Raw genomic sequence first — 57,671 nt, forward strand, 5'->3', positions numbered from 1 at the left:
ATTAAATCGATAATCCTTTATTTCCCCGAATATTCCTACACTAACCAAAATGCCAGAGAAAGAAGGAAATTTGCTTGAAAAGTGGAATACAAAAAGGAAGAGGGGAAGAAGGGATGATTATATGTTTGAGACGATCATTGTGCCGAGAGTATCGGAGACAGATGGTGCAGGCCATATCAATAACACCACGATACCTGTCTGGTTTGAGGCAGGAAGGGAAGAGATATTTAAATTATTTACCCCCGATTTATCGTTTCAAAATTGGCGGATGGTCATCATTCATTTTGATGTCGATTTCATTCAGCAGCTCTATTATGGGAAAAAAGTAACCGTAAAAACGTGGATTAAAGAAATCGGAAACACCAGCTTGAAGATCGATGAAGAAATTCACCAGGATGGCAAATGTTGTGCAAAAGGATCATCGATCTATGTCAATTTTAATTTCACAACGCAAAAGACAGAGAGAATACCCGAATTGATTCGAATGGAGCTGGTAAAGCATCTTTATCCAATGGATGACAAATACCAACCGGATCAAGAGCCTTTCGGAATGGCCTAACAAACTGTGAACTTTTGGAATAAGAAAGAAAACGGAACTGCCTGTTTTTCAGGCAGAACGGCTACCATTAATAGATATCCAATTTTCTTAGTTTATAAAACTTAATCAAGTTTTTAAGGGTTACTTTTACAATTGAATAAAGGGGAATGGCAATCAGGATGCCAATAAAGCCATATACGGATCCCGCAAATACTAGCAGAAAAATAACAGTCAAAGGATGCAGGTCAAGACGGCTTCCCATAACCTTCGGCGTAACGAGGTTCCCGTCAAGCTGCTGTGCCGCAAGGGCGGCAAGGATCACTTTCAATACCATAAAGGGGGACTGTAGCAGGGCCATTAGAACGGCAGGAACAATGCCAATAATGGGGCCGATAAACGGTACAACCATCATGACCATTGCTAAAAGCGCTAAAATAAGACTGTTGTTCAACCCGATAATCAGAAAACCAATGTAGAGAAAAATTCCGTCCGAAACTGCAATAAGAAGCTGGCCAACGATATAGGTAGATAATGTTTTATCAATGTCTAGTAAAATTCGGTTGCCTTCTTCTACGTGATTTTCGGGCAGATAGTTTAAAAGCTTGGGTCTTATTTTTTCATCGTCGCGCAACAAATAGAAGACGATGAACGGTACCACTGCTAAAATAGCTGCGATATTTGTAATGATGGAAAGAATATAGAGCAGATTTTTTTCAATGATATGATAAACGGATTGGGAATAATCATTGACCTTTTTTTCAATCACTTTGATTGAATCATTGCCAAATACTTGGCCGCTCATATCCTTTGACTGATCTGAAATTCTTTCCACTTTTTTAGGGAATTGTTCGGAAAGCTGTTGAATCTGGCTTGAAACAGTTGTGCTTGTAATTAGGAAAAAGAGATAACCGATTCCAATAAAAACAAGAAATGCAAGGAGGATGCCTGCTGTTTTGTTCATATATTTGCTAAAGAAGCGAACGAGCGGTCGCATTAGATAATAGAGCAAACCCGAGATGACCATTGAAAAAAAAACAGCGGTAATTATTTTTTGAAACGGCCAAAAAAAGTAGTCAATCTTTCCGGCTAGAAAAACAATTAACAAGATTAAAAGAATTCCGCTTGCATACATAAAAAATCGTTTATGAATCCACATAGATTACCCCCGAGGTTTTTATCTATTTCTTTAACTATCCTTTTTTGGATGGAAGTAAACTATGAACTCGTTGATTGGGATAGAAAAAAACCCTGACAATTGCCAAGGTTTTTTCTCCTATTCTGTTTAATAAGGAAAGCCGTATGGTCCATATGGTGTCATCGGCATGCAGCATGGGTCAAATACTGGCCCGCAGCAAGGATTGACCATAGGGGGGCAGCATGGGTTGACCATCGGCATTGGATAGCAGCATGGTTCATAGGTATATTGTGGATAAAAAGTTGGGCAAGTTGGTGCAGCTGGCATTACCATCTCTTGAACAGGCATCATGGGTGCAGTTGGCATAGGTTGTGCAGGCATCAAAGGCGCCGTCACAAACGGTTGAGTAGGTACTGCTGGTGCAGTTACATAGGGCTTTTTTTCCATTTTTATCGCTCCTCTTGAATTTGAATTCAAAAATAGTGTATGTATCAAATAATGGGAGGAATAGACATATACCCAGTTTAGGGAAAAAGTACAGGGCATATGCTTATTTCAATACAGTAATAATATTATGTAAACTTTGGAACGACTCTGGTTCCGGTTTCTATGGATATATATATTGGATTTTTTGCGAAAAAGAGTGAAATAGGCATGATCTGGACTTAAAAAAATATAGATAGTATATAGCTTGTCTTTTTGTCTCCCCCTAACGTATAGGAGGCCGGAGTCATGGATTTTGACCAACTTAAGAAATGGATGGAATTGGCCAAAAAACAGCAATCAGATGATTTTTGGAAGCTGTTTTCCGATTCGTCCTTGGTAAACGATTTTATAAATAGCGATATTCAGAACGGTAGTCCGCGTGAACCTAGCAATCAAGCGGTACATTCCAAAACGTTTCCCCCTGTTGATATTTATATGACCGAATTGGAAATTATCGTGTTAGCGGATTTGGCAGGTTTTAAAAAGCAAAACCTTAACGTATCTATATCCGGAACAAACCTTTTGCTAAAAGGTACCTTTCCGTCCCTTATTCCAGTCAAACCGATTCACCAGGAAAGACAAAGCGGAGATTTCGAACGTATTGTAGAATTGCCGGAACCCGCAAGTTCCTCCGACATTCGGGCAAAGTTTGAAAACGGCCTGTTAATGGTTTGGTATAAAAGAAAACGGGCGCCTGAAGAAACGGTAATTATTGAATAGAGATTTGTTTAATAAAACGGAAAAAAATGGTGATTTCTATGTCAGTAAAAGGATTTTTTAATAAAGGGGAAAGCGAAGAAAACGAAAAAAACCGACAAATAGAATTGGAAAAGCAAGTTCGACGGATCAATACCCTTGAAGTCCATTTAAATCGGCTATTGAAGCTAGAAGCGAAAATAGGACCGCTCCTTACCTTAAAAGAACAATTGGAAGCCGCCCAAAAAAAACACAGCTTCGTCACAAGTGATCCTCTGAGAAGGAATTCTCAGAAAGAATTCCTCGCCCAAAACAAGGAAATTGAAAAAATAAACCGAAGACTTGAGAACCTTGAACAAAAAGAACAACAAAACAATCACGCAGATTCATTCCCAACATTCCACCATTCAAATGAATCTGTGCGATCCCATTCCGATCAATTGCAGGAACTTCAATTAAAAATCAAGGGGCTTGAGACCAATTTGGCTTTAGTGAATCAAATACAAATTGATATTTTGACACAGCTGGACGTGTCCCGAAAACAATGGAGTGAGTTGGAAGAGTTTTTCAAAGAACCGAAAACCGAAGGGCAGCCAGTTGTTCAACCAAAAGAAATTTACATTGATAAATTCTTTTTGGATAAGTATGAGCAAAACAATAATATTGAACAAGTCGGGATCAAGGAGTTAAGCGGAGTGTTAAATATTGGGGCAACATACGGCACCATCCCGCTGCAAGGGGGGGCAGACACATCCTCTGAACAGGAAGAAGCCGATAATGGCGAAGCAAATTCTACAGTCGGAGAACCTCATTTTACTGCCACCGAAGGGATCTATTCAGACATTCCCATTGAAGACCCGGCAGAGTCAAATGAAGATTCTCCGGAAAGTTAGATCATTCATAATGGCACAGTTTCTATCATACACTTAATTAAGTTGTCAGATAGAAAGGGAAAGAATGATGAATTTTGCACATTCCAGAATTTCAATTGGTGGAATTGTTATTCAAAATGAAGATCACTTAAGTAAAGCGGCAATTGGAGCGAATATTTTAATCAAAAAAGCAGTCTCAGGAAAGAAAAATCAAGGAGTCGGCCAACAAAATGCTGATCAGACAACGGTTTTCGCACCTATTTCTGTAGTGATCGATGATGAAGAACTCGATTTCCCAAGTTTTAAAACGAACTGGTAACGTTGTTTAAACTCCATGCCAGAAGGAGGGAATCATTTGCCTGCACCAGCACCGTATATTCACATCAATATTGGCGTTATCAAAATTAATTCATTTGAAAATGCTTCAGCTGTTAACATTGGTCAAAATTTATTGGCTGAATGGCATAATTCGGATAAAAAAAATCAAGGGTATGGCCAGAATTTTGGCGATCAAAGTGAATTTATTGGCACCCGTAGCCTTGTAGATGACCGGGATCAAATTGATTCTGCTTCCAGTTTTGAAGCCGTTGGAAAGAACCGTAGTTAGGAGGACTGAATATGATTTTTGCACCAATGGTGGTGAATCTTCTTGGATTTAAAGTGAATACCCTTGACCATTCCTCAGTTGTCAGTTTTGGCCCCAATCAATTTATTGATCAATTTGTTTCGTACAAGAGAAACCAGGGAGTTGGAGAGCAGAACGGCGATTTATCTCCAACGTATTTGCCGTTAAACTTTATTTTTGATCCGGATGGCGTTGATAGCCCGACAGTAAAAAACAGTGTCATATAGAAAAACTGCAAGGAACGGAGTCCTTTTTTGCAAAGGACTTTTGTTGTTTTAATGAATGATGCGAAGGTATTAGAATAATTTTTCCATAGTTGAAAAAATAAGGTATCCTAGTAAAACAAGGAGAATTTAATATGGAAACCAATGAACCAATCGAACTTTCAGCGAAGGAAAAAAACAAAGTATATGACAAATTAACTTCAGTTGAAATGGGCAAACTTTGGGCAACATATATGGGAAATTCTATGTCAGTATGTGTCTTAAGCTATTATTTAAAGCATGTGGAGGACGAAGAAATAAATAATGTGCTGGAAACGGTGTTAAATTTAAGTACGGCGATTTTACAAGACATTACGAAGCTTTTTACCGAGGAAAATTTCCCGATACCGGTTGGTTTCAACGACAAAGACGTCAACCTGGGGGCCCCAAGGCTATTTGAAGATCAGTTTTATCTGCATTATTTACGATATGCCGGAAAAGCAGGCTTAAGTCTTTACTCAACCGCTGTTCCGTTAGTTGTGAGGAAAGATGTCCGAGACTTTTTTATCAAGACATTAGATTTAACAGTCAAGCTTTTGTCAAAAGTTAATGATATCCTTTTCGCAGAGGGTTTTCTTATGAAGCCGCCACCGATTCCAGTTCCGGAGAAAGTTGATTTTATTCAAAAGCAAACTTATCTAAACGGATTCTTTGGCAATGTCCGACCCTTACATGCATTGGAAATTACTGATTTGTATGACAATATTGATAACGATACGACAAGTAAAGCATTGCTTATTGGATTTAGTCAAACCGCTAATACGGAAAAAGTCCGAGAATTTATGCTCCGCGGCATAGAAATTGCAAAAAAGCATATTGAGGCTTGTTCACAGCATTTGCAAAAAGATCATTTACCGGCGCCTCCGCTATTGGATCATTTAGTCAGTACGTCAACTGCTGCCCCTTTTTCCGATAAATTAATGCTTTTTCATAAAATCGATATGTTTTCGATGAAAATTCGGACATATGCGAATGGTGCTTCCTTAAATGGAAGGCGGGATATCGGCGGGATGTATGCCCGGTTTTTAATGGATGTCGGTTTATTTGTTGAAGATGGAGCAAACATCATGATTGAACAAGGATGGATGGAACAGCCCCCAGGTGCTGTTGACCGCAATCAGCTGGCATCAAAATAATAAACGAAAGAAAGAGCCGCAAGCGGGCTCTTTTTTCTTTTCTTCTTACCATTTATGTTTTATTATGGAAGCAACATATGCTAATTATAAGGGGGAGAGAAAGTTTGGTTTCGATTTTGATTGCTGCATTGTTTGTCATCAGCATTTATTATCTTTTGCAATACCGACTGAATTTAAAGAAAGCAGTAGATTGTTCACAAAATGCCCTCTATCCAACAGAAAAAGACGAATTTGAAAGTATCCTCATTCCATCGGAATGGAAAGAAATGGAGATGCTTTCGAAAGATACAAAATCATATAAATTCGTCAATTGGGGTACAACGCTCACAATACTGTTGTTAATGGTTATGTTGTGGATCGTAGTTACAACGAACTGGCTTGATTCAACATTTTTAAGTTTTGCCTATTTGTTTTTTCTTCTCATCAGCGCAGTAAAACATCGGGGGAATTTATTTGTTTTACCGAAAGGATTGATTGTAAACGGAAGGTTCTATACTTCCGAAAAGATAAAAGGATATGAAGTTGAAAAAATTGTTCGCTGGCATGAGCTATACGGATTGGATACACGGTTGAATCATGCTTTTAAATTGACCATTCATTATCGAAATAAGCTGCGGCAGTCAAGCTTTGTTGTCGTTGAGGATTGCAATCATCTTAACAAAATAATAAATTTATTAAATAGAATTGGCATAAAGGAAATAAAAAATTTTGCAAGAGCTATAAAAGTTCCAACAGAAAAAATGAAATAGAAAAAACACACAGGAATCGAACGCGGTTCCTGCTTTTTCGTTTGCTTTTTAAAATGTTTTTGTGGGAATATAAAGAATAGATGCGAATACGCAAATCAAGGGGATGAATTTTTATGACAGAACACTATGAGAAAGCAACGTTTGCCGGCGGCTGTTTTTGGTGTATGGTTGAACCGTTCGACGAACAGCCGGGAATTGTTGAAGTGGAATCCGGCTATACTGGCGGACACAAAGAAAATCCAACCTATGAGGAAGTGTGTTCGGACACGACAGGACACTACGAAGCAGTCCAAATTACATTTGATCCAGCCGTTTTTCCTTATGAAAAGTTACTACAGCTGTATTGGCAGCAAATCGACCCGACAGACGAGGGTGGGCAATTTAACGATCGCGGTAGTTCTTATCGAACAGCGATTTTTTATCATAATGACCGACAAAAAGAGCTTGCCAGAGCTTCAAAGGCCGAGCTTGAGGCGAGCGGCCGTTTTCAAAAGCCGATTGTAACGAAAATTTTGCCTGCCGGGCCTTTTTACAAAGCGGAAGAAAAACACCAGCATTATTATAAAAAAAATTCGTTCCACTATCGGCTTTACAAAGAAGGATCAGGCCGGGCTCGTTTCATTCGTGAAAATTGGAAAAAGCGCAAGACGGATGAAGAACTGCGTAAAGTTTTGACCCCACTTCAATATGAAGTGACCCAAAATAATGCAACCGAACCACCGTTTCGTAATGAATATTGGAACAATGCCGAAGAGGGCATTTATGTTGACCTTATTTCTGGGGAGCCTTTGTTTAGCTCCAAAGATAAGTATGATGCTGGCTGTGGCTGGCCGAGCTTTACCAAACCGTTAAGGAGGCAGGAGCTGGAAGAGAAACTCGATACTTCTTACGGGATGCGCCGAATAGAGATCCGTGCCAAATCATCCGATTCCCATTTAGGTCATGTTTTTGACGACGGCCCAGGGCCGGATCACGCCCGCTATTGCATCAATTCCGCATCGCTTCGTTTTATTCCAAAAGAGAAACTCGAAGAAGAAGGATACGGGCAATTTCTTTCTCTTTTTGAATGACTTTCGTTTTGGAAAAATTGAATATACTCAAAAAAACCGGTTTATTCTACAAAAGAACCGGTTTTTTGTATAAAAGGTATAGTTTTTTTAAAGCGCATCAATATTTATACAACCGACTTTCTGACTAAGAAAAATCACGTAAATTGATTGAAAATTATTGAAATTAGTCAAAGGAGTGTGCTATTATTTGAGTGTAAACATTAAGAAACGATGTTTCATAATAAGAAACAATATTGAAGCGAATTGAAAAAGTGTTAGGAGGATGAGATGAATGTCGAACTATACGCAGGTTGGCAATTTACAGGTAGCAACTGAACTCTACGAATTTGTTAACAGAGAAGCACTGCCTGGCAGCGATGTGGATCAGCAGTCTTTTTGGTCAGGATTGGAAGCGCTTATAAACGATCTGGCTCCGAAAAATAAAGAATTGCTGGCTGTTCGTGATGAAATTCAAAAGAAACTAAACAATTGGCATCTTGAACATAAGGAATTTGATTTTGAACAATACAAATCTTTTTTGAAAGAGATTGGCTACCTTGAACCGGAAGTGGAGGATTTCAAGGTCACCACTTCAAATGTAGATGATGAAGTTGCCATTCAAGCGGGTCCGCAACTAGTCGTTCCGGTTAATAATGGACGGTATGCAATCAATGCCGCCAATGCGCGCTGGGGAAGTCTTTATGATGCATTATATGGTACAGATGCTATTAGCGAAGAGGACGGTGCGGAAAAGGGGAGAGCCTATAATCCGGTACGCGGCGAGAAAGTTATTTCTTTTGCAAAAGAATTCCTCGACCAAGCTGCGCCGCTTCTTGATGGTTCTCATAAAGATGCTGTTGGATACAAGGTTGCAAACGGAAAGCTTGAGGTATCCTTGAGCAGCGGAAACGTTGTCGGTCTTAGTGAAGAAAGCAAGTTTGCCGGCTACCAGGGTGAAGCGGAAGCCCCGACGGCTGTCTTATTGAAAAACAACGATCTTCATTTCGAAATACAAATTGACCGCAATCACCCGATTGGCAAGACCGATCCAGCAGGTGTAAAAGATATTCTGCTAGAAGCAGCGATTACAACCATAATGGATTGCGAAGACTCAGTGACAGCAGTTGATGCAGAAGATAAAGTACTAGTGTATCGAAACTGGTTGGGACTAATGAGGGGAGAGCTTTCGGCTACTTTTACAAAAGCGGGGAAAGTTATGACCCGGACAATGAATCCCGACCGTATTTATACTTCACCAACAGGAGAAGAATTCTCACTTAATGGGCGCTCGCTTATGTTTGTTCGAAATGTTGGTCATTTAATGACCATAAATATGATTTTAGACGAAAATGGCAATGAAGTCCCAGAAGGTATCCTTGATGCAGTCTTTACAAGTCTAGTCGCCAAACATTCTTTATTAGCTAACGGAAAATACCAAAATTCTTCCAAAGGTTCAATCTATATTGTTAAACCAAAAATGCATGGTTCAAAAGAGGTTGCTTTTGCCAATGAGCTTTTTGATCGGACGGAAGATTTGTTAGGCTTAGAGCGTAACACCTTAAAAATAGGTGTAATGGATGAAGAGCGCCGCACATCCCTTAACTTAAAAGCATGCATCCGCGAAGTAAAGGATCGGATTGTCTTCATTAATACTGGTTTCCTTGATCGAACAGGGGATGAAATTCATACATCGATGGAAATGGGTCCAATGATTCGCAAAAATGATATGAAATCCTCCACATGGCTTCAAAGTTATGAAAGATCAAATGTATACAGAGGGCTGGAAACTGGTTTCCAAGGTCATGCCCAAATTGGCAAGGGAATGTGGGCAATGCCGGATCTAATGGATGCAATGTTAAAACAAAAGGGCGTTCATCCAAAAGCAGGGGCCAATACGGCATGGGTTCCATCGCCAACAGCAGCAACCTTGCATGCTCTTCACTATCATCAAGTAAATGTTAAGCAAGTTCAGAACAATCTGTTAGATGAAATCACTGATGTAAATGATGAGATTCTGCAAATTCCAGTGGCTGAAAATCCACAATGGACACCTGAGGAAGTTCAAGAAGAACTGGATAATAATGCACAGGGAATCCTTGGCTATGTTGTCCGCTGGGTTGAACAAGGAGTCGGCTGCTCAAAAGTTCCGGATATTAACAACATTGGTCTGATGGAAGATCGGGCAACATTGCGAATTTCCAGCCAGCATATGGCAAACTGGCTGCATCACGGAATTTGCACGAAAGAACAAGTAATGGAAACGTTAAGGCGCATGGCGAAAGTCGTTGACGAACAAAATGCCGATGATCCACGTTACCGCCCTATGGCAGCCAACTATGATGATTCCGTCGCGTTCCAGGCAGCGTGCGATCTTGTCTTCCAAGGATACGATCAGCCAAACGGTTACACAGAACCGATTTTGCACCGCCGTCGGATTGAAGCAAAAGCAAAGTTTACCGTAAAACAATAATAATGATTAAATAAGAAAGCCGTGCTTCCTATAGCACGGACTTATCCCTTTTATATCCTTTTTTAAAATTGAATTGTAACTCCTTTTACTCTATGATATTATAGTATAGTTTGATAATTTATTAACGTATTAAAGCAAATGGTAAAAGGGGTTAGTAAACATGAAACGCATATTTTCTGTTATTCTCGTAATCGCAGCAGTAATTTCGCTGATAACTGGCTGCTCTTCTAATGCACCTGCAAAGGACAAAACACTGGTGATTGGAATAGACGATAAATTCGCGCCAATGGGTTTCCGTGATAAAAACAATACTATTGTCGGTTTTGACATTGATTATGCAAAAGCAGCAGCAAAAAAAATGGGAGAAAAAGTGAAATTCCTGCCAATCGACTGGAGCACAAAAGAATCAGAATTGGCAAGCGGGCGGATTGATCTCATTTGGAATGGCTATACAATCACAGATGAGCGCAAAAAGAAAGTTCTCTTTACAAAGCCGTATTTAAAAAACGCTCAAGTAGTCGTAACCCTTGCTAAGTCTAACATGGCTAAATTGGATGATTTAACAGGTAAAGTGGTCGGTCTTCAATCCCTTTCTTCCGCTGCTGACGCTTTAAATGCCAATCCAATCAAATCAAAGATTAAGAAAGTAACGGAGTATTCCGATAACGTAACGGCACTGAATGACTTAAAAACAGGCCGAATTGACGCGGTTGTAATTGATGAAGTAGTAATCAAGTATTATATGGCAAAAGAAAAGAACACCTTTAAATTGTTAAACGAATCGCTTGCTCCAGAAGAATACGGTGTTGGCGTGAAAAAAGGCAATGAAGAACTGTTAAACAAACTTCAAAAGGCACTTGATGAACTGAACAAAGATGGTACAGCTGCTAAAATCTCTGAAAAATGGTTTGGAGAAAATAAGGTTTTAAACGAAAACTAGCCAATCGGCGAGTCCATGAGGATGGATCATAAAATCGACAAAAACAGGATTTCCGCTTTTGGAAAGCCTGTTTTGTTTGTGGAGGAATGAACAGATGTCTTTAGAATATTTCAATACCATTATTAAACCAATGCTTGAGGGAGCGCAAAATACGATCCTTATGTTTTTGATAGCGATTGTCCTGTCCATTCCGCTTGGTTTTATGCTCACGCTGGCAATTAGAAGCCGATTTAAAACACTATCACGAATAACTCAAGCCTATATTTACGTCATGCGTGGCACTCCGTTATTGCTGCAGTTGCTCTTTATCTGCTTCGGCCTCCCGCTTATCCCCGGTATTGGCCAGTACTTAGTACTCGACCGGTTTGTTGCCGCCGGGATCGGCTTTGTTCTGAATTATGCTGCTTATTTTGCGGAAATTTTCCGCGGCGGGCTTTTGGCGATTGACAAGGGTCAATACGAAGCTTCGCAGGTGCTTGGATTAACAAAGTGGCAAACGACAAGAAAGATCATTTTACCGCAAATGTTTCGTATCGCCCTTCCAGCCGTTGCAAATGAATCTGTAACGTTGGTCAAAGATACGGCATTGCTCTATGCAGTGGCTGTACCTGAATTGTTGCACTATGCCGAAACTGCGGTTAATCGTGATTTTACCATTATGCCTTTCTTCTATGCCGGAGTTATTTACTTAATTATTACATTTATATTGAGTATGTTCTTTAAATGGCTTGAACAACGGTATCAATTCGAATAGGGAGAGTGATGAAAATGGCAATGATCGAAGTTTCCAGCTTGAAAAAATCATTTGGAAAACTGGAAGTGTTAAAAGATATTTCATTTAAAGTAAACAAAAATGATGTTGTTGCGGTTATCGGACCATCTGGATCAGGAAAAAGCACGATGCTGCGCGGTCTTATTCATCTTGAAGAAATAAATGGCGGTACCATCCGTGTGGAGGGCGACTATCTCGTTAAGGAAGGAATTTATTCAAAACCACAGGAGATCAAAAAGGTGACGTCAAAAATGGGGATGGTATTCCAGCATTTCAACCTGTTTCCACATTTAACGGTTAAAGAAAATCTGGAAATTGCACCAAAACTGGCGAAGAATGAATCAACGGAGACGATCGAGAAGCGAAGCAGGGAACTATTGAAAAAAATCGGGATGGCTGATAAGGATACAGCCTATCCGGCAAAACTTTCAGGCGGACAAAAGCAGCGGGTGGCCATTGCTAGAGCGTTAATGATGAACCCGGAAATCCTATTGTTTGATGAGCCAACATCTGCGCTTGACCCGGAATTAACTGGTGAAGTATTGGAAGTCATGAAAGAACTAGCAAAAGAGCAGATGACAATGATTGTAGTTACCCATGAAATGGGTTTTGCCAAAGAAGTTGCCAACAAAGCCATTTTTATGGACAACGGTGAGATTATCGAATCAGCCCCCCCGTCCGAGTTGTTTACAAATCCAAAATTCGAGCGGACAAAAGCCTTCCTGCATCGAAGTTTAAAATAAATAGAGCCCAAGCGGTTCTTTTTTATATGGTATACGTGGAAAGTCCATGCCGACCTCGCGTTTCATCAGCAAAGTTTGGTATAATGCTAGTAAAATTCAAACTGAAGGAGGAAAAGTATGTCGTTTGAAAATGTGACAAGGTATTTTCAGCAATGGAATCGAGAGGCTGACATCATGGAGTTTGAAACATCCAGTGCAACAGTTGGAGAGGCTGCTGAAACGATTGGTGTCATTCCAGCTCGAATTGCCAAGACGTTATCTTTTAGCGGAACTGAAGGGCAAGCAATTTTAGTGGTTGCGGCAGGTGATACCAAAATTGACAACAAGAAATTTCGACATTTTTTTGGTTTTAAAGCCCGGATGCTGGCATCGGATGAAGTGTTACTGCAAACAGGGCACCAAATTGGGGGTGTTTGCCCATTTGGCTTAGCAAGGGAACTGGATGTCTATTTGGATATTTCACTAAAACGGTTTGAAACAGTATTTCCGGCCTGTGGCAGTTCAAATTCTGCGATTGAATTAACAATTTCAGAGCTTTTTCAATTTTCACAGGCAAAAGAATGGATAGATGTATGCAAAGGCTGGGAAGAGACAGGCATACAAAAAGAGCAGGCGCTTCACTCTTACGAGTAAACGCCTTTTTTAGACAAAATTTTTATTTGCTGAATTTCCGCCTAATGCATGCTTTTCGCGATTTTTTTTCATTCTTTTTGCTTTTTCTTTTTCATAAAAATAATGAACAATAAAGTAGGATATGAAACCGAGGATGGTGCCGAGAATGCTCATGCCAATTAACACATTTATGCTGCCGTGCAAAAGACTGCTAAGACTGCTTAAATCACCCTGAAGTAATTTTTGAAACGAGAAGGATGCTCCTTGACTATTAATTTTCACATTTACAGGATAAATTGCTTTGCCGATTGCTTTGGCTATCGGTAAAAGGATCACAGGAAGAAAGGTAAGTTTGCCAATAACGTTGCCAATGATTGCAGCAGGCAGTGAACCCTTTGCAAGCCGAACAAGTGGAATAAAGATAATATAGACTAGCGATGCTGTCGAAATCACCAGCATCTCCAGCCCAAATCCCAAAGCAAAACCGAGTGACACTTTTTTTGCTCCTCCGGGTGAACGAAGCAGTTTAATAAAATTTAATTTAAATGCTCTGCCAATCCGTTGCAAAAAATTGTGTTTTTTTCTTTTTTTCATCTGCAATTCCCCTCTTGAATGCGTTTTTCATCTATAACAATACCACTCCATTTCAGTTGTCCTCTTCTAAAATAACGGGAGTGTTGAACGATTCAGTTTATATTTTCATTATAACGAATGTTTCATGTTTCTACATTCTTATTGTTCCCTCTTATAGTTTTATTTTATAACGATGTTGCTTTTGTTTCATTAATAATTGATTGGAAAAATAAAAAATATTGATGAGGATTCCCACATTTTCTATAAAAAAAGGAAATTGCGAATTACAACGTGTATATGATGATAATAGATGCTTTTAAATGAAAGTGGAAGGGGGATGGATATGACCGCGGAAAGGATGGAAGGAAGATTATTATGGCAACCATCAAAAGAAATCCGGAAAAATGCCAATATGACAAAGTTTATGACATGGTTGAGGGAGATGCGCGGGCTTCATTTTGACACTTATGAAAAATTATGGGAATGGTCCGTTTCCGATATAGAAGGATTTTGGTCGGCAGTCTGGAGTTTTTTTGAAATAACGTCACATACACCTTATGAGGCAGTGCTTAGTGGACGAAAAATGCCGGGAGCACATTGGTTTGAAGGTGCTTCAGTAAATTATGCCGAGCATATTTTTCGATCTGAACGAACAGGACAACCGGCAGTGATTTATCAGTCGGAAATCCGCCCACAAGGCAAACTGGATTGGAGTGAACTGAAGAAAAACACCGCTGCCATTGCTCAATATTTTGTATCAGCGGGTGTAAAGCGTGGCGACCGAATCGCTGCATATGCGTCGAATATTCATGAAACCTTAACGGCCTTTTTGGCATGTGCAAGTATTGGGGCCGTTTGGTCAAGTTGTGCACCTGAATTCGGCTTGATGAGTGTGATCGATCGATTCAAGCAAATTGAACCGAAAATTTTGATTGTCGTTGACGGCTATCGCTACGGAGGAAAAGACTTTGATAGGGTTGAAATAGTAAAAAAGATTCAAGCCGAGCTTTCAACTTTGGAAGGAACCATTGTTATACCTTATCTCCATGAGCAGCCTTTATTAGACGGGCTTGCAAAAACGGTACTGTGGAGTGAACTAATTGAAAGACACAGAGGTGCTTCCCTTGCTTTTGAGCCCGTACCCTTTGAACATCCACTTTGGATATTGTACTCATCAGGAACAACCGGAAAGCCAAAACCGATTGTTCAAAGTCATGGGGGTATTTTGCTTGAACAATTAAAATTGGGAGCCTTGCAAAATGATTTAAAGGAAGACGACCGCTTTTTCTGGTATACCACTACCGGATGGATGATGTGGAATGTTGTTGTAAGCGCTTTACTTTCTGGTTCAACGGTTTTGCTGTATGATGGAAATCCGAGTTATCCAAATGAAGAAACGTTGTGGAAATTTGCTGAAGCTACAAAAATGACGGTGTTTGGAACAAGTGCAAGCTATATAACGGCCTGTATGAAATCTAGTGTGAATCCAAAAGAGAAATATAATCTTTCCCATTTAAGAAGCCTTGGTTCAACGGGTTCGCCGCTTCCTGTCAGCGGTTTTGAGTGGGTGTATGATCACGTGAAAGACGATATTTGGCTTTTTTCGACAAGCGGTGGAACCGATCTTTGTACAGCTTTTGTAGGGGGATCACCCCTGCTGCCTGTTTATGCCGGTGAATTGCAGGCAAGAGCGCTTGGTGCAGCGGTAAAAGCATTTTCCGAGGATGGTATCGAACAAATAGACGAGATTGGAGAGCTCGTGATCACTGAGCCAATGCCCTCCATGCCCATATATTTTTGGAATGATGAGAACAACGAGCGTTACAAAGCAAGTTATTTTGATGTTTATCCTGGTATTTGGCGTCATGGAGACTTTATAAAAATCACATCGAGAGGAAGCGCCATTATTTATGGCAGGTCGGATGCCACGATCAACCGCGGTGGGATCCGCATGGGTACGAGCGAAATTTACAGTTCCCTTGAAAACATCCCCGAAGTGCTCGACAGCCTTGTTGTTGAGATCCCAATTTCAAGTGGCCAATCGTACATGCCGCTATTTATTGTTTTAAAAGAGGGTGCCGAGCTCACGGAAGATGTGAAAAAAAGAGTGAATGGAGCCATTCGCCAAAGTGCATCGCCACGCTATGTTCCAAATGATATTTTTCGAGTACACGAGCTTCCGAAAACATTAAGCGGTAAAAAGCTAGAAGTCCCCATCAAAAAAATTTTAATGGGCACTGCTATCGAGCAAGCGGTTAATCTTGGTTCATTGGCAAATCCGGATGCCTTAAGCTACTTTGGTGAGTTTAAGGAAACACTAAGGAAAAATACTGAAAAAAATGGATGAATTGGACATTGATTTTAAATGAAAACTTAGTGAACAGCCCGATCCAAAACCATTAATGCAAATTTTTGAAAATTTCTATTGCTTTTTATTGACAATCTATTTCATGGTGCTAGTATAAAAGAAGAAGGAAAACAACTGAATACATGAACGGAACCGCTAGGGGTGCCCTTTTAAAGGGCTGAGATTGAAGTGCAACTTCGGGACTCTAAGAACCTGACCTGGATCATACCAGCGTAGGGAAGTGGGAAACAGGATTTTTTGGACGCTGCTAGAATCCATCTAACCACTTCTCCTGCATGGGAGAAGTGGTTTTTTGCTTTTTTAATCCTATTGTTATGATTTGTCAGCGAGTTTAAAAAGAGGTGATAATGAATTAAACATTGTGCAAAAGAACTTCATGTTGTGTCAAACGGGAAAATGCCGATCCCTCAGCTTGTCGAAATACTGGCGGATATTCACCCGTATGTTGCGAAATTTCATTTGCGTGAAAAACAAAAATCGGCTCGGGATTTATATCAAACAATGAACCTATTGACGAAATCCAATGTCCCCGTATCGAAAATCGTCCTAAACGACCGGGTGGATGTTGCGTTAGTGACAGGCGCAGCCGGTGTTCAATTAGCTTGGCATAGTTTGGATGTGTCAGTTGTTAAGGCCAATTTTCCTCGTTTGACGGTTGGTTGTTCCATTCACTCTATTGAAGAAGGAATAAAAGCGGAACAATCGAATGCTGATTATTTACTTTATGGACATATTTTTCCAAGCGGTTCCAAGCCGGGCCTAAAGCCAAAAGGGTTGGAGGAGTTAAAAAAAATAACTGGATTTCTGTCGGTCCCCGTCATTGCAATTGGCGGTATCCTTCCTGAAAATGCAAAGCAAGTTTTACAAGTGGGGGCAAAAGGCATTGCGGTTATGTCAGGGATTTTCGATGCACATGACCCTGTATCGGCTGTTAAAGCCTACAAAAATGAAATTGAAAATGGAGATGTAGAAAGTGGGAAAGGTTTTTGACGTAGCGATTGTTGGTGGGGGTGTAATCGGCTCTTCAATCGCCTATCAACTTGCAAAATCAGGGAAAAAAGTTGTGATTCTTGAAAAATCTTCATTAGCCTGCCAGGCTTCAAGTGCAGCCGCCGGCATGCTCGCTGCTCAAGCAGAAATTGAGCAAGACGGGCCGTTTTTTCAACTTGCTTTGAAAAGTCAGTCCATGTTTCCGCTCATTGCCAGCGAATTATTGGAGTATACGGGAATTGATATTGAGTTTGTCAATAAAGGGATGCTAAAAATTGCTGAAACTGAAGAAATGGCCGCTGCGTTAAAGAAGCAAGTTGCATTTCAACGAAGCTGGGATTCTAGCATTCAGTGGCTTGATTCAAAAGAATTGCAGCATATGGAGTCAAATTTAGCCCCAACGATCGTTGGTGCTATGTATCTTCCAAATGATGGTCATGTTCAGCCTGCAAAGTTATCGCTTGCTTTTGCAAAAGCAGCAGCCCATTTTGGTGCGGAAATCCGTGAAAATACTGAAGTAGTTTCCTTCGTTTATGAGAATGGCCGCATTGCAGGCGTTAAAACTTCCGAAGAAGAAATTCATTGTGAGCAGGTTGTTGTTGCTTCAGGCGCTTGGGCGGCCAAAATTTTGCGAGAGACTGGAATGGATCTTACAATTTATCCTGTAAAAGGTGAATGTTTTTCAGTAAAGCCTGAAAAGCCGTTGATCAATACCACTATTTTTTCCGACAAACGCTGTTATTTTGTTCCTAAAAGAAATGGCGAAGTTTACATTGGTGCCACAGTGGTTGAAAATACATTTGAAAACAATGTCACTGCCGGCGGAATTGCAACATTAATCGAAAGAGCGATGAAGATTGTCCCGCAAATAACCAATGCAAAATGGGAGCGGGTGTGGTCGGGTATCAGGCCGCAGACCGGTGATGGGATTCCATACATAGGTGAACATCCTGTTTGGAGTGGCTTATTTGTTGCCGCCGGACATTTCCGCAATGGAATTTTATTAAGTCCGCTGACAGGAATAGTAGTCGCCCAGCTACTAAATGGCAGTTTGCAAGATAACCAGTTTCTTACTGCTTTTCGTTTGGATCGCAAAAGGGAAATGGTTTACTAGGAGGGGTGAAAGATTGGAAGTTACATTGAACGGGGAACAGGTATATTTGCCTAAGCAAATTATGTTTGTGACAGACTTGCTCGAATTCTATAATGTCCAAAACAAAGTTGTTGTCGTCGAGGTCAATGGAACGATTTTAAATAAGGATGAGCATCAAGAAACCCGACTATCCGATCGGGATAAAATTGAAATTGTTCATTTTGTTGGAGGCGGTTAATATGTTAAAAATTGGTTCGTTATCCTTTCAATCAAGATTATTGCTTGGAACAGGAAAGTATCCAAATTTTGCTATTCAAAAGCAGGCAATAGAAGAATCTGAAGCAGAGATTTTGACATTTGCGGTGCGGAGAATGAATATTTTCGAGGCAAGCCAGCCGAATTTTTTAGAAAAGCTTGACACGAATCAATACACGTTATTGCCAAATACAGCAGGGGCAAAAACAGCAGAAGAAGCAGTTCGCATCGCCAAGCTTGCCAAAGCAACAGGTCTTTGCGATATGATTAAGGTGGAAGTAATCGGCTGTGATAAAACGTTGCTGCCGGATCCAATTGAGACGTTAAAAGCAACAGAAGAATTGTTAAAAGAAGGTTTTAACGTTCTTCCTTATACTTCTGACGATGTTGTTCTTGCCCGTAAGCTGCAGGACCTTGGCTGTCATGCGATCATGCCGGGTGCATCGCCAATCGGTTCCGGACAAGGAATTATTAACCCGGTCAACTTAAGCTTTATTATTGAACAAGCAACAGTTCCAGTTATCGTTGACGCGGGAATTGGCTCTCCTGCCGATGCCGCGCTTGCAATGGAACTAGGTGCGGATGGCGTCTTGCTAAATACAGCAGTTTCTGCAGCAAAAGACCCTGTTAAAATGGCAAAAGCTATGAAGTTGGCGATTGAGGCAGGACGACTTGGTTTTGAGGCAGGAAGAATTCCGAAAAAAAGATATGCTGCAGCGAGTAGTCCGCTTGAAGGAATGAGCATCGGGTGATGAATCGCTATTCCCGGCAAACATTGTTTGCACCCATTGGAGAAGAAGGACAAAAGAAAATTTTAAAAAAGCATGTTTTGTTGATCGGTGCTGGTGCACTGGGAACAGCCAGTGCCGAAGCGCTTGTTCGTGCCGGAATTGGGAAGCTCTCGATTGTTGACCGCGACTATGTGGAATGGTCTAATTTGCAGCGGCAGCAATTGTATTCGGAAATGGATGCTAAAAACCGCATACCTAAAGCCATTGCAGCGAAAAAACAGTTAGAGATGATAAATTCCAGCGTTCTAATCGAAGCTGTCATCGCTGATGCTGCCGTTTTGGAACTGGAGGAATGGGCGAAACAGGTCGATTTGATTATCGATGCAACCGATAATTTTGAAACAAGAATGATTATCAATGATGTCGCGCAAAAACACAATGTGCCATGGATTTACGGCGCCTGTGTCGGAAGCTATGGGATTACTTACACAATCATTCCGGAAAAAACCCCTTGCCTTTCGTGTTTAATAGAAACAGTTCCTTTAGGAGGAGCAACCTGCGACACTGCTGGCATCATTAGTCCAGCGGTCCAAATGGTTGTCTCCTATCAAATCAGTGAAGCATTAAAGATTCTCGTAGAAGATTTTGCTTCCTTGCGGAATAAACTAGTATCATTTGACCTATGGAAAAACCAATATAGTGCGATAAATGTGGATAGAATAAAAAAAGCAAATTGTCCATCATGCGGCAAAGACCGCTCCTACCCTTATTTATCTTTTGAAAATCAAACAAAAACCGCTGTACTTTGCGGACGGGATACAGTGCAAATCCGACCCACCGGCAAGGTAGAACGTGATTTGGCCGAATTGGAAAAAGTGTTTGCTAAGCAAGGCGGGGTTGTGGAGCGGAATCCGTTTCTCTTATCCTATAGTATCGATCAGCACCGCTTAGTGGTTTTCAAAGATGGCAGGGTTTTGGTACATGGTACAAAAAATATTGTTGAAGCAAAATCGCTTTATCATAAATATTTAGGATAACCCGGGGAAGAGGAATTCCCTGGGTTTATTTTTTAAAAATTGCAAATCATTAACAAAGTTAGTCTTTTTGTCTTTTTCTTTAAATAGAATATATTAAATTTTCGAATTTTCAAATTTATGTTTTTGAAAGGAGGTTTTTTATGATTCAAATTAAAAACGTAACCAAATCGTTTGGTGATCACCAAGTTCTTAAAGGCATTAATTTAACGGTAAATGAGCAGGAAGTAGTTGTAATCATTGGTGCAAGCGGCTCAGGGAAAAGCACGCTATTAAGGTGCATCAATTTTTTAGAATTCTATGGTGAAGGGGAAATCAATCTTCAAGGCCAGATTATTGATCCGGAAAAAACAAACCTCAATCAAGTAAGAGAAGAAGTAGGAATGGTTTTTCAACATTTTAATTTATTTCCACACATGAATGTCCTTGAAAATGTGATTGAAGCACCTGTGCACGTCAAGAAAATGGACAAAGCGCAAGCAAAAGAGAAGGCATTGCTATTACTCGATAAAGTTGGATTAAAGGAAAAGGCAGCAAGCTACCCCCACATGCTTTCAGGCGGACAAAAACAGCGCGTTGCCATTGCCAGGGCTCTAGCGATGGAACCGCGGATCATGCTCTTTGATGAGCCGACATCTGCACTTGATCCTGAATTGGTCGGTGAAGTGTTGCAGGTTATGAAGCAATTGGCAAAAGAAGGCATGACAATGGTGGTGGTCACACATGAAATGGGATTTGCCAGGGAAGTTGCCGACCGGGTTGTTTTTATGAGTGACGGAACGATCCTTGAAGAAGGATCACCGGGGGAATTTTTCAACCAGCCGAAAAACGAAAAGGCAAAGCAATTTTTGAGCAGTATTCTTTAAACGAAAAGGGGAATAGCCGTGAAGAAACTTGGAATTTTAAGCCTTTCATTGGTTTTGTTAATGGTCATTTTGTCAGCTTGCGGATCTTCTGGAACCAAATCACAGACTGCTGGAAAAGCAACAAACCAACAAGAATTTCGCTATGGCATGAGCGGGCTTTTTAAACCGTTTAATTTCAAAGAAAACGGGCAGTTAACCGGGTTTGATGTTGAAATTGGCCAAGCACTTGCAGAAAAAATGGGGATGAAGCCTGTTCCAGTTACCAATCCATGGGAAACCATTATTCAAGGGTTGCAAGCCAAAAAGTACGATGCGATTATCGGCAGCATGACAGTAACCGATGAAAGAAAGAAATCCGTTGATTTTACGAATCCATATTACCGCTCGGGTTCGCAAATATTTATTTCAGGGAAAAATCAGCAGATTTCCACTGTCAATGATTTAAAAGGGAAAAAGATCGGTGCGGTTAAAGCAAGTCCGTATGGAGAATTGGCGCGAAAACTAACGGAAAGCGCAAACGTGGTGGAATATGATAGTGATTTAACTGCGCTTATGGATCTTCCGACTGGAAGGCTGGATGCTGTAATTACCGATCAAATGGTCGGTTTTCGGGTGATAAAAGAAAAAGCAATTGATATCAAGGAACTTGGCACCCCGCTTTCGCATGATAACCAGGCAATTGCTGTCCGCAAAGGGGATACAGAATTGCTTAACAAAATAAATAAAGCACTCGATGAAATCATCAAAGATGGCACATATGAAAAGATCAGCAAGAAATGGTTCGGTCGAAATATTTTAGGCGAAAAATAATCACAATTTTATTCAAATAACGAGGGTGGGTGGTCATCATGTTTGATATCCTTCTATCGACCTATAATGTTTTTTTGCAGGCAGCTGGTTTAACTCTTAGACTAACCATAACTTCTTTGGCCATCGCCTGTCTCATTGGACTTGTGTTTGCCTTTTTTCGAATATCAAAGAACAAATGGTTAAGCGGGCTAGCCAAAATCTATATCGGTCTTATCCGCGGCACACCACTGATCGTTCAAATTGCCATCCTTTATTTCGGGATGGCATCGATTATTACGCTTTCACAATTTTGGGCAGGTGCCCTTGCGCTTGCCATTCATAACGGTGCTTATATGGCTGAGATTTTTCGCGGCTCCATTCAATCGATTGATCATGGACAAATGGAAGCTGGCCGGTCGCTCGGAATGTCCTATCCGCTGACAATGAGAAGGATTATTTTACCGCAAGCATTTAAACTTTCAATTCCGCCGCTTGGCAATCAATTTATCATTGCATTAAAAGATTCATCCCTGGTCGCTTATGTTGGCATGACCGATCTGTGGGGATCTGCCTTAAGTGAAGCCGCTTCCAATTATCGGCAATTGGAGACGTACATTGTCGTCGGTCTTTATTATTTGGCACTTGTTTTGTTGTTTTCTTTTTTGTTAGGAAAATTGGAAAAAAGGATGAATGTTGCATCACGGCGAATATAATTAGGGCAGATGATTCGGGGAGATGAAACAAAAATTGGACGAAAAATGGCAATCAGTGGACCAATTAAAAAACCTATTAATTGATTTAGTAAAAATTCCAAGCATTACAGGAACTGCAGACGAAGTTCGATTTAGCAATGATGTGTTTAAAATGCTGCAAGATTTAGCTTATTTTCAAGAGCATCCTGAACATTTAAAACTCCATGGTACAAATGATGGGCGGAAAATCTTAACGGCACTTGTGAAAAAAGGCAACTGCAAAGATACTGTGATTTTGTTAAGTCATTTTGATGTCGTCGGAGTAGACGATTATGGGCGGTGGAAAGAGCTGGCGTTTGATCCGGAAAGACTCGCTGAGGCTTTTACGAGCCAGTTAAGCCTCTTTTCGGAGGAAATTCAAAACGATTTGCGTTCGGGTGAATGGATGTTTGGCAGAGGGACAATGGACATGAAGAGCGGGCTGGCCCTCCACATGTCAATACTTGAGAAAGCAGCAATGAATCACTTTAATGGAAATGTACTGCTTTTAACAGTCTGTGATGAAGAGGTTAACTCAACCGGCATGCGCTCTGCCATCCCCGTAATCCAAGACATCGCCGAAAAGTTTGCACTTAAGTACCAATTATGTATTAATTCAGAGCCTATTTTTTCAAACTATCCGGGTGATCAAACAAAATACGTTTATACAGGATCGCTAGGAAAAGTTTTGCCTGCTTTTTATTGTATGGGAAAAGAAACGCATGCTGCCGAACCGTTTACTGGCTTAAACGCTAATTACCTTGCATCCATGGTAACATGTGAAATGGAATTAAATACGATTTTTTGTGAAAGTGTAGAAGGAGAAACAACGCCGCCGCCAACAAATCTCTGGCAAAAAGATTTAAAACAAGGGTATTCCGTACAAATTCCAGACCGCGCAGTAACATTATTTAATCTATTCTTAATGGAGAAACCACTTAATCAGCTTGCTGAAGAGTTAAAACAAGTGGCCAGCCATGCTGCAAGAAAAACGGCGGAGAATTATTCCCGGCAAAAAGGATTATTTACTCATACAGAAGAAAAGCTTCCCAACAATTTTACAATCAATGTCTTTTCTTTTGAAGAGTTGCTCTTGTATGCGGAAAAGAAGCTTGGAGAAGACCGTATCCATCACTTGTATGAAAAAACGATAAGCGATATCGGGATGATGGATGACCGTGAACGTTCAATTTTGCTCGTCGATCAATTGGCACAGCAATGTAAAGAACTTTCTCCCATGATCGTTCTGTTTTTTGCACCGCCTTATTATCCGGCTGTCTGCTCAAGCAAAAATGAGACAGTGACAAGACTTGTTCCTAAACTTATCGATTACGCGAAAAATCAGCATGATTTGGAACTAGTTCAGCAAAACTATTTTTCTGGATTAAGTGATTTGAGTTATATTGGGCCAAGTGGAAAAGACGATATACAGATTTTATCTTCTTGTATGCCGCTGTGGAACAAAGGGTACCACATCCCTAGTGATTTATTGAATCATTTTCAGATTCCAGTACTAAATCTTGGCCCATGGGGGAAAGACCCTCATAAAATGTCCGAACGCCTCCATATTCAGTATTCATTTGATAAAACAAGAGATATGCTTGAGTTTACGGTAAAGCAACTGTTTTTGGAAAACTAAATGCCGAAAAGTGATGGGAGCAGAAGAAGCAAACTCAAAGAGTTTTGCTTTTTTTGTGTTGATAGGAACGGGTAGGATATTCTATTTATGGTAGACTAAGATTTATAAGTAGTGAGTGTCAAAATGGGGTGAATAGATGGAAATATTGCAGTCATTAGAAGAAGTGAAGCTTTTTGTTCAAAACAATCAGTTAAGCTTTATCTATGTTTTAACCAAAAGCTGAAATGTTTGCCATGCGTTGCTTCCTCAGGTTGAGGAGGTTATGAGGGACTATCCGAAAATTCAATTTGGAGTGGTTGATGCGGGGGATGTTCAAGATATTGCTGAACACTTTCTGATCTTTACTGTTCCCGTTTTGCTTTTATTTGTCGATGGAAAAGAAGTTTTAAGAGAAGCACGTATCGTCCACATCGATCTTTTTCGGGAAAAACTAAATCGGATTTATACTGCAATTTTGGATTAAGATCTTCATCTTTGCGAGGATCTTTTTTTATTTGGATCGAGCGGGGTAAATTGAGGAGGATTCTTCACAGAATAGCCTAGCATCGCTATAATAAATTCTATGATGTTTGCGACCGTTTATCAGGATTATTTAATTAAAAAGGATGAAAAACCAAACCATGATGAGAAGAGCCCCTTTGCTATCGTTTGAATTTGCCGATACGAACGGTAAAATCAACCCAATGACGTTCCAAAAACCTATCAAGGTGATGGTTGCCCACACTCTTGAGGAAGTATTGCCCAGTCTTCAACTTGTACAGGAGGCTGTAGAGCAAGGCTATTATGCTGCCGGTTTTCTCTCCTACGAAAGTGCAGCGGCATTTGATTCTGCGTACAAGGTTAAACCTGAGAGTTCAATGCCTTTATTGTGGTTTGGCCTTTTTGATCAGCCGGTAAGCCAGCCGCTAAGCAGCTTAGGGATGTATACACTATCCGAGTGGAATCCATCAGTAAGCATGGAGGAATATGATCAGGCGATTTCAAAAATTAAAAAAGCAATTGAAAACGGAATTACCTATCAGACAAATTACACGATTCGGCTGACTTCCCAATTTGAAGGGGATGATGTTGCTTTTTTTGAAAAATTAAAAAGAGGACAGGCCTCGAATTACTGTGCTTATATAAATACAGGTGAACACAGCATTTTATCTGCATCACCAGAATTGTTTTTTCATTTAAAAGAAAATAAATTAACCACAAGACCAATGAAAGGAACGGTAAAGCGAGGAAAAACAGTGAAAGAGGATCAGACAAACGCCAGCTGGCTCTATCATTCTGAAAAAAACCGGGCTGAAAATGTGATGATCGTTGATTTGCTGCGAAATGACTTAGGAATGTTAGCAGAGCCAGGCAGCGTAACGGTTTCGAAGTTATTTGAAATTGAACAATATCCGACCGTCCATCAAATGACCTCAACCATTTCCGCACGGCTTCCCGAGAAAACTCGGCTCGCAGATATTTTTCAAGCACTTTTCCCTTGTGGATCGATTACCGGAGCTCCAAAAATGAGCACGATGGAGATCATCAAGAATTTGGAAACCTCCCCCCGTGAAGTTTATTGCGGTGCGATTGGTTTCATCACGCCACAAAAGGAAGCGGTTTTTAATGTTCCAATTCGTACTGTATGGATTGATCATCATTCCGGAAAAGCAGTCTATGGTGTTGGCGGCGGAATTACCTGGGATTCGACACCAGAGGGCGAGTACCACGAAATACTTACAAAAGCCCATTTGCTGAAAGAAGATCGGCCGGATTTTCAACTGCTGGAAAGCTTTTTGTTGGACAATGGAAAAGTTTTTCTACTCGACAAACATTTAAAGCGTCTAGAGCAATCCGCCCACTATTTCGGCTATCCCTTCGATTTAGAAAGCGTTAAAGGAAAAATTAATCAATTCGTCCGTCTTAATCACCACGGTTTATTTAAGATTCGCCTGCTTGCAGCAAAAGATGGGAGTACAACGATTGAAGGGCAGTCTATTAGAATGCTTGAACCCGCATTAAAGGTGATGCTCGCTCCTGAACCGGTGGATCAAACCAGTCCGTTTTTATATCATAAAACAACAAACAGGGCAATTTATGAAAAATTTCAAAAGCAAAAACCCGCTGATGTTTTCGATGTACTTCTCTGGAATGAGGACGGAGAAGTTACGGAATTTACAAACGGAAACGTAGTGGCAGAACTGGATGGGGAATTATGGACACCGCCAATCCAGAGCGGTTTATTAGCTGGAACTTTTCGTGAGATGCTGTTGGAAACGGGAGAAATTCAAGAAAAAACAATCACCGTTTCCGATTTGCAAAAGTGCTGTAAAATTTGGTTCATTAACAGTGTCCGCAAATGGGTGGAAGTTCAGCTATTACTTTAAAAATTTAACACAATAAAGAAGGCACCCAACGATTGGAATGGCTGCCTTCTGCTGCTAAAAGATGTCTCTTAAAGCCATCCCTCATCAATTGAGCTATTATCCGCGAGGGTGAAGGCCGCGTTTGTAATTGCCTCTGCTAACGTGCTGCCTGTTTCACAGACATCGTTAAAGCAAACCTCGTTCTCGCTTTTCAGTGAATAGGTAAATCCAAACATCTCCAACCTTTTTACGATTAGCATCGCATGATCAAGATTTTGGTCAGGCTGGAAATGTTCGATAAAAACACCTTTTTCATAATCATACCATTTATCCCAGGTATGTAATTTCCAACCAAGGATTCTGCGTGCAATGACTTCAACCTTATTCATATCCCCCAACTTCTTTCCTCTCATTTTGTTTTTCTTATCTTTCACCGCGAAAATTCCCAATCGGCGAGTTTTCATTTATTTTACCATTTTCATTGTTTTTAGGATATTCCTTTTGATTGGCTTGATTTTTGGATAAGAAGAATTATTATTTAATATGAAATAGTTTACTTGAAATGAGGGATTATCATAAACATCTTATGGGATTTTGACGGGACACTTTTTAATACTTATCCGGCACTAGTGAAAGCTTTTATTCAGTTAAGCCAACAGCCGCTGAACTCTCGTGAAGTTTTGGCTTGGCTGAAAAAAGATTCGAAAACAGCTTTTAAACATTACGGAATTCCTGAGGAAAGAAGAGCAAACTATCAGGAATTGTACAATCAATATTCACTACTAAGTAGCGAACCTTTTCCTTTTGTGAAAAATGCTTTATCTGAGGTTGACCAGAATATTATTGTAACGCACCGCGATCGAGAATCAACATTGCTTTTGCTGGAAAAATTTAGACTGAAAGAATACTTTACGGAAATTGTTTCAGTGGAAGAAGACGGGTATACAAGAAAACCTGATTCTTCATCCTATGAGTATGTCCACAATAAATACAAGATTCATATGGCAATCGGTGACCGTGAACTTGATCTCATTCCCGCAAGAAGCTTGAAGATTAAAACAGCGGCCTTTCAAAATTCAACCATTTTAGCAGATTATTATTTCGAAAACTATCTGGACTTTAAAACTGCGATTCTGAATACTTTTTATCAATCGAAGTAGCCGCTTTCTAGAATGACTACTCGAATATGAATAAAGCGGTAAGCGGTAAAGGCTAGCAGACGAAAAGGAGGGGGATTCAATCTGGTAGCAGTAAAATCGGTGAAAATTGATGGTGAGCCGATCCATGTATTTCAAAGTGTCCTTTTTCTTTTTGAATCGAGTACGGCGATTACCCTTGAACTCGATATGATTGTCAGTGAGGTTGCGGTTAAAAAATACAAGGATGAGAAAACGCTAATTGTTGAAATTGAACTGGAAGATGGCAGAGTGATTGGCTCGATTATGGACCTAGCCATTTTGTCTGGAGAGCTGCCGCAAATGAACCTTTACATGGAGGTTGAAGATACTGAAGACTATCATGATCTTCTTCGTGTCAATGAAAATGATTCTTCTTTCCCTATAATAGGAGAGGCGCTTACCATCGAAGAAATTAGAAAACTAGAAATGCCAAATGAAAAAATTAATTTGAAACTAACTTTGCCGATTGACCAAGTCGAGTGGCTGAAAAAACAAAAAGGAAAAGAGCTGAATGCCTTTTTCGAAAATCTTATTTACAAGCACTGGGGAATGTAGGTCATATTTTGGACCCGGTCTTATTCCCCTGTACCTTTTTTTGTCTACAGTAAAATAGATCCCTTCTTATTCACTTACACTTTAATTACAAGACAAAACCATTTCATATAATACGGCACAGGAAAGGTCACGAGGAGAAAAATGTGCCCTCAGATTGGCAACTTACATGGAAATCAAAATCAGCTATACAAAGTGTTAATATAAATGCTTCACGAATTTGCCAGCTTTCCCAATCAATTTCATACTGCTATGACTGAAATCATTTAGGTATTAGTCGAGAACCCTCGTTACTTCAGTCATGAGATGAATCGACTTCGGACAAGGGTTAGCTTATGCTAACTCAATTGTCCGACATCTCTTTCGTGGCTAAAACCACATGTGATATGATAGACATGAGGTGATAGCTGTGTCAAAAGTTATCCACGGTAGAGGGTATGTCTATTCGCTTCAATATCATCTAGTGTGGTGTGTAAAGTACAGAAGGAAGGTACTTGTCAACGAGATTGAGCAATCGTTGAAAGACATTCTTATTGAACTATGCAAAGACCACCAGATAACGATCGAAGAAATGGAAACGGATAAAGACCCTATTCATATGTTGATTTCCCTAAAGCCTCAGCATTCTATCCCAACTGTTGTGAAAACCTTAAAGGGGCATTCGGCTAGGAGATTATTTAAACTCCATCCTGAAATGAAGAAATTTCTTTCGGGAGGTCATTTGTGGAATCCTAGCTATTTTATCGCAACTGTTAGTGAAAATACCGAAGAACAGGTTCGTGGATATATCCAAAACCAAAAAGAAAAATGAATGGAGGTGAAACGAATGCTTGAATTAGTAAATCGTGGCTATGTGTATCGAGCTACCCCTATTTCACAAGAAGTAGAAACTTATTTAAGACAGTGTTTCGGTGCATGCAGAAAGATGTATAACCTCCATGTTGCTCATCTATATCATTATTTGGAAAAAAATAACTATCAGGCTGGCGATCCATTACCTTCTTTAAAGAAGATGGATATGCCGACTGTTTCTGAATTCAAAAAACAGTGTATAAATGAGGATAATGTAGCCTATCTGTATCTTGTTGACGCATTTGCTTCTAATGAGGCAAAGCAAAATTTCAACAAGGCGATAACTGCCTTTAACAAAATTGCCAATAAGAAACAATACAAGAAATCCGCCTTAAAACGTCAAAAGACACTAGGGGTAGAACCGACATTTCGTGATTTAAAAGGAATGCCAAAATTCCATTCTCGTAAAGGCAACAAAGCTAGCTACACAACATTTAACCAAAACGGAAATATCTACATGGAAGATGGAATAGTGTATCTTCCCTCAGCACAAAAGTCTTCTGTGAAAGCAGTAGGGTTAAAGCTACATACACATAGACCCTTGCCACAAGGCAGTAGAATTAAAAATGTCACGGTTACTATGAACATAAAAGGACAATTTGGCGTGTCAATTTGTGTTGAATTCCCAAAGGAAATCACAAGCATTGGTACACCTATTCGCATTTTGGGGCTAGATTATTCTCAATCTCACTTTTTCGTAGATAGCGAGGGTAAGAAAGCCAACTACCCTCAATATTATCGGAAAATGAAAGAACGTCTAGCTAAAGAACAACGAGTATTGTCACGAAGAATAAAAGGCTCTAATCGTTGGGAGAAACAGCGGTTAGTCGTTTCAAGACTTCAAACCAAAGTAGCCAACCAACGAAAAGATTGGATTCACAAGAAAGCATATGCCCTTGCGAATCGCTATGACATGGTTGTAGTAGAAGACTTAGACCTTCGTGCGATTGGACAAAACAAGCACTATGCAAAAAACCAGCAAGATAATGGTTTTGGCAACTTCCGCATGTATATAAAATACAAACTGGAACAACAAGGGAAATATTTTGTCAAAGCACCGAAAAATTTTGCATCTACACAATTGTGTTCGACTTGCGGTCATAAGAATACGGCATTAAAAGGAAATGTAGATGTTCGTGAATGGGAGTGCCCTTCTTGTGGCGCGCATCATGACCGAGATCGTAACTCTGCGTTTAACCTAAAACAATATGGAGAACGCTATACTAAAGATGAAATTCTACCAAAAATAGTTGGGGCTTAAATGATATAAAAAAGGTTGCTTGGAGCCTAAACAGTACCTCTAGCGTGGTTTAAAGGGCAAGACACTGGTCTTGTAGTCCACTGTAAAATCTAAAGGTCGTAAGACCTTACAAGCCCGTGATTTCAGTCATGGGTTGTTGACTACAATAGAATTGTACTGGTATGAGTATAGGAGTGTTCGACAATTGGATCAAATTAAAAAAATGTTCATGACAATGAAAAGGAAGACGATCGGGCTTTCGGATCTTGAAAAACTGCTGAAACCTTATTTTCATACATATGAGGAATTTGCAAAGACCGTTTTACACTTTGAGCAAGAAAATATTCTAGTGATGGTAAAATCAAAAGGGAGAAATCACCGGTCTCCCTCATTGGCATTTCAATATCGAATTCAAAAAAGCGAATTGATGAGTGATTATCACAAAGAATTACAGTACTATCGCAGCATTTTTCATCCATCCATTATTCTGGATGAATATTACCGTGAAGACCCGGCAATTTGGAAATCAGATTTGCCTTTCTTGAAGAAAATTGATCACTACTTAAAGATACACTCTTTTCCAAAAGAACAAGTCCCAGCACCTGAAAGAAGCTTTGAAATAGTTGGAGATGAAAAATGGATTATTGAAAAAGGCGGAAAAGAGATTTTGGAAAAGACTGAACTGATGCCTCAGCTAAAGATTATCCCTGTTTCGGAGCCTCTTATGTTCGCGATTAATCCCTCAAAGCTAAATGAAAAAAATCAATACCATTTAATTGTTGAAAACAAAACAACCTATCAGGGTTTGCTGCCAGTCTTAACAGAGACCGATTTTTCAACGTTGATTTATGGAAGTGGGAAGGCTGTTATTAAAAGCATTGAACAGTTCCCGATGCAGTATCCAATCGCAGCAAATCACCAATTTTTTTACTTTGGTGATTTGGATAAAGAAGGAATTTCGATTTGGTTTTCTTTACATAACAAACGAGCTGCTATACTGGCGCTTCCTTTTTATACCGCTTGCCTAGAAAAAAAGGCGGCGATTGGCAAGGAATATCAAACAGAACACAGCACTGCTATTGAGCAGTTTCTTGCTTTTTTTTCAACTGAATTGCAAACGGAAATTCGTTTGCTGCTTGCGGCCGGAAAATACCACCCGCAAGAAACGTTGAAAACAAAAGAATTGCAGAAGATTTGGAGGGAGTCAGATTGGACAAGCATGATATCCAAGACATAACGAATGGTTATCGTGAACGCATGCGGCGGCTCGCCCTTTTTGATCCGCTGTATGAGCTGGATCGGAAGCGGGAACAGGATCAGGCGGAGAAGACGATTGATATGAAGGGGCTCGGCCTTCTTACATTATTATTCTTTTTTGAGCAAAAGTTAATGAGACAATATAAAACCGGAGCCAAACAGTTAGCTGGATTTTTAAAAACACTGACAGAAGCGCACTATCGGATGGAGGAAGCGGATTATGAAAGACTGGCACGGACAATTATTCAAACCTTTCGTCCCACGACAGGGCGAAAACGCAGCTACCCTTTTTTTAATTGGGAAGAGAATTCAGAAGATACAATCGAATATTCCATTTTAAAAGCAAACAATTTTGATATGAAAACGAACGTTCAATATTACACCCTTGATGAGGATGGATTGGAATTAGTTTTTGCGACGAAAGAATTTTATAGTGAGTTTCAATTATCGATTAATCAACTTATGTTAAGGAAGCAGTTGGACAAAGGTGAGTTTAAGGGTGCTCTTAGACAAATTAATGAAATGCGCATTGACGTTGAAAGTCTGGAAGAAAGAATGACAAAACTTAAACATGAGATTCAAAGGAGTATTGTGTCAGAAGAGACATTCGAGCGGTACAAGCAGCTATTGGATGACATTTACGGGCGACTGACAAGAGAAGATGAGGAATTTAAAGAACTGCGGCAGTTTGTAAAAGAAACCCGTGAACGGCTGTACTCAAAAGATGTTCATAAAAAAGAAAGGAAAACATATGATTTAATTCTTACGATTACAAGAGAACTAGAATCCGTTCATTACGACCATTCTCGTTTACTTGAACGAACCTTTGCTTTAAAAAATACGACACTGATTACTGCACAAGAATCACTTTACTATACAGGAATACAGGCATTTAATTTTGATCAGGATATTGTTTCTAACATTATAACGAAACCATTGCCACTTGAAGCGATGTCAGGTATTCTACACCCATTCTTTCAAGTGGAAGAAAATCCGGTTTGGTCGCCTTTAACAGTATTGGCTGAACAAAATATTACCGAGGATCGCGAAGAAAAAGTGGAGCATGGCTTTATTGAAGTAGATCGTGGCAATGCAGAAGATCCGTATCGGAAAGCATTATCGAGAAAATACAAAGAGTTGATGGGATGTTTTTTGCAAGCATACGAGGCAGATAGAGGAAATACTCTGACAGATTTTATTGCTTATTTAGATGAAAACGGCAAGTCAGATGTTTACACACATCGATATTTTTATGCTTTTTGGCTGAACCTCCATCAGCGTTCACCGATTATCAAAGGCAAGTTGGAGAATGATGAAGGAAATACCGTGATCGGTGAAGCATTTTCACTTCTTGGGAATCGAATTTTAACAGTTCGAGAAGGCAGAGGAGTTGTCAAAAGTGTTAAACGCTTTACCATTCAAGAATTGTACATGATATTGGAGGACGAAGCGGATGAACTACTCTGAACAAACAGTATTAAAAGCGTTTCAAATTTATACGAAATTAGCCCGTGATGGGGTAGCAGGCAAGGAAGCCGTTCAGCAATATCGTGCGGATGATGAGATTCGCGGGCTGCTGGATGCATTTGGCCGTGAAGTAGACTGCGTGATCGTGGGGACGAGTGAGCAAATGTTTTTAATTCCTGAAACAAAGCTATCCCCCTTTCATGTTAGTAATGAATGGATTAAGCGCAATTACTTACGATCAGGAGCTACAAATGGCGATATTTATCTTCTCTATTTCGCCACAATCATATTATTTGGAAGTTTCTACGATACGTATCAAAGCCAAGAACCGACCAGGCAGTTTATGCGGTTAGAAGAATGGGTGCGTTTTATTCACGAGCGGATTGATCAATTAAAAACCCATCGTATAGAAGAATTGAAACAATTCGAAAAAGAGTTTTCTTATAATTGGAGTTTGATTATTGAAAAATGGGATGATATGGATGATATTAAAGAAACAGCAAAAAAACAGGCAGGAAATACGATTAGCCGATTTAGCTTTATGGATACCGTGAAAAGGTTTCTTGTTGACCAGGAGCTAATTCAGGAAATTGGCAATGACGAGATCATTTTGACTGAAAAAGCAAAAACGATTGTACAGCGCTATTTTATGGAAGTGGAGTACAATAAGGGGATTTTCGAATTTATTTACGGTTTTGAAAGGAATGAGGAAAATGCCGTCAATTAGTAAAATTCGTTTAACGAATGTTGTTTATGAAGAGGGGAACAAGCGCTATAATGATGAGATCTTTACATTTGACGGCCATAATGGCGCTATTTTACTAGAAAATGGCGGCGGGAAAACGGTTCTTATTCAAACGGCGTTACAAGCAATTTTACCCCATGCTGATTTAGCAGATCGAAAAATAAAAAACACTTTACTCCTAGAAAATGCCCCGGCCCATATTGCGATTGAGTGGATTGCAAATGACCAGCCGCGACGCTATGTTGTTACCGCTGTTTCTCTTTTTACAACAAAACAGGGCTTGGATTCCTTGCGATATGTGTACGAATACGATGGCAGCGATTCAAATGGCATCGAAGGCATTCCATTTGTCCGAGATGGCAGGGAAGGAAAAAGAACTGCTGAGCGTGGAGAGATGATGGACTACTACAGCCACATGCGCGAAAAATCATTCAGTGCACGAACTTTCAACACAATCAAGGACTACAAGCTATTTCTTGAAGAACAATACCATATCATTTCAAGCGAATGGGAAAGCATTGCCAAAATAAATAGCACGGAGGGCGGTGTTGAAGCTTTTTTTGATGATTGCAAAAGTACAAATCAGCTGTTTGACCGCTTATTGATCCCGACGGTTGAAAACTCCATCGTAGGTCATGATCCGCTTATGTTTGCTGATATGTTTGAACAGCAGCTTGCTAATTTTAAAAATTATAAGAAACTAAAAGAAACCCTTGAAGAGAATAAGAGAATCGAGCAGCAGCTGGAACACTATACAGGAATTTATGAAAAATTGCATAATCGAAAATTGGCCTATGAGCAAATAAAACAAAGGGCTAAAGGGACATGGAATGAATTATTCAAGGGAAAACAAAGGTATGTGTCTGAGCAAACAATTACCTTGGAAAAAGTAAGGGAATGGGAAGAGCGCAAACAAGAATACCAAGTAAAAGCAGCATCATTTGAAATTTATGCCGAAGAATTGGCATTCAAACAACTTGAAGCAGCTTTTAAGGAAGCAGCAGTAAAAAAGATAGAATTAGATGAGAGACTTAAACTGCGCAACATAGACTACTTTTCCTTGAAATTGGCTCAACTGAAGTTGGATCGGCAAGAACAAGCAGATTATTTGCAACAAATTCAAGAAGAACTTGAGAAATTTGAGCAAACAGATGAAGCACAGGATTATGAGGAACAGCTGGAAGCAGCGAAGCAAGCATTGCTAGGCTGGTTTTTGCAGCAGCTGGAAATGCTTGAAAAAGACAGTCAGGCACTTAAAATTCAATTACAACCAATTGTCGATCAAGGCGATAAGGCAGAGCAAAAGAAAAAAGAACTTGCTGAAAGTGAAAAGGAGTATCGGAATATCCTTGCAAAGATTGCAGGTGTGATCGACTCACGATCTAAAGATATCGAGCGGCTGAAGCAATTTTTATTAGCGAATCCCGATCATGAACGGGTAAAGGATGAGCTCGAAACATGGCAAACTCGGACACAATTTCTCGATGAAGAAATCATTCGTTTGCTGCAGGAAGAAAAGCAGCTTGTTCTTGAAGAAAAAGAAGCAAATGAACGGAAAGAGGATTTCCGTAAACAATACTCGTCAGCCGAACTGGAAATGAACGCAATAAACTTTGAGCTGAAAGCAATGAGAATGGCTCAGGCAGCCTTAATCCAGAAACTTTCGACTCTGCGTACTCAGTGGGCAGCCTTAGAAGATGTTTATTTATCACAGGAATCGATTGAAAAAAGGCTAGTCGAAACAATTGAGCAGCATGCAAAAGAGAGGGACTCTCTTTTGTACCGCGAACGGGCAGCCTATCGTTTTGAGGATGACTATGGCAAACAAAAAATATTTTTTGGTGATGCATTTCTTGAAGATCAACTGTCCTTATGGAAAAACCAATTTGATTACCTCGTTTCCGGGGTGGAATACGTTCAGGCATTGGAACCTGCGGAAAAAGAACAGGTGCTTTATTATCCTTTATGGCCGATTACGTTAGTGACAACCAATCGAGCAAAACCAAAAGTAATTGAAAAGCTCAATCATCTAGCTGATCAACTGCAGTTTCCCGTAATTGTGGTCACAACCGAAGAGGCGCTGGCTATTCATGAACAAGCAGAATGGAATCATTGGGTCGTGCCAAGTCATTGGGGCAACAACATGGATCGAGACTCCTTTGTGTACTGGAAAGAACAAATCGGTTCTTTTGCCAGGGAAACAACCATCCGCCGGCAGCAAAAAGAAAAAGAAATAAAGCAATGGGAAGATGGGTTAAATGCTTTTATCCAATTTATGGATCATTTTCCATATGAAAAGGAAGCAGAGCAAAAAGAAAAAATAAGTGCATTAAAGAATCGGCTTCATACCCTTTCCGCCCATATCCAACAAGAGGAAGACAACGTAAACCAATTGCGGAACAGAATGAACCAAAACAAAAAAATGGCCGATCAGTTCCGGGAAGAAAAAGAGGGTTTGGAAAGGAAAATTGAAAAAGGTTTTCAATACCTTCAATTTGAAAAAGAAATTGAAGATGAAAGCAAAAAAGAAAGAGAAGCCGTTCTTCGACTTAACCAAGTTTTACAAGAAGCAGCCAGAGTTGACCGGGAACTTGCTGAACTTCATGAAGACCGGGATTACCTCAAAGATCGCATTCACCAAATAGAAGCAGAGAAACGTATAATGCTGGAAGATGATGTCTACTTGTCATTAAAATCTCTAACGCCAAAATATACGAGTGAAAGTAAAAAGCGAATCCAAGAGAAAATGATGTTATTGCAATTGAAAATACGGGAAATTACAATTGCACAGGGAGAATGGCTGGCAAAAAAAGAGGCGGCAGCAGAAGCAATTAAGCGTTTGGATGCTCAAATAACGGATTTACGGAATGAGCATCGCACGATTGATGAAACAAGAGGATTCCCGAAAGATGGCAAGCAGTTGCTGAAAACACTTTGGGATCAGATCATCAGATTAAAGGAAGAAACCGAAAAAGCAGCAACTGAAGTTCAAAAAAAAGGATCAAAGCAGGATAAACAAAGGGGAAAATGGGAAGAAAAAATAGAACAATACAAGCTGCGTTTTCCAACACGTGAAGTCAGTTTGTTTGACAAGTCATTAGAGGAAATTGATGAAGAGTTGCGTAATGAAAATGAAAAGCTAACGGAAAGAAAAATGTATATCGATCAGGAATTGGCAAGGATTGAAAAAGAGTTGAAGACAATTGAAGAGGCAAAACATGGACTTGAACTTTTTGAAGAGGGACATCATTTCAATGCGCCGGATATCGTGCCAATTCCTTTAAATTCCGAAGAAGCTCTTGAATTTTCTTATAATCGGAACCAATTTGTCGGCCTGATTACAGATAAGTTAAAAGGAAACAAAACGCTCGTTGACAAGGAAAAAGTGGAAGTCGAACAGGAACAAAGAAAATTCAGGGAATTTTGCAAAAATGAGATTACGGACATTAAATTACAGAAAATGGCGATAAATGGGGTCGAGACCAAGCAAAATTATCAGGACATTATCGAATTTAAGAAAAACATGCTGTTAAGAATTGAAAAGATTTCCCAGTATGCAAATGAGCATATCCGTAAAAGTGATGAAGAACTTCAACTCTTTATAAATGCGATTCATTCCCATCTAAAAACGCTTGTGGAAGAACTTAAGCAAATCCCTAAGAAAACAAGAGTAAAGGTTATGGATGATTGGAAGCAAATTTTTTCCTTTTCCATTCCAGATTGGGAAGAAGAAACTGGAAAAATGAGAATAAGAGATTATATTGAGTGGATCCTCCAACAATTGGAGTCAGATCGGTTTTTCAACGAACAAGGGATACAAGATGACGGAAAAGTACGGAAAGAAATCGAGATGTGGCTGCAATCTAAACAGCTCCTGCAAATGGTGTTAAATAATGAGGTAATGAAAGTAAGCTGCCGAAAAGTAACAAATGATAATCAAGTCACTACGCGTTCGTATTCATGGGAACAAAGCAATGTTTGGTCAGGCGGTGAAAAATGGAGTAAAAACATGACACTCTTCTTGGGAATTTTAAACTATGTTGCTGAAAAGAAGAAACATATACAGTCGAATATGAAGCGTCACCGCGCTGTTATCCTCGATAATCCTTTTGGAAAAGCTTCAAGTGAACATGTTTTAAGCCCTGTTTTCTTTGTGGCCGAACAACTTGGTTTCCAAATCATTGCTCTTACGGCGCATGCAGAAGGGAAATTTCTTCAAGATTATTTTCCGATTATATACAGTTGCCGGCTAAGAGCTTCAACTGACTTAAACAAAAAAGTCATGACAAAGGAAAAATGGCTCCATTATGCCTATTTCCAAGACCATGAACCAAAGACAATCGAACGACTGGGAGAAACAGAACAAATGGCGCTGTTTGAACTTGACTAGCACAAATTTAGAAGTTTTTATTGAAGACATAAAGGGTTGGCAATGCGATAATCTAATGACCGGCCCGCAAGGAATTCAAGTTTTAAACTTGACAGAATGTTGAATAATAAGTAACATAATAACTGTGAATAATTAATAAAGTTTTAGATAGCTTTAGCATAGAGTTAAAGAAATTGACAATATGAAAAAGTTGATCTATTCATACAAATAGTAAAGGTAGACTATTTAAAAACCCAATATGGGGAGTTAAAAGTAAACCGACAATTTTCAAAGTTTAGTGGCTGAACTATGGCCATTGAATTTCGGGATTGTCGGTTTTTTTGTTTTTTTACCTGAAAACATATGCGGGAGATGTGATGTGCGAAAATAATGTCTTCTGTACGAAAGGTTTGAAAGACAAACAAGTTTGATTATTTTGTATTTTTAAAGGAGGGTGGCTGGAAAATGAATTTCCAATTTAGTTTTTCACTTCCTGAAGTATTTTTTATCCTGCTCGGCGTTTCGTTACTAAGCGGATTGTTCATGATTTTTCCAAAAGTTCCTTTATGGTATGTCCGCATTCATATCGGAGTGATTTCATTGCCGCCAATGACCTCGCTGCTCGCGCTTATCACAGAGCGAGAGAACAAAATTTTCGGGCCGTGGCATTTAGATTCCTTAGCATGGCTCATGGCGGTGTTTGTCCTGACGATCGGATTCGTTGTTCAAAAGTACTCTGTCCGGTATTTACTCGGAGATTATTCCTATCGAAAATATTTTTCTCTCCTGACGCTTACGACGGTGGCTGATACAACGGCATGGTTAAGTGATGACCTTCATTGGCTGCTGGCCGGCTGGGGAATCACCCTCCTTGGATTAACATGGCTCTTAAAATTAAATAAACAATGGTACGTCGCAAAAAAAGCCGGTATGTATGCAGGCCGTATGTTTGCCATAAGCTGGCTGCTTTTATTATCAGCAAGTTTGTGGATAACGCAAATTACTGGACAATGGCAAATTTCACAAGTTCTTACTGCAGATTCGCTTGCTCAGTTTACCGCCTGGGAAAAGACTAGTATCACTCTTCTCCTAATTTTCTCTGTTATGATCCCTGCAGGACAATTTCCATTTCACCGTTGGCTGCTGGATTCAGTAGTCGCTCCAACGCCTGTTTCAGCGGTCATGCATGCAGGAATTGTGAATGCTGGCGGGATTTTGCTTACCCGGTTTGCTCCGCTATTCAGCGGCGGATCCACACAGTTTGTCTTGCTCGCTTTCACTGCTGTCTCCGTAATAATTGGAACGGGAATCATGCTGGTTCAGGCTGACTATAAGCGTCAGCTGGTAGGATCAACGATAGCCCAAATGGGGTTTATGCTGATCCAGATTGCATTACAAGCATATTTGGCAGCAATTATCCATGCTGTCTTGCACGGGTTGTTTAAATCCACTCTTTTCTTGCAGGCTGGGTCTGTGCTAAGACATAAAAATCCAATGTTCAAGCCTGAAAACCGATCGTCATTTTTCCTTACCATCATCGGAGGAAGTCTCGGCATTCTTGTTGGCATAGGATTTTGGCTGACAGCTCCGCAAGAAGGGTACCAATTGGTGAGTTCGATCATCTTGGCCTGGTCTGTATCAATCGCATGGACACAACTTGTTGCAGTTGGAACCGGGCGAATCAGCCGTGTTGTGGGAATATTCGTGCTTGCCATTACGGCAACCGTCTATGGACTGATTCATGCTGCGTTTTATCGGCTGCTCCATGGAGCGATTCAGATTGTCATTCAGCCCCCTAGTTTAGTGACCGCGCTGATTCTGATTGTTTTGTTGGGAAGCACCGCCTTTGGTACTTGGCTGGCGCGCAATCGATCATCGACTGCTTTTGGTGTAATCTATCTCTGGCTCGTACACTTTGGCGAGCCTCACCATAATTTGGTTGAAAGCCATCCAAAGCATTTAGCAAAAATTATGTCTCGAGGAGGTCATTCACATTGAGCACCATATTAGCCAAAACTGTAAATTGGAGAAAAGAACAGGAAGACCTTGCTCTTGATCTAAACGAACTAGTAAATTCAGCAAGCAGGGTCATTGCTCCATACGGCCCGATTCATACATTTGCAGCGCGCAGCCCATGGGCAGAATGGGAAGATCAAACGTTTGAGCAAACGGCCCGAAAGCTCAAAGAACTTTATGATGTTGATTTATATCCTGGTGATTTGATCTTGCAAACTGCATGGGAAAAGGGGGAAATTAGGAAGGAGTTTCTTGAAAAAACTCTACAACAATGGCTAAACACCCAGCGCCTTGAACTCCCAAAGGAGGTTGCGGAACGTTATTGTCGTAATGCCCTTTTACAGGAGCAATCAACTTCGGTTGAAATCCATTCAAAAGAGCTAAACAGTTTGGTAGCAAAACTTGCTCCCCTTGCCCCTAAGAATCGTGATGAATCGGTCATGCGTACCTTCGGTCAGCGTTTGGATATGGAGACAGGAAGTCAAACAACGCAAGAGTTGAATCGCCATATGATCAAATGGTGCAAATTGTTCTTCGATAAGTCTCAGGCCGTTTGGAAAATGCCAAATCGAGAAGAAGGATTTTATCAATCTTGGCGCAGACTTATTCAATACGACCCGGCACTTGACCGCAAAACCCGCAGACAGTTTCATCAATTGCCTAACGAGGCCGGCAGTGCCCTTCTGGCCGCATTGTCGGTGCTAGATATTCGTTATTCAGATGTGCAAGGTTATCTTGAAGCTCATTTGCTCGCTTTACCAGGTTGGGCCGGCACAATTCTTTGGCACTCACAGCAGTCAACAGGAGAAAACTCCTTGTTACTCGACTATTTAGCTGTCCGTATTACAATGGAATTGACTTTGCTTGAACCGCACTTTCCCATACCAAAGCAAATATCCGAGGTCAAAACTAGCATGGAAGAATTGCTTATTGCCTGGGCAAAATGGGGAGGTATGACCATAAAAGAATGGTCATTGCTTCCTATCAACCAGCAAAAGGCACGTCTTGATTTGGCCAACCGATTTGATAAGATGCTCCAGAATCGAATTTGGCTCGAAGCATGGGAAAAAACATATGAGGAACAATTAAGGAAAAAACTTGCAATAAAACAATCGAAACCAGCAGACCAAGTAAAACCTGTATTGGCTCAATTTGCTTTTTGCATCGATGTGCGTTCAGAGCCTTTTCGCCGGAAGCTTGAAAAGATAGGACCATTTGAGACTTATGGAACTGCGGGTTTTTTCGGGCTGCCGATTGAAACGTGCAAGCTAAACAGCCAACATCGTCACCGATCTTTGCCGATTATGTCTAAGCCGCAACTGCAAGTATTGGAAACAGCGTCGGAAGAAGCTTTAAAGCGGCATCAGCGGCAGAAGAACACAATCAGTTCTGTTCGTTCTGTTTTTAAGGAATTGAAATACAATTTGCTTACTAGTTTATTGTTGCCGGAAATAAGCGGTCCTTGGCTGAGTTTGCAAACGCTGCTGCGCAGTATTCTTCCTCGCGGTGCGGGCAGAGCTTTTCAGATTTTAATGGAAAAGTGGCAGAAAAAGCCTGCTGTAAATCTTACACTTGATTATGAACATTCTGCTGATTCAGAACTGCCAGTTGGTTTTACAGAAAAAGAAAAAGTGCAGTATGCTGCTCAAGCGTTAAAGACAATGGGTCTTACCGACCATTTTGCTCCTCTTGTGGTTATTAGCGGACATGGAAGCCATAGTACAAATAATCCTTATGCGTCTGCACTTGACTGTGGGGCTTGCGGAGGAGCATCAAGTGGATTCAACGCAAGGGTACTGGCAGAATTATGCAATCTTGAAAAAGTGAGACAGGAGCTTGTCAATGAAGGTATTTCCATTCCTAAAGAGACGGTTTTTGCGGCGGCAGAGCATGTCACTACACTTGATGACTTCCGGTGGATTTATGTTCCCCAGCTGTCTCCATCGGCTAAAAAGGCATTTGACCGTATAAATGCTGTTCTTCCAATTGTATGTGAAGATGTATGTAAAGAAAGATTGAAGCAATTGCCGAAACTTGGAAATGAACGTAAAATTGCGAAGACGGAGGCACATCGTTTTGCAGAAGATTGGAGCGAGGTTCGCCCAGAGTGGGGACTCGCACGCAATGCAGCATTTATAATCGGGAGCCGGCGGATGACCGAAGAATGTGATTTGGAGGGGAGAGCTTTTCTTCATAATTATAATTGGAGGAAGGATAAGAACGGATCATTGCTCACAAGTATTATTACTGGACCGGCAACCGTTGCCCAATGGATTAATCTGCAATATTTCGCTTCAACTGTTGCCCCGCATTATTATGGAAGCGGAAATAAAACTACGCAAACGGTCACAGCCGGAATTGGTGTTATGCAGGGGAATGCCAGTGATTTATTAACAGGACTTCCTTGGCAATCTGTTATGACATCGGATCAAGAGGTTTTTCATTCGCCGATCAGACTTTTAGTGGTCATTCAGGCACCAAAAGAATATGTAAAACGGCTTCTGGAGCACGTACCAGCTTTCCAGCAAAAAGTACAAAACGGATGGGTTCGATTAGCATCCATCGGCCCTGATGGACAATGGGTAAATTGGACTTAACCACGCTCTGCTGACTAGCGGTAAAGGGGTATGCTTTGCTTTCAATCGCTGAAAGCTAGATAATAGACAGGAGGACATCTTTATTTCAACCAAGTTCAATAGAAAGAAAGTTTTAGCCGGTAATTTTTGGAGGTACAGATTCTTTTAAAGGAGAAGAAAACGGAAAAATGGTGGAAAACTCAAAGGGAAGCGTAATTGTGAAATCAAAAGGGGCAATGGAAGCCGAGATTAGTAAAGCCTTAACACATTGGGAGAAAAATTACCTTGGACGCGGATCGGTTTCAGTGAAAGCAGATATATTGCGGGACATGATCATCGTTGTGCTTCAAGGTATCTTAACACCAGCCGAATATGCTCTATGCAAAGATCGTGAGGGGCTGCTCTCAGTGAAGGAAAACCGCAATAGCTTAGTCGAATCTGGTTTAGAAGATCTAAAAGAGATTGTTTTAACGATCACGGGTCAAGAGGTTTTGAATTTTCATACCGATATTAGTACGCAAAATGGGGAAAGGGTAATGGTTTTTAAACTTTGCAGCGATTTGCAAAGCTTATTATCGTAAAATAGGGATCCTTTTTTAAGATTTGTTAGGTTTTTTTATTCGGCATGGATGGGGGAAAATGGTATAGGACGAAATTTTCATGAAAAGGGGTATAGTTGATGCAGATGGATGGCAAGAAGAAAGTACTCTTTGTTATGGGAATCGGGGATTCAACGAAGCGTATTCTTGAAAAAATGACAAATATTGGACCTCGAAATAGTTTAATTCTACCTAATTATGAATCAGTTATCTCGCCTTTTGGCGACGTGATGAGGAATATTCTTCTTTCAGTTTATCAGGAAAATATCGAAGAAATTTTTATTGTTGTTGGAAAAGAGAATCCAAAAAAAGCGGCAGACATCCTCCGCAAGATACAAGAGCACAAAGAAATGCAAGAGAAAATTCAAACGCTTGATTATCTTTTTAAAAATTGCATGCCAGAGTTTGCAGAAGGGACTATTGTACAATGGCTAACAGGGAGAAAAATAACAAGTGACTGTGCCCGAAAAAGTGTCAATGTTATTCGCAACCATCCCCTAATGCCGTCTAATGTAAATGTAAGCGGCTTGGTTATTGACCCGGAAAATGAAACTCTTTCGGAGATTCGTGTTTCTTAAACACATAAAGGGTGGTTTATTCAGCAAACCTATGATTTCTTGAATATACCACCCGATTTATTGTTAAAACAAAATTAGATTAACCCAAGCTGTTCCAAACCATAAGAGACGCCGTCTTCTTCGGCTGAAAGAGTAACCATATTAGCAGCCAGTTTCACTTCATCACGTGCAGAACCCATTGCAACTCCCAACCCGACTAGAGAGAGCATTTCGATATCATTTAATCCATCTCCAAACGCAACTGCTTCGTCTGGAGCAATGCCCATTTTTTCCAACAATTTAGTCAGTCCGACAGCTTTGTTGGATTTGAGCATATTAACATCGCAAGTTTTTGCCCCAATTGAAGACCACCTTCTGAAATCCAATTCTGGAATCATTGTTTTGTAGTGGTGCTCTTCCTCCGTATCACAATGAAGAAACAACTGGTAGATATCCTGTTCCATCCAAAATTGAGCGGGGGCAAGTTCAGGCTTCCATGGATCATGCATATAAGCTTCAATCACAAATGGATGGTTGATATCTGTTGCCTTAAAGCTCGTCCCTCCTAAAAATGTAAGCGGATGTTGACGATCGACAGCCATTTGTTGAATTTTATTTACTATCTTTTTATCGATGGCATTTTTGAAAACTTCTTTCCCTTTATGTAAGGCATAGGCACCATTGAAAAAGACCATTGACTCCACACCTGTTTCTTGAACAATGGTTTTTGAAAAATAGGGAGCCCTGCCAGTTGCGATGACCACATTGATCTTTTTTTCCTTCAGCTTTTGGATTGCCGCTTTGGTAGCATTGGACACCTTTTTACCATGTGGCAAGATGGTTCCGTCTATATCTAAGATGACAACCTTGTAATTCATTTTCACTCTCTCCTTACGACCCGATCTTCCATTTTCTAATGGGGTATATCATTCTTCTAGTATACCATTAAAAACAAGGATCATTTCTTTGCTTTTTGTAAAAGCTTTTCTGTTTTCCATTAAGCCGATTTTTAATTGAATAAACACTTTGAACATATATGATATAATAAATAAACTCGGAGGTGGGATGATGAATCAGGAACGAATCAGTTTTGAAAGAATAAGTAGTCCCTGCTCATCGACGTCATAACTCTACTGAAAAATATATAAAAAGGAGAAATGCAATGTTCTTAGCAGAACTAAAGCGAGAGGAAAGGGAAGCATTCCTTGAACTGGCTTCTTTAATAGCGTTTGTTGACGGGAATGTATCGATATTTGAGAATTCGATCATTGAAAAATATCAAAGAGAAATGGAACTTGAAGATTACAAAATAGAAGGTCTTGCACTTGAAGACATTCTTAATCGTTTTACAACTGAACGCTCAAAAAACATTGTCTTAACCGAAATCTTACAACTTATTTATGCAGATGGTGTTTTTCATGATTCGGAAAAAGAATCGATCCGCTTAATAAAAACTCATTTTGGATTCGATCCGAACGAATTTGGGAGTTTTAAGGAGTGGATTGTGAAAATTAAAGAATTATCGAAATCACTTGAACGTTGAAATAGGGATATAGTGGTGTTGAAGGCTTTTTATTCGCTAATCAGTATTTATATCCATAAATTCTGAATGCACGACGGTCAAGGATAAGGAATTCTTCGGGGATGGCCTAGTCAGGCGAAAGGCACAGGACGTGCTGTTTTGAGCATGATAAGGGCAACTACGCTCATGAACCGCCAAACGCTCGCCAATCGGCGAGTTTTCATCTATATTTAAGAGGAAATGAACAATCTGAATCAAGCTTCTTTCATTCAACCCTTGACGGCTGTTCTTCATTCTCAAATAAATTACGTAAATTATAAAAACATTCTTTTTTAAAATATTTTTTTGGTAGGGCCTCCTAGTAGAAATTGTTATTCTAAACGAAAATTAACTCTATTGTAATATATCAAAATTTTCATTATAATACTAACTATTAGACTAAATAGAGTCAAAAAACGATTTGTAAAAGAGTTTTTTTGACAATTTAAAAGGGGGAATATAATTTGAAGAGTTTTATACAAAAGTGGAATCAATTAAGTCTTGTTAAACAAATTTTGATTGGTTTGATCATTGGGATAATTTTAGCTCTAACCATTCCAAATACGGCCAAGCCGATTGTTATTTTAGGGACTTTATTCGTCGGGGCACTAAAAGCCGTTGCCCCTGTCTTGGTGTTTTTCTTGGTTATGTCTGCCATTGCACAGCATAAGAGCGGACACAAAACGAATATGAAAACCATCATCTTCCTCTATCTTTTAGGAACCTTTTTAGCTGGATTGATAGCCGTTATTGTCAGTTTTATTTTTCCTGTGAGCTTGACTCTGGTAAACGGAGCCAAGGGTGTGACGGCTCCTGGAGGGATTACGGAAGTACTGAAAGCATTGCTGCTAAATGTTGTCGATAATCCCGTAAAAGCGATTTTTAATGCAAACTATATCGGTATCTTATCTTGGGCGATTCTGCTTGGATTTGCATTAAAAAATGCAGCAGATACGACAAAAACGATGATTTCAAATGTTTCCGATGCTGTTTCCAAAATTGTTACATGGGTTATCCGCTTCGCACCGCTTGGAATTATGGGTCTCGTGTTTAACTCGATTACAACAAATGGGATTGAATCTTTAATAGGTTACGGAAAGTTACTGGCGGTTTTAGTTGGCTGCATGCTCACTGTTGCGCTTGTCGTTAATCCAATCATTGTATTCGTGAATATCCGTCAAAACCCTTACCCGCTTGTCTTTAAGTGCTTAAAGGATAGCGGGATTACCGCATTTTTTACCCGCAGTTCAGCTGCAAACATTCCGGTAAATATGAGATTATGCGAAAAATTAGGCTTAGATAAAGATACGTATTCTGTTTCCATTCCTTTAGGGGCAACGATTAATATGGCAGGTGCTGCCGTGACTATTTCGGTATTGACACTGGCAGCGGTTCATACTCTTGGGATCCAAGTTGATATACCGACCGCATTTATCCTAAGTGTATTGTCCGCTATTGCTGCTGCCGGAGCTTCGGGGGTTGCAGGTGGATCCTTGTTGCTGATCCCACTAGCTGCCAGCTTATTCGGAATTTCAAATGATATTGCCATGCAAGTGGTAGGAGTTGGTTTCATCATAGGTGTTATTCAAGACTCTGTTGAAACAGCCCTTAATTCATCAACAGATGTTTTATTTACTGCAACGGCCGAATTTAAAAAATGGCGTAAAGAAGGAAAAACAATCAACATCCAAAAAGGATCATAAGGAAAAAACCTTCTATTAGGGGGATAGCGCGCTTATAAAATCAACTCATGAAACAAAGCCTGTCTCCGAATTTTGGAGCCAGGCTTTAGCCTAAGAACAAAAGGCTGCGATTCAAGCAGCCTTTTAAATATGAAAAGATTATTTTTCTAACAATCTTTGTGCCAAATATTCTCCTTTTCGAATGCCTCCTGGCACAGCAAAAAGTGCACTGCCAATATGTTTTGTGTATTCATTTAACATATCGAATTGAGATAGCTTTCTCAGCATCGGTATAAACTGGGTTTCAGGATTTTTCTGATAGCTGATAAACATGAGTCCGGCATTGAGGTTTCCTGTTGTTGGATCCATTCCGTCGGTGTACGAATAGGCGCGGCGGAATATTTGCTGACCTGTTTCTTTTGCGATCCGGACATGCGAGTTGAAAGGAAGTTGCGTCACATCAACTGCATCATGCTCGTTTAATTTTCCGTATGCAGCACCGCTTGATTTTTTTCTGCCAAATGTGTCTTCTTGGTTTTTAAACGATGACCTGTCCCAAACTTCAAGCATCATTTGAATTTTTCTGCAAGCCATATAAGAACCGCCATTCATCCAGTCGGGTTCATCTTCGCTGGCCCAAACGATAGATTGAAATGCTGCCTGATCATCAGGTGAAGGATTTGCGGTGCCATCTTTAAAACCAAATAAGTTTCTTGGTGTTTGCCCATCCTTTTTATTAAGGAATCCGGCTTGAATCCATTGCACTTCAGCAAGTCCGCTTGCGGTTTTGATTAAATTGCGAATCGCATGAAATGCCACTTGCTGAACATCAGCACATACTTGGATGCAAAGATCGCCTCCGATAAAAGGCTCTTGCAATGCGTCTTTTGGCATTGGGGGAATATCCTTTAACTGTTTTGGTTTTTGCTGGGCGAGGCCATAACGATCGATGCCGTTTTTGATAAAAAAAGTGGAGCCAAGCCCAAATGTTATTGTGAGTTTAGAGGAAGAGAAATCATCCGCTTCACCAGAATCTGCTGGAGGAACAAAGTCATTGATGCTGGTTTCCGTATTTATTTTTCCTTCGCTCAGTTTCGCACCGAGATCCGTCCATTGTTTAAAAAGCTTTATGACCTCTTGTTTGTCTTCTGTAAGCAGTTTGAATGCAGCAATATAGGCATATGCCTGCTGTGGTGTGGCAATGCCTGCTTGATGTTTGCCAAAAAAGGAAATGACATCACCCTGTTCTTTTGGAGAAGCATTTGCCTGTTTATCAAAAACATCTGACATAGCTGTTACTGCGCCAAATCCGCTGGCCCCTAGTGCGATTCCAGCACCAGCCATTGCGGTCATCTTTAGAATATCCCGCCTTGAGAATTTGTTTGAACTTGATTTGCTGGACATTTTTTTCTCCTCACTATGCTAAAATCTTTGCAGTCTGCCCCATTAATTCTGAGAGCACACTTAATTTTTGGCTAAGATCCCGGATCTGTTCTTTCGTTAAATCGGTATATAGAACATATTGTCCATTCGTTTTATAAGACGTAAGTGTTGTTGCCAGTTGCGAGAACTGTTGATCAAGTTTTACCGAAAGTTCTTGATCTTGTTTAATTAAATAAGGCTGAATCGCAGTATAGATCGCAAACGCTCCGTCTACGTTGGCGCTTAAATCCATTAAATCTACATGGGCGAATCGCTCTTCTTCACCTGTAATTTTAGAAATGGCTGCCTCATTGATCAACTCCATCGCACCTGCGACAAATTGCGCAGGATTAAGGCTGACGTTTTTCACTTTTTCCTGAAGTAGAAGAATATCTTGATTTAGTTTGTCTGCAACTTTTGCCATCTCATCTAAAGATTCCCCGTTCCATAATGCTTTTTCAATCCGGTGAAAGCCTCCCCACTCAGAAGGGTCCACATCTCCTTCACGGGCATCAATTTTGGGATCAAGGTCGCCAAAGCTTTCAGCGATTGGCTCAATCCGTTCATAATGTGATCGAGATTCAACATATAGCGATTTAGCTTTCGGGACATCTTTTGCTTTCACGGCTTCGATGAAACTTTGAGTAGATTTTACTAATTGGTCTGTTTCAGCAAAAACATATTGTTTGTATTGATCGATGGCTTGCGTTAAAAAGGCAGAATTCTTTTTTTCCATTTCTTTTGCATTTGCTAGTTTTGCTAATGAACCTTTAAGGGAATCTGCCATTTCGTTTAAAATCTTTTTATCTGGATTGTTCGAAGTTGCAGCAGCGTATAAAGGCATTAAGTATTTCTCAATTTCTGTATACAGTAGGGGATAGGAATCACGAATCCTATTTTCATTTTCCAGCCATTGCTGATTTAATAACTCTGCTGATTTTTTAAGAGAATCATTGTTTTTGGCAGCGATTGCTTTTTTTACATCCTTCAGTGACTGCTGCATAGCTGTAGCAATCGATTTTGCATCCTTCTTCACTTTCCCTGTAGTTGTTGTTTTTTGTTGGGTGTTGTTTGTGCTTTCAACGGTTGAACTGCACCCTGAAAGAATCGGGAACAATAGGGAAGAGGATAAAATACCAGCCATTAGTTTTTTGCGATGAAAATTCATGATAGGAAACCCCCTGTTAATATGTATTCGATATCATTCATTATGTGAAAATGATAATCATTATCAATATTATGGATTATCTATTTAGTCAGTGTCAATAAAATTTTTACACTTTTTCTGAAATCTTTACGAAAGAATCTATCAATCTTTACACCTAGTTAATATTGGCTTAACAAACTCACTATATAGTTTAATTGTCAGTTAAATTAAAATTTGATTAGAATTCGTTTAGAATTCAATTAGAATCCAGGGAGGTTATTCATTTGCTGAAAAAGAAATGGAAAAAGAAGATTTTGCCGATTGCTGTTTTATCTACTGTAGCTTTCGGATCCTTGATCGGCGCAACATTCCAACAAGATGTCCAAGCTAAAGAAGTAATTGAACAGAAACAAGAAAAAGGAAACAATGCTGATATTCGGAATGTAATTTTTTTAATTGGGGATGGAATGGGCGTATCTTACACTTCTGCTTACCGTTACTTAAAGGATGATCCATCGACGAAAGCAGTGGAACAAACGGCGTTTGACCAATATTTAGTCGGTCAGCAAATGACGTATCCCGAAGACCCAAAGCAAAATGTAACTGACTCGGCAGCCGCAGCAACAGCTATGTCTGCTGGTATTAAAACATACAACGCTGCAATCGGAGTTGATAATGATGGCTCCCGTGTGAAAACAGTCCTTGAAGCAGCAAAAGAAAAAGGAATGTCTACAGGTCTTGTTGCTACTTCTGAAATCACTCATGCTACACCAGCGTCCTACGGTGCACATGATGTAAGTCGGAAGAACATGAATGCGATTGCTGATGATTACTATGATGAATTGATTAATGGCGGCCATAAGATTGATGTTATGCTCGGAGGAGGAATTGGGAATTTTATTCGGGCTGACCGTGATTTAACAAAAGAATTCCAAAAAGATGGCTATTCCTATGTAACGAATAAGGATGAACTGCTAAAAAATAAAAACACAAAACTATTAGGATTGTTCGCTCCTGGCGGAATGCCAAAAATGATTGACCGCGAAAATGCGATGCCTTCTCTGGAGGATATGACCAAAACAGCGTTAAATAAGTTAAATCAAAATAAAAAAGGCTTCTTCTTAATGGTAGAAGGTAGCGAAATTGACTGGGCTGGACATGACAATGATATTGTTGCAGCTATGAGCGATATGGAAGATTTTGAAAAAGCGTTTAAGGCAGCCATTGACTTTGCCAAGAAAGATAAGCATACGCTTGTCATTGCAACAGCTGACCACTCGACAGGTGGCTATTCAATTGGTGCGAAAGGCAACTATAACTGGTTTGGCGCTCCAATTAAAGCAGCAAAACGCACGCCTGATTTCATGGCCCAGCAAATTGCAAATGGTGCTGATGTAGAGCAAACATTAAAATCTTATATCCAATTGAATTTAACCCCAGAAGAAATTCAATCAGTGAAAAAAGCTGCAGAAACGAAAAAAACAGTTGAAATCGATAACGCGATTGAGACCATTTTTGATAATCGTTCCTTCACAGGCTGGACGACTGGCGGACATACTGGGGAAGATGTAAACGTCTATGCATATGGGCCGGGCAGCGATTTGTTTGCAGGAAAAATTGACAACACCGATCAGGCAAAACATATTTTTGACATTTTGAAGCGCGGTAAAAAATCAGAATAAGAAACACTGTTCCCGTTGATCGCTGTCAACGGGAACAATCACGTAAAATGAAAGGAGATTAGAATGAAAAAATTCATTCCAATCGTAATGACCCTCTCACTAATTGCTGGATGCAGCAGTGCAAAACCATTTGATTCGGAGAAAGTGAAAGCGAAGGAGACCGAAACGAATAAAGATGTCGGTGGTTCTGTCAAGCCAAAAAACAAGGCTAAATCGTTAACAGATGTTTATGTTCCAAACCCCCAGGTTCCGAATGATACCAACCTTTTGCAGGTAGGTAAATCCGTAAAAGATGATAAAGGGGAAATGAACCTTCTCGGTTTAGCTGCATTAAACAAAGTCTATTCTGTTGGGCCAATAGAAATGAAAATAAAAAATGTAAAATTGCTTCAGCTTTTGCCTACGTATTCGCTAATGGATTATTTCCACTACTATACAGAAAACTATGAAGATATTAAATATGTTAAGGTGGAAGTTGAGCTAATCAATAAATCAGCGAAAACGGTTCAATTCGGACCTGTTGCTCACTTGGAAACGAGCAATGGAGAAAAGAAAGATTTTAAAGATGATTTTTATATCGAATATTTAGGTGGGGAAATCGAAGCAAATGGATCAAAACAAGGTTCGCTTGGATTTATTATTGAAAAATCGTCTCCAAAACCGAGCTGGATTGAAATCACAACAAGTGATGTACTAGATAAAAACAACAAAAAAGTGGCCGGAGCCCAAAAAATAAAAATTGATTTTGAGTATTGATCATTCTCGTCCAAACCAAATATCATAAAGAATGAATGCGGAAGGATGTTTGGATATGTGCAAAAAAACCGGGCGATACTAATTTTACCGCCCGGAATAGAGTTTTATTTCCAATTCCGCTTCAGTTTGAAAAATTCTTGAATATAACCATATACCGAAACAGGGGACATGATCATTTGATATCCAAGAATGAATAGGATAAAACCAAGCTGATTTTTCCGTACTTTTAATTGCAAACGTTTAAAGACATGGTTTCTTTGATAGAGATAAAGGATGCTGTAACTGATGAGTGTCAATGGCAAAACAAGCAAGGTCATTGGGCCTACAATCCAAAAATAGCCAAAAAATGATAACATCAATCCCGGAATCCAGAAAAGAGTATAGGAAAGATCCAAGTATGGCATCAGAAAGTTGATTCCTGTCAAATACTTGACATACATTTGGGGCTGTTTCCATGGCTTTACTTCGTGCAACCCTTCGATCATTCCCCTTGCCCATCTTGCCCGCTGCCGAACAAAATGCCTAAATGAACTCGGGACTTCGGTGAATGAAACAGCAAGCGGCTCAAAATAAACTTTCCACTTTTTTTCAAGCAACCGCCACGTTAAAACAATATCTTCTCCAATCGCATTAGGCCATCCGCCAATTTCTCTTAATTGCTTTGTTTTATAAATGCTGTATGCACCTTGAGCAACAAGCGTTCCTTGGTATAGTCCCTGTAATCGTTTGATTGAAGCAATTCCTAAAAAATAGTCCCACTCCTGGATTTTCGTCCATAAATTTTCTCGGCTGTTTTTGGTTAAAACGGAACCTGCCACTGCACATACATTATCAGGACTTGAGTTGATTCGGGCAACAAGGTAACGAATCGAAGATGGATGTAGCAGTGTGTCCGCATCAATGGTTATGACTAAAGGCGTTCGAACCAATTTCAGTCCATGGTTTAATGCATGAAATTTCCCCGGTCTCGATTCATTGAGCAGTTCGATTTCTATTTTCAATTCTTCTTTTGCCTTTAATGTCTCCTTGGAAGTCCCATCGGTCGAGCCATTATTGATGACAAAAACCTTGATTTTCCCCAAATAATCTTGTTTGTCTATATAGTATAAAGTCTGATAAATTTTATCTTCTTCGTTATGTGCAGCGATCAGGATGGTAATTGCGTCATTCGGAAATTCATTTTTAAAATAAGGCTGGCGATCCAAAAGCAGACTTACAACTAAAAAGGCGTTCATGTATCCTGGCAAATACGAAATACCTGCGATGATTAAAAACGCAAGTGGATAGGAGACGTAACTGGCCAGATCTTTCAGCCATGGAAGGGAAAGGAAAAAGGAGAACCCCATCCACGCAAAAGCACCAATATGGCTGAGCCAGAATTTTATATAAATAGAAACATAAAACGTATTATCCTGTTTTTTGGGTGACAGATACGTTGAATGTATCGCTGTTTTCACTGGTATAATCCGATCCTTCAATTTTAAAAAGTAAAATTCGTGCCCTAAAAATAACATATTTTTTGATCATTTGTTAGCGAGTTTTAATGGTAGTGATGGGTAATCTTGCATGGTTTTCTGTTTAATGATCAAATACAGGAGTCGGGTTGGTATCAAGCTTTTCTTCACTGCATATATGTAGAAAGAGAATCGAGTGCTTGTCTCGTAAAATGAAAGAGGTGAGGAACATGCCGCAACATATTAGGCAAATTAGCGTGGCCAGTCTGTTCATTGCTACAGGAATAAATGGATTTGTTGTCCCTGCACATTTAATCAATGGGGGAATATGGGGAATTAGCTTACTGGTGAATTATTTATGGGGTTTTAACCTAGCTATTGTGTTTATTTGTCTCAACCTTCCAATCTACTTTTTTGCAATAAAATATGACCTTGCTTATTTCTATAAAGGCTTGATCGGGACTTTTATTTCCGCCATTTTTATTAAGTTATTATTGCCATTAACGAACTTTTTTCATTTTCCTCTATTGCCGGGTGTCATTTTTGGCGGATTATTGATCGGAATTGGCGTTGGCTTAATGCTCCGAGTTCATGCAAGTCCGGGTGGAGTGGATTTGCTTGCCTTACTGCTTTCAAAAAAAACATCCATCAATCCAGGATTCTTGTTACTTGGAATCGACGCAGCGATCATTCTTTTTGGAGTTGTAGCACTAAGGGATGGAAGATTGCTTTATTCGCTCCTAATTATTTCGATTGTTGGCATAACCGTAGCCTTTTTAACAGGAATTAAATCAATCAAAATATGCTAGTATGTTGAAGCTCTTTTACCTTGATTTAATGAAAAAAGAACTTGCCGGTTCACTGGCAAGTTGATGGTTATTTCAAAATGGTTTTAGTCATATTCAATCATCTGATGATCCTTTGTGAATAAGATTCCGTGTGAGAGGATCCCCAGCAGGATTGCCGTAATTGCAGCTGCAGAGGTAAAAGAATACATAATTAAAATTTGATAGCGAACCGCTTCAATTGGGTTTGCTCCGGCAACAATCATTCCAGTCATCATACCCGGAAGCTGTACAAGCCCGACCGTTTTCATTCCATCTATAGTTGGCAGCATTGCTGCTTTTACTGTACTCCGCATGACACGAGCGATTGCCTGTTTCGATGTGGCGCCGAGTGCTAAAAAGACATTGATTTCTTCACGTCGCGTTTCCAACTCGGATTTTAAGCGATTGAAAAACAGACCGGAGACGACCATCCCATTTCCGATGATCATTCCGCTAATTGGTATAATGTATTGGGGAGTTGCATGAATGATTCGAAGTCCGAGCAGTAAGCCCATCGTTAGAATTTCGGTTGAAGTGATCGCTCCGGCAATCCGCCAACCAACTCCAGGGAGTCCGTTTCCCTTTTTCCGTGCGTTTAACGTTGCCACTGTGATCATCAAGACAAGCATCAATAGGATTAAGATCCAAGACTTTAGCTGAAAGATAGCATGTAAAACGTAGCCAACAGCGATTAATTGTATTGCTGCTCGTATGGTGCCAATAAGGATATCTTTCTCAAGCCCGATTCGTTGCCAAAGTGAAAGCAAAATGGCAAATGCAACAAAAACCAATGTTAAAAATAAAGCAAGAGTTGTCATTGAATAACTGGTTCCTCCTTCTCAAAAGAGGTAGCGATGAACTCTTTTGTAACAGTATGCTTTGGGGAATTGAAAACCTCATTTGTTGTACCTTGCTCGATCATTTTTCCCCCTGCAAGTACCCATGTGGTTTGGCCAACTTTTTTGGCCTGTTTTAAATTGTGCGAAACCCAGAGAATTGTTTTCCCCTCCTGTTGATGCAACTGTTGAATCAACTTTTCTATCTCCTCAGAACTATTGGGGTCAAGAGAGGCCGTGACTTCGTCCAAAAGGAGTACTTCAGGTTTGTTCGCTAATGTACGAGCGAGAGAGACCCGTTGTTTCTGGCCGCCTGAAAGGGTGCGGGCATCTTGATCTTTCAAAGATTTGGAAAGTCCAACTTGTTCCAATAAATGCTCTATTTCCAATTCGGACAGCTCTCGCTGAACCAATTTCGGACCAATCATCAAGTTATCACGGACAGTACCGGCTAGCATTGTCGGCAATTGAAAGACCAATCCAATTTTTCTGCGCAATTCCAGAACATCCAAGTCAATGTAAGGTGTATTTTTGAATAAAAGAGTCCCTGAATCCGGATCGGTCATCCGATTGATTAAGGACAAAAAAGTGCTTTTTCCGGAGCCGGACGGTCCAATAATGGTAATTAGTTCACCTTGCATCACACTGGCACTGATGCCATTTAAAATTGGCACACCTTGCTGATTCGCTTTCGATACATTTTCGATCGCAATTAATTTTTTCAATTTAATCATCCTAGTAAAAAATCTTCTGTACCGATGACCCCAATACATATATGAAAGTACTCTTATTTGGTACTCTATGTCAATGTTTACATGGTCTTTTCGTTTAATTGTTAATCTTTTTGGCAAAATAATAGTTTGGATTTAAGTTTACAAAAAACACTGAATTTTCAATTCATTTTTGCTATACTAAATGATGAATATGGTAAAAAAGGAGGGACATGCATTTAAATAGCTCAATTCATAAAGAGAAACAACGAACATAAAAAGGGGAGAGGTATATGAGCGAATTTTTAACCAAAGTAAGTGATATAATCTGGGGGCCGCCGCTTTTGATTCTTTTAGTTGGTACAGGCATTTTTTTATCTATTCGAATTTCCTTCCTTCAGTTCGGCAGACTTCCATATGCTCTAAAGCTTGCATTCTCAAAACACCAGGATCATTCTTCAGAAGGAGATATTTCCCATTTTCAATCGCTAATGACCGCTCTTGCCGCGACAATCGGAACCGGGAACATAGCTGGGGTAGCTACCGCTGTTGTTCTTGGCGGACCTGGAGCAGTGTTGTGGATGTGGGTTACAGCACTTGTGGGGATGGCCACAAAGTATTCTGAAGCCATACTTGCTGTGAAATACCGAACAGTTGGAAAACGGGGCGAAATGGCTGGCGGGCCGATGTATTATATTGAAAAAGGCCTTGGCTGGAAATGGCTGGCGGTAATGTTTGCTTTTTTTGGTGCGGTGGCCGCTTTTGGAATTGGCAGCACGGTTCAGTCAAACTCCGTTGCCGCGGCTATTCAATCCAGTTTCGGAATTAATCCATGGGTGACTGGAATTGTACTGACAATCGCAACAGGTCTTGTCTTGCTTGGTGGGATCAAAAGTATCGGAAGGGTTACTTCTTACATGGTTCCATTTATGGCTGTTTTTTATATTTTGGGAGGTTTGATTATAATTTTCGCGAATATTGAAAAACTTCCCGCTGCCCTTAACCTCATTTTTTCAGACGCGTTTACAGGAAAGGCTGCTGCTGGGGGGGCGGTAGGCGCGGTCATTCGCTATGGCGTGGCACGGGGAGTTTTTTCTAATGAAGCAGGTATGGGATCGGCACCGATCGCGGCTGCTGCGGCAAAAACTGACCATCCCGGCCGCCAGGCACTGATTTCCATGACCGGAACCTTCCTTGATACGATCGTTGTTTGCTCCATAACCGGGATTACCTTGGTCATGGGTGAGTTGTACACAAAAAGTGATTTAACCGGGGCTGCATTAACGACGCAAACGTTTGATCAAATGCTGCCGGGTGTTGGAGGCTGGATTGTTTCAATCGGTATTATTCTTTTTGCTTACTCAACTGTGCTGGGCTGGGCATACTATGGAGAGAAATGTGTTGAATACTTGTTTGGAATGGGTTCAATAAAAGTGTATAGGATTTTTTATACGCTTTCTGTTGTTGTCGGAGCTGGTATGAGCCTTGGGTTAGTTTGGACGATTGCTGATATTTTTAATGGTTTAATGGCCGTGCCGAACTTGATCGGTCTTCTCGGTTTATCCGGAGTGATCGTTGCTGAAACAAGAGAATTTAACAAGATATTGAAAAAAGAAAAGCTTGAAAAGAAAAAGGAAATCGCAAGCTAGGGTAAATGGATAGGGTGCCCCAAAAATTATATATTTT

54 protein-coding genes and 1 riboswitch are annotated in these 57,671 nt (G+C 40.1%); of the genes, 44 read left to right on the forward strand and 10 right to left on the reverse strand.

The annotated features are described in order from the left end of the window. Window positions 1–121: 121 nt before the first annotated feature. Window positions 122–559: an acyl-CoA thioesterase gene (locus ACQYAD_RS11275; RefSeq protein WP_430238211.1), complete on the forward strand. Its 438-nt coding sequence runs from the start codon at window positions 122–124 to the stop codon at window positions 557–559. Between the two features lie 67 nt (window positions 560–626). On the opposite strand, the gene ACQYAD_RS11280 is transcribed toward ACQYAD_RS11275, so the two are convergent. Next, the gene (locus ACQYAD_RS11280) at window positions 627–1,694 is read right to left on the reverse strand and encodes an AI-2E family transporter (RefSeq protein ID WP_430238213.1); all 1,068 of its coding nucleotides are present in this window, start codon (window positions 1,692–1,694) and stop codon (window positions 627–629) included. Between the two features lie 126 nt (window positions 1,695–1,820). Then, window positions 1,821–2,120 carry a hypothetical protein gene (locus tag ACQYAD_RS11285; RefSeq protein WP_430238214.1) on the reverse strand — a complete coding sequence of 100 codons (300 nt, stop codon included), beginning with the start codon at window positions 2,118–2,120 and terminating at the stop codon, window positions 1,821–1,823. 285 nt (window positions 2,121–2,405) lie between these two features. Here ACQYAD_RS11285 and ACQYAD_RS11290 point away from each other — a divergent pair, with 285 nt between their 5' ends. The 13 genes from ACQYAD_RS11290 to ACQYAD_RS11350 all read left to right on the forward strand — a co-directional run bounded on the left by ACQYAD_RS11290 (window position 2,406) and on the right by ACQYAD_RS11350 (window position 13,107). Continuing rightward, on the forward strand, window positions 2,406–2,879 hold the full coding sequence (locus ACQYAD_RS11290) for an Hsp20/alpha crystallin family protein (RefSeq protein ID WP_430238216.1): 474 nt from the start codon (window positions 2,406–2,408) through the stop codon (window positions 2,877–2,879). A gap of 38 nt (window positions 2,880–2,917) precedes the next feature. Next, the gene (locus ACQYAD_RS11295; RefSeq protein ID WP_430238218.1) at window positions 2,918–3,748 is read left to right on the forward strand and encodes a hypothetical protein; all 831 of its coding nucleotides are present in this window, start codon (window positions 2,918–2,920) and stop codon (window positions 3,746–3,748) included. A 64-nt stretch (window positions 3,749–3,812) separates the two neighbouring features. After that, on the forward strand, window positions 3,813–4,046 hold the full coding sequence (locus ACQYAD_RS11300) for a hypothetical protein (RefSeq protein ID WP_430238220.1): 234 nt from the start codon (window positions 3,813–3,815) through the stop codon (window positions 4,044–4,046). Window positions 4,047–4,082: 36 nt separating this feature from the next. Next, window positions 4,083–4,334, forward strand: coding sequence for a hypothetical protein (locus tag ACQYAD_RS11305; protein ID WP_430238222.1), 252 nt, complete (start codon window positions 4,083–4,085; stop codon window positions 4,332–4,334). Window positions 4,335–4,345: 11 nt separating this feature from the next. Beyond that, window positions 4,346–4,579 carry a hypothetical protein gene (locus ACQYAD_RS11310; RefSeq protein ID WP_430238224.1) on the forward strand — a complete coding sequence of 78 codons (234 nt, stop codon included), beginning with the start codon at window positions 4,346–4,348 and terminating at the stop codon, window positions 4,577–4,579. A 131-nt stretch (window positions 4,580–4,710) separates the two neighbouring features. Beyond that, entirely contained in the window at window positions 4,711–5,751 is a 1,041-nt protein-coding gene (locus ACQYAD_RS11315; RefSeq protein WP_430238226.1) for a DUF3231 family protein, read from the forward strand. Window positions 5,752–5,855: 104 nt separating this feature from the next. Next, window positions 5,856–6,500, forward strand: coding sequence for a hypothetical protein (locus tag ACQYAD_RS11320; RefSeq protein WP_430238228.1), 645 nt, complete (start codon window positions 5,856–5,858; stop codon window positions 6,498–6,500). Window positions 6,501–6,613: 113 nt separating this feature from the next. Beyond that, window positions 6,614–7,570 carry a peptide-methionine (S)-S-oxide reductase MsrA gene (msrA, locus tag ACQYAD_RS11325; RefSeq protein ID WP_430238230.1) on the forward strand — a complete coding sequence of 319 codons (957 nt, stop codon included), beginning with the start codon at window positions 6,614–6,616 and terminating at the stop codon, window positions 7,568–7,570. Between the two features lie 271 nt (window positions 7,571–7,841). Next, window positions 7,842–10,019: a malate synthase G gene (locus ACQYAD_RS11330; protein ID WP_430238232.1), complete on the forward strand. Its 2,178-nt coding sequence runs from the start codon at window positions 7,842–7,844 to the stop codon at window positions 10,017–10,019. 160 nt (window positions 10,020–10,179) lie between these two features. Next, window positions 10,180–10,959 (forward strand): amino acid ABC transporter substrate-binding protein, encoded by a 780-nt coding sequence (locus ACQYAD_RS11335; RefSeq protein ID WP_430238234.1) that lies wholly within the window; start codon window positions 10,180–10,182, stop codon window positions 10,957–10,959. Window positions 10,960–11,053: 94 nt separating this feature from the next. Next, a complete protein-coding gene (locus ACQYAD_RS11340) occupies window positions 11,054–11,713 on the forward strand; it encodes an amino acid ABC transporter permease (RefSeq protein ID WP_430238236.1) in 660 nt (219 codons plus the stop codon). 14 nt (window positions 11,714–11,727) lie between these two features. Beyond that, the gene (locus tag ACQYAD_RS11345; protein ID WP_430238238.1) at window positions 11,728–12,474 is read left to right on the forward strand and encodes an amino acid ABC transporter ATP-binding protein; all 747 of its coding nucleotides are present in this window, start codon (window positions 11,728–11,730) and stop codon (window positions 12,472–12,474) included. A gap of 117 nt (window positions 12,475–12,591) precedes the next feature. Further along, window positions 12,592–13,107, forward strand: a complete 516-nt coding sequence (locus tag ACQYAD_RS11350; protein ID WP_430238240.1) for a YbaK/EbsC family protein — start codon at window positions 12,592–12,594, stop codon at window positions 13,105–13,107. Window positions 13,108–13,116: 9 nt separating this feature from the next. On the opposite strand, the gene ACQYAD_RS11355 is transcribed toward ACQYAD_RS11350, so the two are convergent. Next, the gene (locus tag ACQYAD_RS11355) at window positions 13,117–13,680 is read right to left on the reverse strand and encodes a DUF2062 domain-containing protein (RefSeq protein WP_430238242.1); all 564 of its coding nucleotides are present in this window, start codon (window positions 13,678–13,680) and stop codon (window positions 13,117–13,119) included. 322 nt (window positions 13,681–14,002) lie between these two features. On the opposite strand from ACQYAD_RS11355, the gene ACQYAD_RS11360 reads away from it, so the two are divergent. The 12 genes from ACQYAD_RS11360 (at window position 14,003) to pabB (ending at window position 26,521) form a co-directional block, all read left to right on the forward strand. After that, window positions 14,003–16,006 (forward strand): acetoacetate--CoA ligase, encoded by a 2,004-nt coding sequence (locus ACQYAD_RS11360; protein WP_430238244.1) that lies wholly within the window; start codon window positions 14,003–14,005, stop codon window positions 16,004–16,006. Window positions 16,007–16,154: 148 nt separating this feature from the next. Continuing rightward, window positions 16,155–16,263, forward strand: a riboswitch (TPP riboswitch). A 115-nt stretch (window positions 16,264–16,378) separates the two neighbouring features. Further along, window positions 16,379–17,017, forward strand: a complete 639-nt coding sequence (gene tenI, locus ACQYAD_RS11365) for a thiazole tautomerase TenI (RefSeq protein WP_430238794.1) — start codon at window positions 16,379–16,381, stop codon at window positions 17,015–17,017. Next, window positions 17,001–18,131: a glycine oxidase ThiO gene (gene thiO / locus ACQYAD_RS11370; RefSeq protein ID WP_430238245.1), complete on the forward strand. Its 1,131-nt coding sequence runs from the start codon at window positions 17,001–17,003 to the stop codon at window positions 18,129–18,131. The genes tenI and thiO overlap by 17 nt, the downstream gene beginning before the upstream one ends. 13 nt (window positions 18,132–18,144) lie before the next feature. After that, on the forward strand, window positions 18,145–18,348 hold the full coding sequence (gene thiS / locus ACQYAD_RS11375; RefSeq protein ID WP_430238247.1) for a sulfur carrier protein ThiS: 204 nt from the start codon (window positions 18,145–18,147) through the stop codon (window positions 18,346–18,348). A gap of 1 nt (window position 18,349) precedes the next feature. After that, window positions 18,350–19,117 (forward strand): thiazole synthase, encoded by a 768-nt coding sequence (locus ACQYAD_RS11380; RefSeq protein ID WP_430238249.1) that lies wholly within the window; start codon window positions 18,350–18,352, stop codon window positions 19,115–19,117. Continuing rightward, window positions 19,117–20,133 carry a thiazole biosynthesis adenylyltransferase ThiF gene (locus tag ACQYAD_RS11385; RefSeq protein ID WP_430238796.1) on the forward strand — a complete coding sequence of 339 codons (1,017 nt, stop codon included), beginning with the start codon at window positions 19,117–19,119 and terminating at the stop codon, window positions 20,131–20,133. The genes ACQYAD_RS11380 and ACQYAD_RS11385 overlap by 1 nt, the downstream gene beginning before the upstream one ends. Before the next feature lie 140 nt (window positions 20,134–20,273). Beyond that, window positions 20,274–20,996 carry an amino acid ABC transporter ATP-binding protein gene (locus tag ACQYAD_RS11390; RefSeq protein ID WP_430238251.1) on the forward strand — a complete coding sequence of 241 codons (723 nt, stop codon included), beginning with the start codon at window positions 20,274–20,276 and terminating at the stop codon, window positions 20,994–20,996. Between the two features lie 12 nt (window positions 20,997–21,008). Continuing rightward, window positions 21,009–21,806 (forward strand): ABC transporter substrate-binding protein, encoded by a 798-nt coding sequence (locus ACQYAD_RS11395; protein ID WP_430238797.1) that lies wholly within the window; start codon window positions 21,009–21,011, stop codon window positions 21,804–21,806. Window positions 21,807–21,844: 38 nt separating this feature from the next. Beyond that, entirely contained in the window at window positions 21,845–22,498 is a 654-nt protein-coding gene (locus tag ACQYAD_RS11400; protein WP_430238253.1) for an amino acid ABC transporter permease, read from the forward strand. 22 nt (window positions 22,499–22,520) lie between these two features. Then, window positions 22,521–24,155, forward strand: a complete 1,635-nt coding sequence (locus ACQYAD_RS11405; RefSeq protein ID WP_430238255.1) for a M20/M25/M40 family metallo-hydrolase — start codon at window positions 22,521–22,523, stop codon at window positions 24,153–24,155. A gap of 238 nt (window positions 24,156–24,393) precedes the next feature. Beyond that, entirely contained in the window at window positions 24,394–24,618 is a 225-nt protein-coding gene (locus tag ACQYAD_RS11410) for a thioredoxin family protein (protein WP_430238257.1), read from the forward strand. A 160-nt stretch (window positions 24,619–24,778) separates the two neighbouring features. Next, window positions 24,779–26,521, forward strand: a complete 1,743-nt coding sequence (pabB, locus tag ACQYAD_RS11415; RefSeq protein WP_430238798.1) for an aminodeoxychorismate synthase component I — start codon at window positions 24,779–24,781, stop codon at window positions 26,519–26,521. A 68-nt stretch (window positions 26,522–26,589) separates the two neighbouring features. Here pabB and ACQYAD_RS11420 read toward each other — a convergent pair whose 3' ends face one another. Then, window positions 26,590–26,964: a BC1872 family protein gene (locus ACQYAD_RS11420; protein WP_430238259.1), complete on the reverse strand. Its 375-nt coding sequence runs from the start codon at window positions 26,962–26,964 to the stop codon at window positions 26,590–26,592. 117 nt (window positions 26,965–27,081) lie between these two features. Between ACQYAD_RS11420 and ACQYAD_RS11425 the strand changes: the two genes are divergently transcribed. The 12 genes from ACQYAD_RS11425 (at window position 27,082) to ACQYAD_RS11480 (ending at window position 43,929) form a co-directional block, all read left to right on the forward strand. Further along, window positions 27,082–27,660 (forward strand): HAD hydrolase-like protein, encoded by a 579-nt coding sequence (locus tag ACQYAD_RS11425; protein ID WP_430238800.1) that lies wholly within the window; start codon window positions 27,082–27,084, stop codon window positions 27,658–27,660. Window positions 27,661–27,759: 99 nt separating this feature from the next. After that, window positions 27,760–28,233 (forward strand): hypothetical protein, encoded by a 474-nt coding sequence (locus ACQYAD_RS11430; protein WP_430238261.1) that lies wholly within the window; start codon window positions 27,760–27,762, stop codon window positions 28,231–28,233. A 406-nt stretch (window positions 28,234–28,639) separates the two neighbouring features. Beyond that, complete coding sequence (tnpA, locus tag ACQYAD_RS11435; RefSeq protein WP_430238263.1) at window positions 28,640–29,041, forward strand: IS200/IS605 family transposase; 402 nt, start codon at window positions 28,640–28,642, stop codon at window positions 29,039–29,041. Window positions 29,042–29,056: 15 nt separating this feature from the next. After that, window positions 29,057–30,343: an RNA-guided endonuclease InsQ/TnpB family protein gene (locus tag ACQYAD_RS11440; protein WP_430238265.1), complete on the forward strand. Its 1,287-nt coding sequence runs from the start codon at window positions 29,057–29,059 to the stop codon at window positions 30,341–30,343. 184 nt (window positions 30,344–30,527) lie between these two features. Further along, the gene (locus ACQYAD_RS11445; RefSeq protein ID WP_430238266.1) at window positions 30,528–31,559 is read left to right on the forward strand and encodes a Wadjet anti-phage system protein JetD domain-containing protein; all 1,032 of its coding nucleotides are present in this window, start codon (window positions 30,528–30,530) and stop codon (window positions 31,557–31,559) included. Further along, on the forward strand, window positions 31,532–33,046 hold the full coding sequence (locus ACQYAD_RS11450; protein ID WP_430238268.1) for a replicative DNA helicase: 1,515 nt from the start codon (window positions 31,532–31,534) through the stop codon (window positions 33,044–33,046). Before ACQYAD_RS11445 ends, ACQYAD_RS11450 begins: the two co-directional genes overlap by 28 nt. Next, window positions 33,033–33,773 (forward strand): DUF6063 family protein, encoded by a 741-nt coding sequence (locus ACQYAD_RS11455; protein WP_430238269.1) that lies wholly within the window; start codon window positions 33,033–33,035, stop codon window positions 33,771–33,773. The genes ACQYAD_RS11450 and ACQYAD_RS11455 overlap by 14 nt, the downstream gene beginning before the upstream one ends. Further along, the gene (locus ACQYAD_RS11460) at window positions 33,760–38,181 is read left to right on the forward strand and encodes a hypothetical protein (RefSeq protein WP_430238271.1); all 4,422 of its coding nucleotides are present in this window, start codon (window positions 33,760–33,762) and stop codon (window positions 38,179–38,181) included. Before ACQYAD_RS11455 ends, ACQYAD_RS11460 begins: the two co-directional genes overlap by 14 nt. A 444-nt stretch (window positions 38,182–38,625) precedes the next feature. Continuing rightward, entirely contained in the window at window positions 38,626–40,158 is a 1,533-nt protein-coding gene (locus tag ACQYAD_RS11465; protein WP_430238272.1) for an NADH dehydrogenase subunit 5, read from the forward strand. Continuing rightward, on the forward strand, window positions 40,155–42,773 hold the full coding sequence (locus ACQYAD_RS11470) for a DUF2309 domain-containing protein (protein ID WP_430238274.1): 2,619 nt from the start codon (window positions 40,155–40,157) through the stop codon (window positions 42,771–42,773). The genes ACQYAD_RS11465 and ACQYAD_RS11470 overlap by 4 nt, the downstream gene beginning before the upstream one ends. A 194-nt stretch (window positions 42,774–42,967) precedes the next feature. Beyond that, window positions 42,968–43,333, forward strand: coding sequence for a DUF2294 domain-containing protein (locus ACQYAD_RS11475; RefSeq protein ID WP_430238801.1), 366 nt, complete (start codon window positions 42,968–42,970; stop codon window positions 43,331–43,333). Between the two features lie 98 nt (window positions 43,334–43,431). Then, window positions 43,432–43,929, forward strand: coding sequence for a carbonic anhydrase (locus ACQYAD_RS11480; RefSeq protein ID WP_430238276.1), 498 nt, complete (start codon window positions 43,432–43,434; stop codon window positions 43,927–43,929). Between the two features lie 74 nt (window positions 43,930–44,003). On the opposite strand, the gene ACQYAD_RS11485 is transcribed toward ACQYAD_RS11480, so the two are convergent. Then, window positions 44,004–44,786 (reverse strand): Cof-type HAD-IIB family hydrolase, encoded by a 783-nt coding sequence (locus tag ACQYAD_RS11485; protein ID WP_430238277.1) that lies wholly within the window; start codon window positions 44,784–44,786, stop codon window positions 44,004–44,006. 284 nt (window positions 44,787–45,070) lie between these two features. Here ACQYAD_RS11485 and ACQYAD_RS11490 point away from each other — a divergent pair, with 284 nt between their 5' ends. Together ACQYAD_RS11490 and sstT are read left to right on the forward strand one after the other, a co-directional pair. Further along, window positions 45,071–45,451 (forward strand): hypothetical protein, encoded by a 381-nt coding sequence (locus ACQYAD_RS11490; RefSeq protein ID WP_430238278.1) that lies wholly within the window; start codon window positions 45,071–45,073, stop codon window positions 45,449–45,451. 482 nt (window positions 45,452–45,933) lie between these two features. Next, on the forward strand, window positions 45,934–47,172 hold the full coding sequence (gene sstT, locus ACQYAD_RS11495) for a serine/threonine transporter SstT (RefSeq protein ID WP_430238280.1): 1,239 nt from the start codon (window positions 45,934–45,936) through the stop codon (window positions 47,170–47,172). A gap of 138 nt (window positions 47,173–47,310) precedes the next feature. On the opposite strand, the gene efeB is transcribed toward sstT, so the two are convergent. Both efeB and efeO read right to left on the reverse strand, forming a co-directional pair. After that, window positions 47,311–48,555, reverse strand: coding sequence for an iron uptake transporter deferrochelatase/peroxidase subunit (efeB, locus tag ACQYAD_RS11500; RefSeq protein WP_430238282.1), 1,245 nt, complete (start codon window positions 48,553–48,555; stop codon window positions 47,311–47,313). Window positions 48,556–48,568: 13 nt separating this feature from the next. Continuing rightward, the gene (gene efeO / locus ACQYAD_RS11505) at window positions 48,569–49,741 is read right to left on the reverse strand and encodes an iron uptake system protein EfeO (RefSeq protein ID WP_430238284.1); all 1,173 of its coding nucleotides are present in this window, start codon (window positions 49,739–49,741) and stop codon (window positions 48,569–48,571) included. Between the two features lie 263 nt (window positions 49,742–50,004). Here efeO and ACQYAD_RS11510 point away from each other — a divergent pair, with 263 nt between their 5' ends. Both ACQYAD_RS11510 and ACQYAD_RS11515 read left to right on the forward strand, forming a co-directional pair. After that, window positions 50,005–51,402 carry an alkaline phosphatase gene (locus tag ACQYAD_RS11510; protein WP_430238286.1) on the forward strand — a complete coding sequence of 466 codons (1,398 nt, stop codon included), beginning with the start codon at window positions 50,005–50,007 and terminating at the stop codon, window positions 51,400–51,402. A 63-nt stretch (window positions 51,403–51,465) separates the two neighbouring features. Further along, complete coding sequence (locus ACQYAD_RS11515; RefSeq protein ID WP_430238288.1) at window positions 51,466–52,158, forward strand: hypothetical protein; 693 nt, start codon at window positions 51,466–51,468, stop codon at window positions 52,156–52,158. A gap of 104 nt (window positions 52,159–52,262) precedes the next feature. On the opposite strand, the gene ACQYAD_RS11520 is transcribed toward ACQYAD_RS11515, so the two are convergent. Then, complete coding sequence (locus ACQYAD_RS11520) at window positions 52,263–53,603, reverse strand: glycosyltransferase family 2 protein (RefSeq protein ID WP_430238803.1); 1,341 nt, start codon at window positions 53,601–53,603, stop codon at window positions 52,263–52,265. 239 nt (window positions 53,604–53,842) lie between these two features. Here ACQYAD_RS11520 and ACQYAD_RS11525 point away from each other — a divergent pair, with 239 nt between their 5' ends. Next, window positions 53,843–54,421, forward strand: a complete 579-nt coding sequence (locus ACQYAD_RS11525) for a YitT family protein (protein ID WP_430238290.1) — start codon at window positions 53,843–53,845, stop codon at window positions 54,419–54,421. Window positions 54,422–54,504: 83 nt separating this feature from the next. On the opposite strand, the gene ACQYAD_RS11530 is transcribed toward ACQYAD_RS11525, so the two are convergent. Both ACQYAD_RS11530 and ACQYAD_RS11535 read right to left on the reverse strand, forming a co-directional pair. Next, window positions 54,505–55,257 (reverse strand): ABC transporter permease, encoded by a 753-nt coding sequence (locus ACQYAD_RS11530; RefSeq protein ID WP_430238292.1) that lies wholly within the window; start codon window positions 55,255–55,257, stop codon window positions 54,505–54,507. Continuing rightward, on the reverse strand, window positions 55,254–56,000 hold the full coding sequence (locus ACQYAD_RS11535) for a phosphate ABC transporter ATP-binding protein (protein ID WP_430238294.1): 747 nt from the start codon (window positions 55,998–56,000) through the stop codon (window positions 55,254–55,256). Before ACQYAD_RS11535 ends, ACQYAD_RS11530 begins: the two co-directional genes overlap by 4 nt. 278 nt (window positions 56,001–56,278) lie before the next feature. On the opposite strand from ACQYAD_RS11535, the gene ACQYAD_RS11540 reads away from it, so the two are divergent. Further along, entirely contained in the window at window positions 56,279–57,634 is a 1,356-nt protein-coding gene (locus ACQYAD_RS11540) for an alanine/glycine:cation symporter family protein (RefSeq protein WP_430238296.1), read from the forward strand. Window positions 57,635–57,671 lie beyond the last annotated feature (37 nt).

This window comes from Neobacillus sp. SM06 (assembly GCF_050496765.1).
Classification (GTDB): Bacteria; Bacillota; Bacilli; order Bacillales; family Cytobacillaceae; genus JAEVLT01.

Bases quoted from the DNA above. Each gene is read 5' to 3' on its own strand.
- ACQYAD_RS11540 (WP_430238296.1), top strand. From the start codon at position 56,279: ATGAGCGAATTTTTAACCAAAGTAAGTGATATAATCTGGGGGCCGCCG.
- ACQYAD_RS11465 (WP_430238272.1), top strand. From the start codon at position 38,626: ATGAATTTCCAATTTAGTTTTTCACTTCCTGAAGTATTTTTTATCCTG.
- ACQYAD_RS11480 (WP_430238276.1), top strand. From the start codon at position 43,432: ATGCAGATGGATGGCAAGAAGAAAGTACTCTTTGTTATGGGAATCGGG.
- ACQYAD_RS11385 (WP_430238796.1), top strand. From the start codon at position 19,117: ATGAATCGCTATTCCCGGCAAACATTGTTTGCACCCATTGGAGAAGAA.
- ACQYAD_RS11295 (WP_430238218.1), top strand. From the start codon at position 2,918: ATGTCAGTAAAAGGATTTTTTAATAAAGGGGAAAGCGAAGAAAACGAA.
- ACQYAD_RS11345 (WP_430238238.1), top strand. From the start codon at position 11,728: ATGGCAATGATCGAAGTTTCCAGCTTGAAAAAATCATTTGGAAAACTG.
- ACQYAD_RS11380 (WP_430238249.1), top strand. From the start codon at position 18,350: ATGTTAAAAATTGGTTCGTTATCCTTTCAATCAAGATTATTGCTTGGA.
- ACQYAD_RS11485 (WP_430238277.1), bottom strand. From the start codon at position 44,786: ATGAATTACAAGGTTGTCATCTTAGATATAGACGGAACCATCTTGCCA.
- ACQYAD_RS11515 (WP_430238288.1), top strand. From the start codon at position 51,466: ATGAAAAAATTCATTCCAATCGTAATGACCCTCTCACTAATTGCTGGA.
- ACQYAD_RS11315 (WP_430238226.1), top strand. From the start codon at position 4,711: ATGGAAACCAATGAACCAATCGAACTTTCAGCGAAGGAAAAAAACAAA.
- efeB (WP_430238282.1), bottom strand. From the start codon at position 48,555: ATGTCCAGCAAATCAAGTTCAAACAAATTCTCAAGGCGGGATATTCTA.
- ACQYAD_RS11440 (WP_430238265.1), top strand. From the start codon at position 29,057: ATGCTTGAATTAGTAAATCGTGGCTATGTGTATCGAGCTACCCCTATT.
- ACQYAD_RS11390 (WP_430238251.1), top strand. From the start codon at position 20,274: ATGATTCAAATTAAAAACGTAACCAAATCGTTTGGTGATCACCAAGTT.
- ACQYAD_RS11285 (WP_430238214.1), bottom strand. From the start codon at position 2,120: ATGGAAAAAAAGCCCTATGTAACTGCACCAGCAGTACCTACTCAACCG.
- ACQYAD_RS11460 (WP_430238271.1), top strand. From the start codon at position 33,760: ATGCCGTCAATTAGTAAAATTCGTTTAACGAATGTTGTTTATGAAGAG.
- pabB (WP_430238798.1), top strand. From the start codon at position 24,779: ATGAGAAGAGCCCCTTTGCTATCGTTTGAATTTGCCGATACGAACGGT.
- msrA (WP_430238230.1), top strand. From the start codon at position 6,614: ATGACAGAACACTATGAGAAAGCAACGTTTGCCGGCGGCTGTTTTTGG.
- ACQYAD_RS11300 (WP_430238220.1), top strand. From the start codon at position 3,813: ATGATGAATTTTGCACATTCCAGAATTTCAATTGGTGGAATTGTTATT.
- ACQYAD_RS11340 (WP_430238236.1), top strand. From the start codon at position 11,054: ATGTCTTTAGAATATTTCAATACCATTATTAAACCAATGCTTGAGGGA.
- ACQYAD_RS11530 (WP_430238292.1), bottom strand. From the start codon at position 55,257: ATGACAACTCTTGCTTTATTTTTAACATTGGTTTTTGTTGCATTTGCC.
- efeO (WP_430238284.1), bottom strand. From the start codon at position 49,741: ATGAATTTTCATCGCAAAAAACTAATGGCTGGTATTTTATCCTCTTCC.
- ACQYAD_RS11525 (WP_430238290.1), top strand. From the start codon at position 53,843: ATGCCGCAACATATTAGGCAAATTAGCGTGGCCAGTCTGTTCATTGCT.
- ACQYAD_RS11455 (WP_430238269.1), top strand. From the start codon at position 33,033: ATGAACTACTCTGAACAAACAGTATTAAAAGCGTTTCAAATTTATACG.
- ACQYAD_RS11400 (WP_430238253.1), top strand. From the start codon at position 21,845: ATGTTTGATATCCTTCTATCGACCTATAATGTTTTTTTGCAGGCAGCT.
- ACQYAD_RS11355 (WP_430238242.1), bottom strand. From the start codon at position 13,680: ATGAAAAAAAGAAAAAAACACAATTTTTTGCAACGGATTGGCAGAGCA.
- ACQYAD_RS11350 (WP_430238240.1), top strand. From the start codon at position 12,592: ATGTCGTTTGAAAATGTGACAAGGTATTTTCAGCAATGGAATCGAGAG.
- ACQYAD_RS11490 (WP_430238278.1), top strand. From the start codon at position 45,071: ATGTTCTTAGCAGAACTAAAGCGAGAGGAAAGGGAAGCATTCCTTGAA.
- ACQYAD_RS11310 (WP_430238224.1), top strand. From the start codon at position 4,346: ATGATTTTTGCACCAATGGTGGTGAATCTTCTTGGATTTAAAGTGAAT.
- ACQYAD_RS11405 (WP_430238255.1), top strand. From the start codon at position 22,521: ATGAAACAAAAATTGGACGAAAAATGGCAATCAGTGGACCAATTAAAA.
- ACQYAD_RS11275 (WP_430238211.1), top strand. From the start codon at position 122: ATGTTTGAGACGATCATTGTGCCGAGAGTATCGGAGACAGATGGTGCA.
- ACQYAD_RS11290 (WP_430238216.1), top strand. From the start codon at position 2,406: ATGGATTTTGACCAACTTAAGAAATGGATGGAATTGGCCAAAAAACAG.
- ACQYAD_RS11360 (WP_430238244.1), top strand. From the start codon at position 14,003: ATGACCGCGGAAAGGATGGAAGGAAGATTATTATGGCAACCATCAAAA.
- ACQYAD_RS11280 (WP_430238213.1), bottom strand. From the start codon at position 1,694: ATGTGGATTCATAAACGATTTTTTATGTATGCAAGCGGAATTCTTTTA.
- ACQYAD_RS11420 (WP_430238259.1), bottom strand. From the start codon at position 26,964: ATGAAAACTCGCCGATTGGGAATTTTCGCGGTGAAAGATAAGAAAAAC.
- ACQYAD_RS11335 (WP_430238234.1), top strand. From the start codon at position 10,180: ATGAAACGCATATTTTCTGTTATTCTCGTAATCGCAGCAGTAATTTCG.
- ACQYAD_RS11330 (WP_430238232.1), top strand. From the start codon at position 7,842: ATGTCGAACTATACGCAGGTTGGCAATTTACAGGTAGCAACTGAACTC.